The 57,671-nt window shown below is 43.0% G+C and carries 50 protein-coding genes and 2 pseudogenes (1 of these 52 running past the window's edge); 7 read left to right on the top strand and 45 right to left on the bottom strand.

From position 1 onward, the window contains the following. The 7 genes and pseudogenes from ACEW8F_RS08080 to ACEW8F_RS08050 form a co-directional block, all read right to left on the bottom strand. On the bottom strand, window positions 1-1,850 hold the beginning of the coding sequence (locus tag ACEW8F_RS08080; RefSeq protein WP_373482962.1) for a PEP/pyruvate-binding domain-containing protein. It extends 2,239 nt beyond the left edge of the window; only the first 1,850 of its 4,089 coding nucleotides appear in the window; it begins with the start codon at window positions 1,848-1,850; its stop codon lies off the left edge, out of view. Between the two features lie 549 nt (window positions 1,851-2,399). Then, window positions 2,400-3,116 (bottom strand): annotated as a pseudogene (locus ACEW8F_RS08075) (amino acid ABC transporter ATP-binding protein); the annotation flags it as partial. Next, window positions 3,113-5,419 (bottom strand): ABC transporter permease subunit, encoded by a 2,307-nt coding sequence (locus ACEW8F_RS08070; protein WP_373482961.1) that lies wholly within the window; start codon window positions 5,417-5,419, stop codon window positions 3,113-3,115. The gene ACEW8F_RS08070 and the pseudogene ACEW8F_RS08075, both read right to left, overlap by 4 nt. Before the next feature lie 116 nt (window positions 5,420-5,535). Then, window positions 5,536-5,946 (bottom strand): ATP-binding protein, encoded by a 411-nt coding sequence (locus tag ACEW8F_RS08065; protein WP_373482960.1) that lies wholly within the window; start codon window positions 5,944-5,946, stop codon window positions 5,536-5,538. Window positions 5,947-6,134: 188 nt separating this feature from the next. Beyond that, complete coding sequence (locus ACEW8F_RS08060) at window positions 6,135-6,689, bottom strand: GNAT family N-acetyltransferase (protein WP_373482959.1); 555 nt, start codon at window positions 6,687-6,689, stop codon at window positions 6,135-6,137. Window positions 6,690-6,693: 4 nt separating this feature from the next. Further along, the gene (locus ACEW8F_RS08055) at window positions 6,694-8,316 is read right to left on the bottom strand and encodes a SpoIIE family protein phosphatase (RefSeq protein ID WP_373482958.1); all 1,623 of its coding nucleotides are present in this window, start codon (window positions 8,314-8,316) and stop codon (window positions 6,694-6,696) included. A gap of 14 nt (window positions 8,317-8,330) precedes the next feature. Further along, window positions 8,331-10,058 (bottom strand): MATE family efflux transporter, encoded by a 1,728-nt coding sequence (locus ACEW8F_RS08050; RefSeq protein WP_373482957.1) that lies wholly within the window; start codon window positions 10,056-10,058, stop codon window positions 8,331-8,333. 563 nt (window positions 10,059-10,621) lie between these two features. Here ACEW8F_RS08050 and ACEW8F_RS08045 point away from each other — a divergent pair. Both ACEW8F_RS08045 and ACEW8F_RS08040 read left to right on the top strand, forming a co-directional pair. Continuing rightward, a pseudogene (locus ACEW8F_RS08045) lies at window positions 10,622-11,113 on the top strand (polysaccharide biosynthesis C-terminal domain-containing protein); the annotation flags it as partial. Window positions 11,114-11,274: 161 nt separating this feature from the next. Then, a complete protein-coding gene (locus ACEW8F_RS08040; RefSeq protein ID WP_373482956.1) occupies window positions 11,275-11,718 on the top strand; it encodes a hypothetical protein in 444 nt (147 codons plus the stop codon). 164 nt (window positions 11,719-11,882) lie between these two features. Here ACEW8F_RS08040 and ACEW8F_RS08035 read toward each other — a convergent pair whose 3' ends face one another. The 18 genes from ACEW8F_RS08035 to ACEW8F_RS07950 all read right to left on the bottom strand — a co-directional run bounded on the left by ACEW8F_RS08035 (window position 11,883) and on the right by ACEW8F_RS07950 (window position 30,404). Continuing rightward, a complete protein-coding gene (locus ACEW8F_RS08035; RefSeq protein WP_373482955.1) occupies window positions 11,883-12,386 on the bottom strand; it encodes an N-acetyltransferase family protein in 504 nt (167 codons plus the stop codon). Between the two features lie 192 nt (window positions 12,387-12,578). Next, window positions 12,579-13,721 (bottom strand): aldo/keto reductase, encoded by a 1,143-nt coding sequence (locus ACEW8F_RS08030; protein WP_373482954.1) that lies wholly within the window; start codon window positions 13,719-13,721, stop codon window positions 12,579-12,581. 37 nt (window positions 13,722-13,758) lie between these two features. Continuing rightward, window positions 13,759-14,334 (bottom strand): DapH/DapD/GlmU-related protein, encoded by a 576-nt coding sequence (locus ACEW8F_RS08025; RefSeq protein ID WP_373482953.1) that lies wholly within the window; start codon window positions 14,332-14,334, stop codon window positions 13,759-13,761. Window positions 14,335-14,597: 263 nt separating this feature from the next. Next, window positions 14,598-15,416: a nickel insertion protein gene (larC, locus tag ACEW8F_RS08020; protein ID WP_373482952.1), complete on the bottom strand. Its 819-nt coding sequence runs from the start codon at window positions 15,414-15,416 to the stop codon at window positions 14,598-14,600. 140 nt (window positions 15,417-15,556) lie between these two features. Continuing rightward, complete coding sequence (locus tag ACEW8F_RS08015) at window positions 15,557-16,708, bottom strand: aldo/keto reductase (protein ID WP_373482951.1); 1,152 nt, start codon at window positions 16,706-16,708, stop codon at window positions 15,557-15,559. 195 nt (window positions 16,709-16,903) lie between these two features. Further along, entirely contained in the window at window positions 16,904-17,290 is a 387-nt protein-coding gene (locus ACEW8F_RS08010; RefSeq protein WP_373482950.1) for a MerR family transcriptional regulator, read from the bottom strand. 259 nt (window positions 17,291-17,549) lie between these two features. Then, the gene (locus ACEW8F_RS08005) at window positions 17,550-17,891 is read right to left on the bottom strand and encodes a zinc ribbon domain-containing protein YjdM (protein ID WP_373482949.1); all 342 of its coding nucleotides are present in this window, start codon (window positions 17,889-17,891) and stop codon (window positions 17,550-17,552) included. A gap of 105 nt (window positions 17,892-17,996) precedes the next feature. After that, a complete protein-coding gene (locus tag ACEW8F_RS08000; protein ID WP_373482948.1) occupies window positions 17,997-19,343 on the bottom strand; it encodes a diguanylate cyclase domain-containing protein in 1,347 nt (448 codons plus the stop codon). A gap of 386 nt (window positions 19,344-19,729) precedes the next feature. Beyond that, on the bottom strand, window positions 19,730-20,803 hold the full coding sequence (locus ACEW8F_RS07995; protein WP_373482947.1) for a radical SAM/SPASM domain-containing protein: 1,074 nt from the start codon (window positions 20,801-20,803) through the stop codon (window positions 19,730-19,732). Next, window positions 20,803-21,438, bottom strand: coding sequence for a TetR/AcrR family transcriptional regulator (locus ACEW8F_RS07990; protein WP_373482946.1), 636 nt, complete (start codon window positions 21,436-21,438; stop codon window positions 20,803-20,805). Before ACEW8F_RS07990 ends, ACEW8F_RS07995 begins: the two co-directional genes overlap by 1 nt. Before the next feature lie 153 nt (window positions 21,439-21,591). Then, window positions 21,592-22,959 (bottom strand): phenylacetate--CoA ligase family protein, encoded by a 1,368-nt coding sequence (locus ACEW8F_RS07985; RefSeq protein WP_373482945.1) that lies wholly within the window; start codon window positions 22,957-22,959, stop codon window positions 21,592-21,594. After that, window positions 22,956-23,600, bottom strand: a complete 645-nt coding sequence (locus tag ACEW8F_RS07980; RefSeq protein WP_373482944.1) for a TetR/AcrR family transcriptional regulator — start codon at window positions 23,598-23,600, stop codon at window positions 22,956-22,958. Before ACEW8F_RS07980 ends, ACEW8F_RS07985 begins: the two co-directional genes overlap by 4 nt. 103 nt (window positions 23,601-23,703) lie before the next feature. After that, window positions 23,704-24,450: an ABC transporter ATP-binding protein gene (locus tag ACEW8F_RS07975; protein ID WP_373482943.1), complete on the bottom strand. Its 747-nt coding sequence runs from the start codon at window positions 24,448-24,450 to the stop codon at window positions 23,704-23,706. A 10-nt stretch (window positions 24,451-24,460) separates the two neighbouring features. Then, window positions 24,461-26,791, bottom strand: coding sequence for an FtsX-like permease family protein (locus ACEW8F_RS07970; protein WP_373482942.1), 2,331 nt, complete (start codon window positions 26,789-26,791; stop codon window positions 24,461-24,463). Then, window positions 26,754-28,106, bottom strand: a complete 1,353-nt coding sequence (locus ACEW8F_RS07965) for an MFS transporter (protein ID WP_373482941.1) — start codon at window positions 28,104-28,106, stop codon at window positions 26,754-26,756. Before ACEW8F_RS07965 ends, ACEW8F_RS07970 begins: the two co-directional genes overlap by 38 nt. A 118-nt stretch (window positions 28,107-28,224) precedes the next feature. Beyond that, window positions 28,225-28,848: a TetR/AcrR family transcriptional regulator gene (locus ACEW8F_RS07960; protein WP_373482940.1), complete on the bottom strand. Its 624-nt coding sequence runs from the start codon at window positions 28,846-28,848 to the stop codon at window positions 28,225-28,227. 200 nt (window positions 28,849-29,048) lie between these two features. Then, the gene (locus ACEW8F_RS07955; RefSeq protein WP_373482939.1) at window positions 29,049-29,531 is read right to left on the bottom strand and encodes a flavodoxin; all 483 of its coding nucleotides are present in this window, start codon (window positions 29,529-29,531) and stop codon (window positions 29,049-29,051) included. A gap of 264 nt (window positions 29,532-29,795) precedes the next feature. Continuing rightward, window positions 29,796-30,404 carry a TetR/AcrR family transcriptional regulator gene (locus ACEW8F_RS07950; RefSeq protein WP_373482938.1) on the bottom strand — a complete coding sequence of 203 codons (609 nt, stop codon included), beginning with the start codon at window positions 30,402-30,404 and terminating at the stop codon, window positions 29,796-29,798. A gap of 179 nt (window positions 30,405-30,583) precedes the next feature. Between ACEW8F_RS07950 and ACEW8F_RS07945 the strand changes: the two genes are divergently transcribed. Continuing rightward, window positions 30,584-31,849 (top strand): MFS transporter, encoded by a 1,266-nt coding sequence (locus tag ACEW8F_RS07945; RefSeq protein ID WP_373482937.1) that lies wholly within the window; start codon window positions 30,584-30,586, stop codon window positions 31,847-31,849. A 69-nt stretch (window positions 31,850-31,918) separates the two neighbouring features. On the opposite strand, the gene ACEW8F_RS07940 is transcribed toward ACEW8F_RS07945, so the two are convergent. After that, entirely contained in the window at window positions 31,919-33,601 is a 1,683-nt protein-coding gene (locus ACEW8F_RS07940; RefSeq protein WP_373482936.1) for a GGDEF domain-containing protein, read from the bottom strand. A 347-nt stretch (window positions 33,602-33,948) separates the two neighbouring features. Here ACEW8F_RS07940 and ACEW8F_RS07935 point away from each other — a divergent pair, with 347 nt between their 5' ends. Beyond that, window positions 33,949-35,178 carry a multidrug effflux MFS transporter gene (locus ACEW8F_RS07935; protein ID WP_373482935.1) on the top strand — a complete coding sequence of 410 codons (1,230 nt, stop codon included), beginning with the start codon at window positions 33,949-33,951 and terminating at the stop codon, window positions 35,176-35,178. Between the two features lie 72 nt (window positions 35,179-35,250). Here ACEW8F_RS07935 and ACEW8F_RS07930 read toward each other — a convergent pair whose 3' ends face one another. The 9 genes from ACEW8F_RS07930 to ACEW8F_RS07890 form a co-directional block, all read right to left on the bottom strand. Further along, entirely contained in the window at window positions 35,251-38,193 is a 2,943-nt protein-coding gene (locus tag ACEW8F_RS07930; RefSeq protein ID WP_373482934.1) for an EAL domain-containing protein, read from the bottom strand. 41 nt (window positions 38,194-38,234) lie between these two features. Next, the gene (locus tag ACEW8F_RS07925) at window positions 38,235-39,695 is read right to left on the bottom strand and encodes an extracellular solute-binding protein (RefSeq protein ID WP_373482933.1); all 1,461 of its coding nucleotides are present in this window, start codon (window positions 39,693-39,695) and stop codon (window positions 38,235-38,237) included. Window positions 39,696-39,941: 246 nt separating this feature from the next. Then, complete coding sequence (locus tag ACEW8F_RS07920; RefSeq protein ID WP_373482932.1) at window positions 39,942-42,506, bottom strand: HD domain-containing phosphohydrolase; 2,565 nt, start codon at window positions 42,504-42,506, stop codon at window positions 39,942-39,944. Continuing rightward, on the bottom strand, window positions 42,503-44,149 hold the full coding sequence (locus tag ACEW8F_RS07915; RefSeq protein ID WP_373482931.1) for a GH3 auxin-responsive promoter family protein: 1,647 nt from the start codon (window positions 44,147-44,149) through the stop codon (window positions 42,503-42,505). Before ACEW8F_RS07915 ends, ACEW8F_RS07920 begins: the two co-directional genes overlap by 4 nt. Next, window positions 44,139-44,729 (bottom strand): hypothetical protein, encoded by a 591-nt coding sequence (locus ACEW8F_RS07910; protein ID WP_373482930.1) that lies wholly within the window; start codon window positions 44,727-44,729, stop codon window positions 44,139-44,141. Before ACEW8F_RS07910 ends, ACEW8F_RS07915 begins: the two co-directional genes overlap by 11 nt. A 361-nt stretch (window positions 44,730-45,090) precedes the next feature. Continuing rightward, window positions 45,091-45,639, bottom strand: coding sequence for a DUF6144 family protein (locus ACEW8F_RS07905; protein ID WP_373482929.1), 549 nt, complete (start codon window positions 45,637-45,639; stop codon window positions 45,091-45,093). A 193-nt stretch (window positions 45,640-45,832) separates the two neighbouring features. Continuing rightward, a complete protein-coding gene (locus ACEW8F_RS07900; RefSeq protein WP_373482928.1) occupies window positions 45,833-46,666 on the bottom strand; it encodes a GyrI-like domain-containing protein in 834 nt (277 codons plus the stop codon). Window positions 46,667-46,678: 12 nt separating this feature from the next. After that, on the bottom strand, window positions 46,679-47,185 hold the full coding sequence (locus ACEW8F_RS07895; RefSeq protein WP_373482927.1) for a GNAT family N-acetyltransferase: 507 nt from the start codon (window positions 47,183-47,185) through the stop codon (window positions 46,679-46,681). Continuing rightward, on the bottom strand, window positions 47,186-47,638 hold the full coding sequence (locus ACEW8F_RS07890; RefSeq protein WP_373482926.1) for a DUF3795 domain-containing protein: 453 nt from the start codon (window positions 47,636-47,638) through the stop codon (window positions 47,186-47,188). A 198-nt stretch (window positions 47,639-47,836) separates the two neighbouring features. On the opposite strand from ACEW8F_RS07890, the gene ACEW8F_RS07885 reads away from it, so the two are divergent. Both ACEW8F_RS07885 and ACEW8F_RS07880 read left to right on the top strand, forming a co-directional pair. Further along, window positions 47,837-48,418: a TetR/AcrR family transcriptional regulator gene (locus tag ACEW8F_RS07885; protein WP_373482925.1), complete on the top strand. Its 582-nt coding sequence runs from the start codon at window positions 47,837-47,839 to the stop codon at window positions 48,416-48,418. A 22-nt stretch (window positions 48,419-48,440) separates the two neighbouring features. After that, the gene (locus tag ACEW8F_RS07880) at window positions 48,441-49,217 is read left to right on the top strand and encodes an alpha/beta fold hydrolase (RefSeq protein WP_373482924.1); all 777 of its coding nucleotides are present in this window, start codon (window positions 48,441-48,443) and stop codon (window positions 49,215-49,217) included. A 99-nt stretch (window positions 49,218-49,316) separates the two neighbouring features. On the opposite strand, the gene ACEW8F_RS07875 is transcribed toward ACEW8F_RS07880, so the two are convergent. From ACEW8F_RS07875 to ACEW8F_RS07830, 10 genes are all read right to left on the bottom strand, one after another. Next, on the bottom strand, window positions 49,317-49,676 hold the full coding sequence (locus ACEW8F_RS07875; protein ID WP_373482923.1) for a hypothetical protein: 360 nt from the start codon (window positions 49,674-49,676) through the stop codon (window positions 49,317-49,319). 192 nt (window positions 49,677-49,868) lie between these two features. Further along, window positions 49,869-50,756: a fructose bisphosphate aldolase gene (locus tag ACEW8F_RS07870; protein WP_373482922.1), complete on the bottom strand. Its 888-nt coding sequence runs from the start codon at window positions 50,754-50,756 to the stop codon at window positions 49,869-49,871. Window positions 50,757-51,328: 572 nt separating this feature from the next. Continuing rightward, window positions 51,329-51,976 (bottom strand): ABC-2 transporter permease, encoded by a 648-nt coding sequence (locus ACEW8F_RS07865; RefSeq protein WP_373482921.1) that lies wholly within the window; start codon window positions 51,974-51,976, stop codon window positions 51,329-51,331. 7 nt (window positions 51,977-51,983) lie between these two features. Continuing rightward, complete coding sequence (locus tag ACEW8F_RS07860) at window positions 51,984-52,820, bottom strand: ABC transporter ATP-binding protein (protein WP_373482920.1); 837 nt, start codon at window positions 52,818-52,820, stop codon at window positions 51,984-51,986. Beyond that, window positions 52,817-53,050, bottom strand: a complete 234-nt coding sequence (locus ACEW8F_RS07855) for an AbrB/MazE/SpoVT family DNA-binding domain-containing protein (RefSeq protein WP_373482919.1) — start codon at window positions 53,048-53,050, stop codon at window positions 52,817-52,819. The genes ACEW8F_RS07860 and ACEW8F_RS07855 overlap by 4 nt, the downstream gene beginning before the upstream one ends. A gap of 251 nt (window positions 53,051-53,301) precedes the next feature. Further along, the gene (locus ACEW8F_RS07850) at window positions 53,302-53,979 is read right to left on the bottom strand and encodes an epoxyqueuosine reductase (protein ID WP_373482918.1); all 678 of its coding nucleotides are present in this window, start codon (window positions 53,977-53,979) and stop codon (window positions 53,302-53,304) included. A gap of 49 nt (window positions 53,980-54,028) precedes the next feature. Next, entirely contained in the window at window positions 54,029-54,595 is a 567-nt protein-coding gene (locus tag ACEW8F_RS07845) for a DUF4256 domain-containing protein (protein WP_373482984.1), read from the bottom strand. A gap of 153 nt (window positions 54,596-54,748) precedes the next feature. Then, window positions 54,749-55,108: a DUF4180 domain-containing protein gene (locus ACEW8F_RS07840; protein ID WP_373482917.1), complete on the bottom strand. Its 360-nt coding sequence runs from the start codon at window positions 55,106-55,108 to the stop codon at window positions 54,749-54,751. Between the two features lie 186 nt (window positions 55,109-55,294). Continuing rightward, on the bottom strand, window positions 55,295-55,921 hold the full coding sequence (locus tag ACEW8F_RS07835; protein WP_373482916.1) for a type 1 glutamine amidotransferase family protein: 627 nt from the start codon (window positions 55,919-55,921) through the stop codon (window positions 55,295-55,297). A 93-nt stretch (window positions 55,922-56,014) separates the two neighbouring features. Beyond that, entirely contained in the window at window positions 56,015-56,833 is an 819-nt protein-coding gene (locus tag ACEW8F_RS07830) for a pentapeptide repeat-containing protein (protein ID WP_373482915.1), read from the bottom strand. Window positions 56,834-57,118: 285 nt separating this feature from the next. Between ACEW8F_RS07830 and ACEW8F_RS07825 the strand changes: the two genes are divergently transcribed. After that, a partial coding sequence (locus tag ACEW8F_RS07825) for a helix-turn-helix transcriptional regulator (protein ID WP_373482914.1) occupies window positions 57,119-57,671 on the top strand: 553 nt, incomplete at its 3' end.

The following is a 57,671-nucleotide window of genomic DNA, read 5'->3' as shown; positions in this document are numbered from 1 at the left end:
TTGAGCTCGGTCAAATCCCCGGTCAGGTTGGGGCTGTAACCTCTGAGCATCGCCAGGACATCGTCAAATTCAAAGGAGTACTTTTCCAGCAGCAGGAAATAAGCCCTGAAAAGGTAAAGCACCCGTTTAATATCCAGTCTTGAATCTGGGGCCAATTCGTGGAGTGCCTCCCGGATCACATCAATATCCAGACGGAGCAACTCAGTGGGGGATGCTTTCAGTTCTTCACAAAGTCGGATCATCGTTTCATGCGGCCGGATAAACCATTTACTATCCTGATCGAGGCCTTCAAAGATTTGCTGGGGAATCATCTCTTTTAGCGGTTCTTTGTTGCCATCATACCAGTAGGTAATGATTTTCCGGGCCAGATCGATATGGGTATTGTTGCTTTCGATATGAATCTGCTTGCGCATAAAATGGATCAGCCGGTCTTTACGCCGGGAGGCTTCATCAATAGCGGTTGTCACATCCCGCAGTTCACCCTCGGCCCCGATTTCCCGGAAATAAACCGGAAAGATCCGCGCCAGCTGTTTGATTTCCCGATAAACCGGAGTGATCTCACCGTTAAGCAGCCGGGTAATGTCCCGCTGAAAAAGATCCGTGTCCGAAATAAAAATCCCGCCCAACTTGAGGTTAACAATCAGGGCCGCCAGCAACTCCCGCATGGCGCGGGGATTTTCTTCAATTAACTCCAGCCATACCCGAATGTTTTTGACGTGATTAGAATCAATCAGAATCTGCCAGTCAGTATTGAGGCTCAATTTCCCCGGGTAGTTAAAGCCCAGACTGATCAGCGCTTTGATGAAATAGTCAATATTAGCGGCATCACCAGTGGCAATGATTTCTTTGCCCAGGGTGAGAATACAATCCAGTACGGTGTCCCCATGCTCCTGTTTGAGTTCCTGAAACTCGGCCATAATGGTATTAATAAATTCGGTGATATCCTGGGAATCCAGTTCATCAAAGATATTTCGCAGATTCCGGTTGATATCATAAATCAGATGGTCATTCAGGGTCACCATTCCGGGCAAATGAAGCAGATAATACAAATAGTAAATAGTTTCCAGATGGGTGGGAAATTTTTCTGAGAAGCTGCGGAAATAATTGGCGATGTCGTTGAAAAAGGGCTGCTGTTGAAGTTCCTGCCAGTCAGTGGCCTGCTTTCGTTTCGCTCTAAGCTCCTCAAAAAAGACATGGCCGATGGCCTGGATGTCTGCCGCCTGCAGATGGGGAAAAAGTTTTTTTCGTGAATCAAACCATGCGTCGGCCAATGAGGTTTGATCCCAGTAATCGATGCACTGATCCAGTAATTTTGCGGTGATCGCTTCCAGCACTGCCGTGAATTCGGGATCCGCTGCCACCTTATTTAAATATATTTTAAAAGCACCGGAATTTTTGACATAAAGAAGTTCGTGCTCCGCCATGTCCTCTTTGAGAACATCGATGCACAAATAAATTATTACTTTGGGAAAATCGTCAAGATTGGCCAGCCGATCCATAAAGCGGATCAATACCTGGCTAAGCAGCGCCCGCTGGCTGTCTTTCAGTTTAGACCGCAGCACTGACCGGATCATCTCCACCAGAACGGTGAAGGCCTTTTCGGAGTCTTCAAGATTATGGTACAACCAGATATCGCCAAGACAAATGGTCTGTAACGATTCAATAACATAGCGGTTGTTGCGATACTTATGATTGAGCTCAATTAAAAACTCCTGGGTGCGTTTATGAATCCCCCAGTAATCTTTTGATAATTCGCCGAACCATAGCTGAATTTCCGGGATCTCCGTGACGCTTTCCCGGGTCTGATTAAGATTGGCCTCTAAAGCCTTGGAAGAAAACACGTTAGCCATTTTATTATCCCCCTGATTACAATCGATTTGGGTAAATGTCGGCTTTACCTTTTAATCAGTATATCATAATCGTCGGATCAAATGAATACGATTTCTTTCCGGTAATCTAATTTATATGATGAGCCTTCTAAACAGCAAACGCCTCGGGTCAACGTGTTGACCCAGAGGCGTTTGTTAATACTTCGCTTAAATTATTATTTTCACGGAATTGCGGCCCGCTTCATGGGTAACCGTCAATGCTTTGGCGTAATTATGGATGATCGCCAGCGATAATTCATTTTCTGCGGCTTTTTCCAGTTCATAAGTGTCTCCTTCAAAGCTGGCCTCGATGGTGACCTCACCGCTTAAATCCGAATACTCAACCAACAGTGCGACGCTGGCCTGGGGAAACTCCCGCAGCAGGATCGCCAGGATCAGCTCCTCACAAACCAGTTGGACATTCATAATCTGCCGATCGGTGAACATCTGCTTTTTGAGGAAGGTTTCGATTTTGGCATTGAGTTCATAGAGGTCAAAGCCGCTGCCAGCCGCGGTGTATTCAAAGGCTGAAATTTTCCGGATAAACGCCCGGGTCCTGGCCTTCTGGGGATGATCAAAAATTTCTGCCGGCGATCCGTCCTCGTAAATTCCCTTTTCATCCATATAGAACACCCGGCTGGAGACATCCCGGGCAAACTTCATCTCATGGGTCACAATCATCATCGTCATCCCGCTTGATGCCAGCTTGCGGATAACCCCCAGTACCTCACTGACCATGGTGGGATCCAGGGCTGAGGTGGGTTCATCAAATAAAACAATCTCTGGTTTCATCGCCAGGGTTCTGGCAATCGCCGCCCGCTGTTTCTGGCCACCGGACAATTCGTCGGGAAAGGCCAGGGCTTTTGACCGCAGTCCGACCATTTCCAGATAGGCCAGCCCTTCATCATAGGCCTGTTGCCGGGGTACCTTCAGTAAGTTCACGGGCCCCAGCATCAGGTTTTCAATGATCATCAGATGGGAAAAGAGGTTGAAAGACTGAAACACCATTCCCATTTTCTGACGCAGTCCCGAGACATCAGCATTTTTAGCGAGGATATTCTGGCCGTCAATCACGATTTCACCATTTGTCGGCGTTTCGAGAAGGTTGATGCAGCGCAGAAAGGTTGACTTCCCGCAGCCCGATGGCCCGATAATCGAGATCACTTCGCCCTCTTTTATTTCAGTGCTGATATTTTTAAGCACTTCTAATTCTCCAAAGCTTTTGGACAAACCATTAATTGTTATCATTCTGCCACCTCCGCTGCGCTCACTTCGGGATCCACAACCCCTTTGACCAACCGTTTCCGTCGTTTGGGATCGACCTGAACTTCAATTTTTCCCAACACGATAATAAACAGGTAGGTGATCACAAAATAGATAAAAGCGGTCACAAACAGCGGGAAAAAGGCATCAAAGGTCCGGCTCCTAATAATATCCGTCATCTTGGTCAAATCCTGAATGGCAATATAGCCGACCACCGAGGTCATCTTTACCATGCTGATAAATTCGCCCTTGAAAATCGGCAGAATATGACGCAGAGCCTGGGGCAAGGTGACCTTGAAAAAGCTGGATACCCTGGTAAATCCCAGCGCATAGGCTGCCTCCAGTTGTCCCTTGTCAGTGGCATCGATGGCGGTTCTAAAGATCTCCGCCGAATAGGCGGCAAAGTTAATCGAGAAACCCACCACGGCGATGAGGATCGGATGGATATCCACTGACGCAAACAAAATGTAATAAAGGATCATCAGGGTTAACACAATCGGCACCCCCTGAATCAATCGGATATAAACAATCGCCAGCCCGGATACGATCTTTAAGCGGGACTTGCGCATCGCACAGATTACGGCACCCAGAAAGCTGCCAAATAACAACGACAGCATCGAGATGACAATGGTTGTCCAAAGCCCTTCTAACACCAGCTTGTAGCGGTCTTCGACAATAAAGGTTTTGTTAAAGCTGTCCTGAAGCGAAGCAAAAAAGCCGCCCGTACCGGTCTGGCTTTGATTGGCTATCGCCGTTCCCTCAGCATTCTCGATATTTCCGGAATACATGCTTTTTCGCACCAGCACACTGTTATGCAGCACCACGTAGGCATCACTGTAGAGAACTTCCTGTCCCCGTTCGTCGGTTTTGAAGAAGTCGGAGATGATCACATCGCCCTTGCCACTTTGTAAGGCGGGGATCATGGCCGCATAATCCATGGTGATGATTTCAAAATCCAGATTAGCATAACTGGCAAAACGCTTCATAAATTCAATATCATAACCGGTGAGTTGGCCATTTTCATAATAGTTCATCGGCTCAGTTAAGCCGTTGGTAATAATAGTGATCTTTTTCTCCGGGTTTAGGGGTTTGGGAATATCTGGCATTACCCCACCAGTATTATTTATCCATCGCTCATACATCGCCGCAGCCGTACCATCGGCTTGAAACTGACCAATAAAGGTATTAAGCTGGTCATTGAGCTTTGTCTCCTCCAAACTCACCACGGCGGCAATCTCTATGTTTCCCAATTCTTCGTCCAGCTTAACCAGATCCGGATTACTTAAAAGAATCCGATCAACCCCGGAGCTGTCATAGATCACCGCTGTGACCTTGCCGCTTTTTAACGCTGCCACGCCATCCATAAACTGGGTAAAATAGGAAATATCGGCGTTGGGCATGAATTCTTTGGCGACCTCCTCCGGTGGGGTTCCCTCCGGTACACCAATGATGTAGCCGGCCTTGTTCAGATCACTGCTACTGCTGATCGTCTGCTGCCCTCCCTGGCCCCCTTCAGTTGCCTCAATCCGATCTTCCTTGACAACAAAAACCTGGGGATTGGGAAAATAACCAGCTGTAAAATCGACTTTTTCAGACCGCTCCGGGGTATTATACATGGCTGCAATCACATCGCTGGTTCCCGATTGGAGACTGTCAATCATCGCTTTAAAGTCCATGTCCTGAAATTCAACCTGCATCCCCAATTCATAAGCAATCCGGCTCATCAATTCGACATTCATCCCGGTTAGCTCACCATCCTTGACAAAACATCGGGGCTCGGTCAGGGATGTTACGGCAACCCTCAACACCGGCCCGCTGACATTTTTCGGTACATCAACGATTTCATATGCCCCGCCTTCTTCCGGAAACCAGTGCGCCTTAATTTCATCTACGGTACCATCACTTAAATAACTGTTTAACACCCCATTAATCTTTTGATTAAGCTCAGTATTCTCTTTTTTAAGGGCCATCGCAGTCACTTCATCGGTCAATGGTTCTGACCAAATCATCGTTCCTTCGTTACTCTTAACAAAATTTTGAGCCGTTGCATAATCCATGATGGCATAATCAATTTTTCCCGCCATCATTGCCGCCGACTCATCGACATAATTGTTGAAACGGCTAATTTCTGCCTCAGGATATTTTTCAGGGGCCAGTGATTCACTCAATGTTCCAATCATCGTTCCGATTTTTGCCGTTTCCACCGGCGGAAGAGGTGCCACCGTCTGACTGCAGCCGGCCAGCACTAATATCATCAATACGCATAATCCTACAAAAAAGCGTTTCATCAATCGCCTCCATTTTATTTATTGTTAGTCTTTCAAGAAATCCAAGTGCTTTTTTGCCGCTATTAATCAAACAACTCCAGCCCTCAGTTTATTTATTCGGCATGGTAAAAACTAATTTAGGATACCACTTTTCTAATTGTCAAGATATTCTCATTCTCTTCAAAGCGATAGTCCACCTCATCCATACTCTTTTTTACCATCAGCACGCCCAAACCGCCAATACGACGCTCTTCAGCCGCCAAGGTGATGTCCGGATCCGGGTTATCAAGAGGATTAAAGGGATTTCCGCGGTCAATAAACTGTATTTCTACAAGCGGGGGTTCACCATAGGAATCAAATTGGATAATCACGTTCCCATCATCTGGGGCGTAGGCGTAGTGCGCAATGTTTACATATATTTCCTCCACAGCCAGATCAACTTGAAATATCATTTTCATACTGGCCCCCGCTTTCTCCAATTCGGTATCGATAAATTCGAGCACCTTAGGCAGGTTATCTGTTGATGCATTTACGGTCAATCTCTTCATATTATCTGATCTCCTCTACTGTTTGTTAACAAATCCTCTGAGACCCCCATCACATCGATTTGATCGATTGAAATACCAGGTCTCTGGTAAAAATATGACTGTCTTTGATATTGCTATTTTCCAGATAAATGTGGCAGTCGCAGGCTTTTCGAGGTTATTTTTGTCCAGCTTTCTGTCCCATATTGTGATCATCGGCGCGCCAAGACTATTTCTTTATCCAGTTCAAAAAAGGTAATATTGTCTTTCGACCAGATCGCTTTACCGCCAAGAAATAACATGCTTTGGTGTCCTTCAGTTGTAATTGCAAAACAGAATACTCGCTCAATCAGATAGCCTTGGTTATGTTTTTGCCGGAGATAATCCCAGAGCCTCTCGTGTAAATGCTTTGAGATACCCTGATGCCGAAAGGATTCATCCACCGCCAAATCTAATATCAGGATATTGTTTGTCTTTCCTTTTACCAGTGGCAAAACTTCACTTTCATCAAGATTGTCGTCAATGTACTCCTGCTCGAATACGCCCCGCTGATAAACTGAATCAGTGACCCCAAAAAAACTGATAAAGCCCATCAGCGTATTTCCCGTATAAGCAGCAATCAGTCCGTCCTTAAATTTCAAAAAGCGTTTTAACGCCATCCCCTGATTGGTCAAAATTTCATTTCCAAAAATCTTGCGGTCAAGGTCGAGCGTAACCTCAAAATCTTCGACTGACAATTCCTGCCCACCTTTGATGATGATATCCATACTGCTACTCCTCAAACTTAAATCCGAGCATGGTAATATCATCAAACTGCGGCTCCGTGTCCGCAAACTCATCCACATCTGCTAAGATGTCGGCGCACAGTGATTTAATATCATGCTCTTCTTTTGAAGCAACCAATGTTTTCAGGCGTTCCAGTCCATAAAATTCATTTTTGGTATTATTAGCCTCGGGAATCCCATCGGTATAAAGATAGATGATATCCCCTTTTTCGATTTGCGATTCATTCATCTTATATTTGGCAGTTTCCATACCAGCGCAGACAAAGCCTTTTTTTCCGGTAAGCATTTCAACCGTACCATCTTTTTTCCAGATAATCGCCGGATCATGTCCGGCATCACACCACTGGAACACCCCAGTTTTGACATTAATAATGGCAATCAGTAAGGTGACAAACATCCCTTGTTCGTTGTTATAGCACAAATTGATGTTGGCTTCGGTCATGACCTCATCGACGGGCAAGCGTCTGAGTACCAGATCTTTAACCGTTGCTTTGGTCATCGCCATAAACAAAGCCGCCGGAACCCCTTTTCCGGACACATCGCCAATGGTGATACAGAAGTGATCATCATCCACAAAGAAGAAATCGTAGAAATCACCACCTACATCTTTGGCCGCCCGCATCGACGCATAAAGCGTAAATTCATGTCTGTCCGGATACTCAAAGTTCCGGGGTAGCATTCCTTCTTGTATAAGGGTGGCAATTCGCAGCTCGGTTTCAATTCGCTCTCGCTCAGAAGTGACACTGGTCAGTTCTTTGATATAGCGGATAATGTCACTAGTCATTTTGTTAAAAGCCTCGGCTAGAATTTCAATTTCATCACCCGTTTTGACATCGATATTCAAAGCCACAATCTCATTGAGATTGTCATCGATGTTAGTATTAACAAAATCCGTGGCGTTATCAACAATCACCTGCAATGGATCGATGATGGACTTGTTGAGAAATAGCAGATAAATGGTGATAAATAGAATTAAGATCAACGCAGCAATTGATGAAACCAGAATTATATAATTAAAGAGGGTTGCATCGATATCATCCATAGACATATCTGCCCCAACAATCAAAACCGGATTCCCTTGCGCATCTTTTAACACATTAATTGAAGAAATTAGGTATCCAAACTCGCTTTCATTCGTGATAATTGTCTTAGCTTTCTCAGAACCGCTAAAAAACTGATTAGCGGCATCAATGTCTTCCCGCGGAAAATAGTCTGATCCTAAAAAATCGCCAAGAATAAAATGACCTTCCATCCCCGGTTTAGTTCCCTGACCAAAAACTTCAAACCCTTTTTCAGTGGGCACGTAAGCATAAAGGTATTCCAACTGGTTCTGTTCCTGAATGATCTGCCACTCTTTAATAAACAATTCATAATCAGGATCGGTCTGGCCGGTTTCAAAATACTGGTTGACCTTGTCAACCGGAACAAGGACTGAAGCTGTATTCACCAACGAAGTGATCTGTTCTTCATAACGTTTAAACATGGAATCCCGATAACTGAAATAGGAAACCAGCACAATCACCAGCGACAACACCAGTGCCAGAATCATACTGGCTGATGCGAATTTGGTTTTTAAACTGATTCGTCGAATACTTTTTTGTTCTTTCATACTTGCCACCTTTTTCACAGAATAATAAGAAGATTATTGAATACCAGAGTTCGATTATAAGCAAAGGATTTTGCTTTTTTGCGAACAATCGATACACCCAGATAATCCAGGGCTTCATCAGGTTTTTCCGATTCTTCAAAGGGATTATAGCTGGTGCTGTCATCCCTGAGCCGAATGTAGATATCCTCGTCAAATAACGCAATTTTTATATGAATATAATGGGGTTTCCCATCATTGAAGCCGAAATTAATAATATTGGCCGCCAACTCTTCAATGGTTAAATTAATGAAATAGGCATCCTTACTGTCAATATCCAGCCTTTCACAAAAAGCTTCGATCTCTTCCACACATTTCTCCAGCTCTTTAATATCCGAAGAAAGGGTAGTTTCATATAGATTATCCTTTGCTATAATGGGTTCTTTAAATAACAAAATATTTCGATATCCGCCCTTTTTTTTGAGCACCAGTGCGGTAAAGAGCAGGATCGCCATGGTTGCCGTTTCCGCCGCTACCATCGCCAATGCTGTTCCCTGCACCCCAACAATCGGAATAAACCAGGCCGAAAAGGCAATCAGCAGTAAAAATCCCCGCATAAAATAGATAATCCCTGCCAATGTCGGCCGCTTAATGGTCTGATAAAAATGTGCCATGACACAGTTAAAGCAGGTTTGTACCACTCCGAAGGCAAAGATCCTGATCGTCTGAGCCACCAGGGTTAGATTGTCTGCCACCCCAAACATGGCCGCAATCGGTTCTGCGAAAACAAGCAAAACCAGTGCACATAAGGCACTGAGTAAAACTGCTGTTTTTAACGATAGGCCCATGGTGTTATAAACGCCTTCAGTATCCTTCTCCCCGGCAAAAGTTGCCACCAGCGGAGCCAGCGCCAACGAAATACCATCAAATATGGCGTAGGCAAACAGGGAGACATTAAAAAGAATATTATAGATGGCCAGTCCCCCTAATCCCACTGTCACACTCAGCAGATTATTGATGACAACGAGAGTGATCCCCTGATAAATAAAAGCCGAAGCGATCCCGAAGCCCCCCAGAAAAAGCTGATAGCCAGCTTTGGGACTAAGAGAAGCCTGACACAATTCAAGGTGATTGTGCTTTTTAAAAAAGTGTATGCCGTAGACGGCAATTGCACACAGCTGTCCAATAACCATGGCCAGGGCCCCGCCAAACACGCCCATGTTCAATCCAAAGATGAAGATCAGATCCAGCACCAGATTTACGACCACCGATACGCTGATGCCCAGAGTGGACAAAAACGGATCGGCATCACTGCGAATCAGCAGGGACATCACCGGCGCCAGAATGAATATCGGTGCCGTGAGTACAATCGGCCACATATAATCCCTGGCGGCAGCAATCCCCGCACCCCCGGTGAGACCAATAATTTCTGGCAGAAAGAACATTCCCAATACTGCAATAATCAATCCAACTGCCGCCGCAAAAAACATCGCCTGGGTAAAATTGACCCTGACCCCATCCTTATCCTCGGCGCCGATGGACTCCGATACCTTCAGGGATCCGCCAACCCCAAAGGCGTAACCAAACAAGTTGTAAACCATATATACCGGCATTGAAACTGCCAGGACCGACAGCCCAATCTCCCCAAAAGCATTCCCCAGAATGATGGCATCCACAAAGGTTCCCAGCACCACCCCTGCTGAGGAAAGGATACTGTTGATAACAAATACACGAAAAGCCTTATTAACAAAATGTTGATTATTCATTACGTCCTCTCAATTGACTCCTTTTTCTACCGTTATAAAACCTGTTCCCCTGCGAATTGAAACACATGTTTATTATTAAGGATTTTTGATCGTAAAATTTATCCTATCACAGATTAAACAAAAATGATTAGTACAAACAAAATTGCCCAATCTGAAAAACGCTATACCAAATTATTATAGCATACAAACGCATTTCTTTGTCGAACAATTATTTGATAAGTTGCCAGCATTTTAGAAAAACAAAGGCTATTTATTCATCAGAATGAAATAAAATAGCTGCGTTTTGTTTTTTTTGAACGCTACTTCTTAAAACCTATTTTAAAATTTCTTAACAACTTCTTAATCAAGAATCATTTCAAGATGCATTTAAGTATTTCAATGTATATTATAAATAGACAAAGCATCATACACACTTAAACTATTCTAACCTTTCATGAAAGCAACGGTCTCGTCGGAGAACCGTTGTTTTTATTTTTTTGGCATTCTCTCTTCCTGGGCTTTAGTCCTGTCCATTTCCTCACTCCGATCTTGACGACTCTGCTTGAACAGGCGCACGCTATTTTACATGGGCGGTTCCCTGTTACCTGCTTTTAGGTCTTTCGCTGACATCCACCATTGTGCTGCGAAGCGTCGGTCAGGTTCGTCTCCCGTTAATTTCGTCAATTTTTGCATTTATCATCAATATTTTCTTTAATTATTTATTTATATTTGGGAATTTCGGAGCCCCCCGGATGGGTATCAAGGGCTCTGCCCTATCTACTCTTATTGCCCGGGTTATTGTTATCTTTCAATCTGCCAACAGCATCCTGACCAAGGGGGTTCTGCGCGGCGGCGGGGACACCCGGTTTTTAATGGTGGCGGACATTATTTTTTTATGGGTTGCCTCAGTTCCGCTTGGGGCATTGGCTGGTTTGGTCTGGCATTTACCAGCATTTTGGATCTATGCGCTGCTGAAAATTGATCAGATTATCAAAGCGATCTGGTGTATTTATCGATTGAAGAGCCGAAAATGGATAAAAAGAATTGCCGCTGATCCTATAAATCAAAATCAGTAGCCAACTTTTCCTTTGCTTTTTGCAATAGACAAGGTCTCGATGAATTTAACAATAGTCATTTTGCTTAAAAAGTGATAGAATAAAAGAATTATCAATTCGAATTTTAAACATCAATTTTTATTGAATAAGCTTATTCCTAAACTATAGTGGAGGTAACAATCTTGCGAATCACCAGAGAAGAATACCATGGACGTATAAAATTAACAAAAAAAGAAAAAAAGGATCCCCTTACAGAAGCGCCCTCAGAATCACCGACTCCTTTAGCATCCCCTACTCCTTCAGAATCGGCCTTAAGCACTTCAACAAATCTCCCCCAAAAGAATAAAAACAAGGCTGATTTATCAGTGCGGTTATCAGATTCTGAAATAAAAAAACAATTATCGATTTTAGCTGAAGAAACAATCAATCAATTATCAGATCCCAACAAAATGCTAAAAGACGTGGAAGATATCTATCTCATTTTTAAAGGGCAGATGATGGTTATCAACAAGTGCCGCTTACTTACTGTCAGCGAACAGCAGGAGCAAAACGCCCAGGTTTATGCCTGTTACTATAAAAAGAAATTTGAGCTAAAAAAACAGGAAATGCAAAAAAAGAAAGACTGATTTTTTTCAGGTTTACTGACTAATTTTATTTAAGACCTTTGTATAAAACGAAACAAAAACCATGGAGCTAAACATGCTCCATGGTTTTTGTCTGATTGTGGATCTGGAAGTATCAGAAAATATTGCTAACTATTTTGATAGTATTTTCGGTTGGCTTTATTGCGTTATTTAGATGTTTCACTTGCCATTTCCAATAGGGTCTCCCCGGTAATCCGGTAAACCGTCCATTCATCCATTGCTTTTGCCCCAAGCGACAAATAAAAATCAATACTTGGTTGATTCCAGTCAAGACACCACCACTCCAGCCGACCACAGCCCCGTTCAACGGCGATTTTGGCGAGCTGTTTTAGAATTGCCTTTCCATAACCATTGCCTCGGTACACTGGCAGAACATATAAATCTTCCAGATAAAGCCCGGCCTGTCCCAAAAAGGTTGAAAAATTATGGAAGTATAATGCAAAACCGATTTCCTTTCCTTGAAGCTCTGCAAAAATGACCTCGGCTGTTTTCTTTTCAAACAGCCATTCTGTCAATAATGCCTCGGTAGCCACGACCTGGTCGAGCATTTTTTCATAGCTGGCCAGTTCTTTTATGAAAAAAAGAATCAGGCTAACATCCTTTTCTTCCGCCATTCTGAAGGTTAACCCCTGTTTTAATGCAACACTCATATCTTTGCTCCTCTTTCAAAATCAAACTCATAAAAAAAACTCCAAACCTTAATCATCAATGATTCTGGAATTCTGTTTATTTTTCGAACCGTGATGCGCTGTTTCGGACACACCGATTTCTTGATGGTATTATACTATAAGTAAATTTTCAGAAACAGCGATTTTTGCAATGGTTCAATTTTAAGAATCAGATCAACCCCAGGCCGAACCTTCATCCAGCATCTTCTGGAAATCTTTCAAAGCAGTGGGGATATCAATATTCTGCGGACAGACCTGTTTACACTGACCACATTCAATGCAGGCACCCGGTCGCTTTTCCTCGTCCATTCCGGCAATCGCCATCGGGGCAATAAAGCCCGGTTGGAATTTGTGATCATTATAATGATGTAGTAGTGTCGGAATATCCAATTCTTGGGGACACTCGGAACAGCAATATTTACAAGCCGTACAGGGCAGCATCGCGAGCATACTATCTCTGATTTCCGCAACTACTGATTGTTCCTGGGCTGTCAGCGGTTTAATCGATTCATAGGTTTTGATGTTTTCCTCCACCTGTTCCAGCGTTGACATCCCTGACAGGGTCACTTCCACACCGGGTAATCCCTGCAGAAAGCGGAAGGCCCAGGCTGCGGTACTTTCATCTGGTCGCAATTCACGGAGCTTGGCCGTTTTTTCCTCGTCAAAACTGGCCAGGGCCCCACCCCGAACCGGCTCCATCACCCAAATGGGCATATTCTTTTCGACCAGCATCTCATAGATTTCATTGGCCTTCTGTAATTTCCAATCCAGGTAATTCAGTTGGATCTGACAAAATTCCATATGCTCGCCGTAGCGTTCAATAAAACGTTCAATGGTTGGCTTCAGCCCATGGGTCGAAAAACCCAGATGCTTGATCCGGCCGTTTTTCTTCTGTTCAATCAGGTACTCAACAATTCCCCAGCGTTCGTCAAAATAGACATCGATATTTCGCTCATAGACATTGTGGACCAGATAAAAGTCAAAATAATCGACGCCGCATTTTTCCAGCTGTTCCTCAAACTGAGCTTTCGCATCCCAGCTTTCTCTGACTTCATAGCCCGGAAATTTGCTGGCCAGATAATAGCTGTCCCGGGGATAATTTTTGAGCGTTTTTCCCAACACGGTTTCGGATGCTCCGCCATGGTAGGCGTAAGCCGTATCAAAATAGTTCACCCCATTCTTAATGGCAACATCCACCATCATTGCTGTTTCTTCCTCATTGACCGGAGCACTAAAGCCTTCGCCAATCGTTGGCAGACGCATGCCCCCAAAACCCAATGCCGATAGTTTTTTGTCCTGAAAATCCTGATAAATCATTTTTGTTCCTCCAATTTTTTTGCTATTTCGTTACTAATTATTGATTTATTTCAATCTTTTTGATGATCTTGGCCGGGACTCCGCCGACAATCACATTAGCCGGTACATCTCTGCTTACCACTGCTCCGGCCGCGATAATGGCTCCGTCACCAATAGTAACCCCGGGAAGTACCGTAGCCTGAGCACCGATCCAGACATTATTTCCAATTCGGATTGGCGCTGGAAATATGTCGCTGCGTTTTTGCGGATCGACATCGTGGTTGAGGGTTGCCAGCACCACATTATGGCCGATCAGAACCCCATCACCGATGATAATGCCACCTTGATCCTGAAAACGGCAACCTGAATTGATAAAAACATTTTTTCCCAGACAAATATTCTTACCACAGTCGGTATAAAATGGCGGGAACAATCCAAATGTCTCATCCACTGGTTTTCCCGTCAGTCTAAAAAATATTTCTCGAATTTCTTCTGGCGGATGATAGCTGCCATTGAGCTCTGTTGTCAGTTTCAGCGCCTCCTGGGAAATGTTGTGCATCATCAAATAGACTTCTGAGCCACCTTTAACCACTTCTCCCTGATTTAAGTGTTCTAAAAATTCATCAATATCCATTTTTTCTCTTTAATCCTCCGATACTTTATCATTTAATCATCCCTATTATTTTCCAAAAACAATCACTGCCTGTTTCATTTTCTCAATGATTGGCACGCCAAAGGGGCAGTTTTTGATACACTCACCACATTCGATACCTTCGCCGGCATGGTGGCTCAGCAAAGCATAATGATCCCAATCTCACTGACCTTTATTCCGTTCGTCCTAAAATTCAATAGTTCCTTAATGTTTCCCTTCGTTATGATATATTTTTCGTTACTAAGTCATGAGGATAATGGCAACTCAAAGCGATTGAGTCCAACGATTTTACTGCCTCTTATGCCTTCAGCCGCTTCACACTCTTTTTTGATAATGTGGTAGGCATCCTGATAAGCGATCTGGTGTTTTTCACATAGCTCCACCACACTGGCATATTCGGGATAAATCCGTTTTCCCGATTCCAGTTCACAGACCTTTACCTGAGCTTCCCCCAGACTAGTTTTGATTTTTCTAACAGACCGCTTTAAGCCAGTGCTTTCCATTTGAATCCGCCTGATCCCGATGGTGGTGGTTTCTTCAAAAATGATCTGCTCCAAGGTTTCGATATCCGCTTTGGTGCAGATCACATTGAGCAGATAGGCGGGCCGGTTTTTTTTCATATAAACCGGCATGTAATGGACATCTCGGGCACCGGCCTCAAACAACCGCTCCATGACAAAGCCCAAAATTTCACCGCCACAGTCATCAATATTAGTTTCCAGTTTATAAATGCCGTCCTGTTTTTCGATTTTGATAATCCGGGAGATCTCATCGTACACAACTTCCGGATAGGCTGCCTTGATCATTTCATACTGATGGCTAGTGGCCCGGGTTCCCATCACCTCCCCGTCTTCTTCATAAAGCTTTCCAAATATATTGAGCAAATGGGCATCTGCCTTACCGCTACAGAAGATCACCTCGGCAAAACCGGACCGCATCTTTCGGTGCATATCCAGTTTGGCATAACCCATTTCTTCAAAGGGCTGCCGACGAAAAAAAAACTCTGCTTCTTCCACAGAGATCTCTCCCGTTTTTACTTTTTTTAATATTTCCTGTGTTTCCATTTCCACCTCTGGTTTTACGCGTGTATCGCATTGATAGTATTAACTGTAACATCTGGAGTTCACTCCAAGTCAATCCCCTTTATTCTTTTCTTAAAAAAATCTCCGTACCTTTAAGGTACGGAGATTTTATCGCGTCAACTTTATTCTAAGGCTGCTCTGACATTTTTCAATTCCTCGATAATAGCAATATTCTGGGGACAATGTTCTTCACATTTTCCACATTCAACGCAATTGGAGGCTTTAGCATCTTGCGGAAACATCGTCTCGTATAGACCTTTGGCTCTTGGTAGTGCATCAAATAAAAAAGCATTATTATAAAGAGCAAAATGTCCGGGAATATCGACCCCGGATGGACAGGGCATACAATACCGGCAATTTGTACAGTTGACCTTCATCTTTTCTGTTATTGTTTTCTTGGCAAAATCTACTAACGCCAGTTCTTCATTGGTTAATGAATTGGCTGCCCCGGCATTGGCAGTATTGATATTATCGACCACCTGCTCCATCGTCGTCATGCCACTGAGCACCACGGAAACTTCAGGATGATTCATGACCCACCGCAGTGCCCATTGCGCCGGGGTTCTTTTGATTGGTGCATTCTCCCAGGTGGCTAAAACTTCCTGGGGTAATTTATCAACCAGAGACCCACCTCTGATGGGTTCCATAATGGTGATTCCCATTCCTTTACCGGCCGCATATTCCAGGCCTTTTTTACCGGCCTGATAGTTTTCGTCCAGATAATTGTATTGGATTTGACAAAAAGACCAATCATAAGCATCGACAATTTCGACAAATAAATCAAAATCATCATGAAACGAAAAACCGGCATGTTTGATTTTACCGTCTTTGATGGCCTGATCCAGAAATTCAAGAGCTCCCAAATTTTTCAGATTTTGCCAGAAACCTCTGTTGAGTCCATGCAGCAGGTAAAAATCAATGGTATCAGTTTCCAGCCGTTTCAACTGTTCATCCAATAATCGCTCCATATCCGCCCGTGACTGAATCAGCCATGACGGAAGCTTGGTCGCGATTTTAACCCGTTCGCGATAGCCATCTTTTAAGGCCCGGGCCACAAAAAGTTCGCTCTCTCCGCCTTTGTCAAAACCGGTACCATGATAAGGATAAGCGGTATCGATATAGTTCACACCATGATCAATGGCGTATCTTAGCATTTCAATAGCTTTTTCATCATCGATATTGTTTTGGACCCCGTCGATAACCGGCAAGCGCATACAACCAAACCCTAAAACTGAAACCTCTTCATTTGTTTTTCCGAATTTTCGATACAACATCTTTTAGTCTCCCTAATTTTAGATTTAAACAATCTGTGACAGACTGTTTAGTCAAATTAATTTATAATGGATTATTTGTCTACTATTACTATACTACCATCTTGACTTTACTCCAAGTCAATACTTTTATTAATTTTTTCAAAAAATCTCCGCCCATTTAAGGTACGGAGATTTTAAAACTGCTCATTTACTCAGTCAATCATTTGGTTTATCCCAGGATAAAACCCCGGTGACTTCGGCCTTTTCATAGATATCAATTTTGTAATTGAGCTTATCCAAGGTCTTTTTCATATCTTCCATTTTTTCCAGCAGTTTTGTCCGTTCTTCAAACAGCAACTCTTTTCTGGCCGTGATGGTCTGATCTCCCTGCTGAGTCAAAGCACAGTATTCAATCAGGGCTTCAATGGGAATTCCAGCCGAACGCATGCATTTAGCCAGCTCAATCCAGCCGCAGGATTCTTCGGTATAGTCGCGCATTCCGCCTTTGGTCCGATTGACGGCCGGAATTAATCCAATCCGCTCATAATACCGCAGGGTATCCTGAGAGATATCATATTTTTTACTTACTTCGGTAATGGTCATGGAAATTCACCTCGGTTAACTTAATATTTTCTTTCGCTGTGATTTTATTCATCATTTACTGGTTCTATCCACTTTATCATATGGAGTGGACTCCAAGTCAATTGATTTTTTATGATAATCGTCGTTTTCAAAAAAATAGCCCCCTGATTTTCTACTTGTGAAAGTCAGGGGGCTATTTGTATGTTAAGTATTTAGTTTTTGTCTTGATTTTTATTTTTTTTAAATTTATCCGGGTTATACTGCTATTGATTTCGAGCCATTATGCCTTTTTAACAAACTCCGATTTTAAGGACATCGCTCCAAAGCCATCAATTTTACAATCAATATTATGATCGCCATCAACCAGACGAATATTTTTTACTTTGGTTCCCTTTTTCAAATCCTGAGAACTGCCTTTAACTTTCAGATCTTTGATTAAGATGACCGTATCTCCACTTGCTAAAACATTTCCATTTGAATCTTTGACGATCTTTTCATCGCCGCCGTTTTCGTTTGTTGCGTCGACAGTCCACTCATGGGCGCATTCTGGACAGATCAGCATTTCTCCATCTTCATAGGTATATTCTGAATTGCATTTTGGGCAATTTGGCAATTGTTCCATATCTTATTCTCCATTCATAATTGTTTTTTACCGGGGCACGAGCTATTCATATTATCATAATACATCCCTGTTGACAAGTCATCCCGATGGCTGCTCCGACTGATTTTATGCTTGCTTCATTTTCTGTTCCTTTTTATCCGCGTACATCTCTTCATCGGCAATCTGAAGCAATGCATCAATATTATTGCCATCCTCCGGAAACAAGGCCGTACCAATACTCACTGCAATTTTAGCGGGATAATCGGCCAGATGAAATTCAGTCTTAAAGCTGTTTGCAAGTCTTTCCCGGGCCTGTTGCAATGCGGTCCGGCCTTCTATATCCGGCATGATTATCAGAAACTCATCGCCACCCAGTCGAAAAGCTGCCTCGTTTGTCCGGGTGCTATATTTTAAAACCCGGGCTGTTTCAGCGAGTACCAGATCCCCAACGTTGTGCCCGTAGGTGTCATTGATATTCTTGAAATGATTTAAGTCCATACTCATAAACCCGACCTGCCGATTATTTCTTTTGGCTGAGGCCAGAACCATGGTCTGGTATTCATTTAAATAATGGCGGTTAAAAAGGCCTGTTAGGGAATCGTGACTGGACATAATCCGTAATTGATAATTTGTTTTTAGGGCTCTGAATGTTAACAGACCGGCTCCGGCGGCTATTAAAACCGCTAAAAAAGTGACACCCCAAAAAATAAACTGATTATTTTCACGCCCTTCTTTGGGCGATACGGCCACCTTCCAGTCAATAAAGTCCGGATCAATATCAAAAGTTAATGGTGATTCGCCAACGGCACTCATAGAACCAAAAAAAGGAACCGTTTGGTTCTGATCATTGAAGATAGCGACATTTAATCCGGCGGCTTCGGCATAGGCATTAATCTCTTCAATGATATTATCCCCTTTAAGGACAATGCTGATCTGCCCCCAATAACCGGTATCCTTTCTGACGATGGGAAGACGGATAATAAAACCGGTTCCTCCTTGAACCAACTCTACCGGCCCCTGGAAGATCGGCACCTGTTCATTCTTAACCTTAAGAACCAGCTCTTTCTGACTCTCAACCTTGGCCAGGTCAACTCCGATGGCCGCGGCATTTCCTTCCTTTGGATAATTCCAGATAATCGTCGTATCCTGACTTACCCCGATGTTTCTGATCTGATTTTCGTTTTTAGATAGGAGATTATTGAGATAAGTGTAGGCTTCGGATTCATCCAGTGCTGGATTCATCAGGACATAAGCCTCAAATCCCTGAACCAGGGTTTTGTTTGTGAAAACTAAATGTTCCACCTGACTTTTAAAATTTATGAATTTATCGGTGGTTTTTAACATCTCCTGCTGTTTCATATTATTCATAAACATGCCGATGATCAGCAAAAAAACCGTCAGGAGAAAAAGGGATACCGCTATTGAAATGAAGATTGCCAGCTTTTTTTTAAAAACACTTTTGTTCTGATCCATCGTTTTCTCCTGTAAATTGTTCGCTATTTCAGTTACTTTAGTTTATCATCAAAAATGAATAAATACCATATTTTAATGACCTCTGCTGCGATAAATATCGGCTAATCTTTTCAAAAGCGTTAGTACTTCATGGTGATCAAAAAAATCCCTCACATAAAATGCAAGAGATTTTAATCAACATTATGGTAAGGGTAACTCAACCAGGTGGCGGATTCATGAAAAGGTAGTGTCTCTCAACGTTGCCAATCATCGTACTCGTAATCAACAGATGTGTCGTAGCGACCTTTTACGTTAACGTGTTCTGCAATTGCAAAACAGCCCGGTGTATTTGCCGAAAGCACACCGGGTTGTCTTATTTTGACGTCTTTAATCGCTTGTCAAAAAGGTTACGCTAACAATTTCTCGACCTGATCGCTCACCTCAAATAAGGTACACCCACCATGGTTTCCGGCATTGGCGGCAATTTCCCGGAGATCAGCAAAATATTGGGAACGGAGCACAGCTTCCACCGAATCACTGGTCAGGTTCTGCTTGGCATGGGGTGAAAAGGGACAGGGTTCGGCATCACCATAGGGATTGATATGGAAAAACCCCCGCCCGGAAGCCAGGCAGCCGCCCATTTCCTCCTCGTCGCCAGGAAAGGACAAGATCACCATGCGACGGAAGGATTTTCGCAGCTCAAGACAAATCGCCTGCAGTTGCTTGATTTCGCTTTGTGTAAGCACCAGATAGTCAGTCCCTGGTTCAGCCGGGACATATTCCACATACAGATTCACACCACAACCTTTATCTTCGAGAGCTTCAAGAAAGTCATTTCTGGTCACCAGCGCCATGTTTTCCCTGGTAACGGTAATGGCTGCTCCGAACAGGATTTTGCGCTTTTTTAAGGCGGCCATGGCTGCTTCAATCTGCTCATGGGTTCCCGCTCCACGGCGGGAATCGGTTTCTTTCGCATTGCCTTCAATGCTGAGAATGGGGATCAGATTACGATGATTGTCGAGAAATTCAATGGTCTCCTGATCCAGCATCGTGCCATTGGTAAAAATTGGAAAGATTACATTTGGGTATTCCCCGGCCAGTTCCAGAATATCCCGGCGTAAAAAGGGCTCCCCTCCGGCCAGTAAAATAAAGGCAACACCAAGTTTTGCTGCCTGGTCGAAAACATTCCCCCATTGACCGGCATCCATATCCGTTTTGCCGCTGGTTGTGCCGCAGCCTCCGCCAGCCCGGGCATAACATCCGGCACAGTGGAGATTACATTGGGAGGCGATACTGGCAATCAGAAATGGCGGTACCTGCAGGCCTGCTTTTTCCTGCTGCTTTCGGCGGGCGCTGCTTTTGCCCAGCTCCGGTAAAACACTCATTAAAAAGGCCCGGCCCTTGGCATTGTTCAGATAAAATCGGCCGGCGGTTGTCATAATTTGGGCAATGCCCTGATCCATCATTTTATTTAAATTCATCAGCTTTCCTCATTTCTTATTTGATAAATTGATGCAAACTGTTCAATATGGGCCATCAGCAGGGCCATTGCTTCATCTTCTTTTTCCGGCAGCTGATCATATTGACATAAAAGGGTGTAGAACGGGCCATAGAATTGTAAAGCGATGATCTGCGGTGGACCCGCTCTGAAAGTTCCCTGCCTGATCATCTCACTAAATAAGTCGGTCTGAAACAAAATGGCGTCGTTAAAAAACCAGTTATACAAGGTCTTGGCCGCATCATCACTTTTATACTGTTCAATGGTCAACATCCGGCGAAACTTCGATGCCTGCGGATCTTTCAGAAAAAACAGAAAAACGGCCTCGCAGGCTTTCTTAAGCCAGATCAGATCATTACGGCCATATTCCCGGGCGACACTCTCCATCTCGCCCTGGGGCAATCGGTAATACGTCACGGTTTCTTCAAATTTCTGATTCATCCACGTAAGTAAGGTATCATAAATGGCCTGCTTACTGTCAAAATGTTTATAAAGTGAGCTATCCTTGATGCCCACCGCCTGGGCGATTTCTTTAACCGTTACACTCTGATAACCTTTTACCGAAAACAGATTCAATGCTTCCTCTAATATTATTTCCCTGGTATTGCGTTTTGTCATTGGTTCTCCTTAAATTTCTTACAAAAAACTAAAAGCTAGCGTTCATTAGCTTTATTATAGCTAATGAACGCTAGCCTGTCAAGCTGTGTTTCGAAAATTTATTTTGATCAGGATATCTGCATCGGCTAATCCTACCAGGACCGCCACTTCAAATCACTCGGGTTTATTGATGATATGCTTAAACTTCCCACTTTGCGGATGCTGCATCGGCGTCAAATCAGAGAATGAGATGTGAGCAGTGGTCACCCCATGGCTGGCCAGAAAGACCGACAGGTTTTGCTGGGCTGCTTCAAATAAACGCTGTGGCTCGTACCCGATCCCGGGGGTGATTCTCAACTCGAGCTGATTCTGTCCATGTGCAATCAGTTGAAACCGGAGGATCCCATGGATTTCTTTAAGTGTTGCGTAAATCGCCAGGGGCGGAATTTTAATGACCTTTCCTTCTTCATAAAAGGTCAGGATATCATCCGTACGTCCCTCAAGGGTCAGCCAGGGCGACGGATTGTTGCAGGGGCAGGGTTCATGATGCATCACCACCCGGTCAGTGACCTCGTAGCGGATGAAAGGCTGGGTATAATTATAAAGGTTGGTAATCAGGATCTTATCCGACTGCACCCCATCCGGCACCGGCTGATTCTGATGATCAACCGGCTCGACAATGATCCAATCATCATTGATATGAAAATGCTTTTCCGGACATTCACAGGCAATGGTGCCGCCTTCGGTACAGGAATAAGAGGTTTGAACCGGGCATCCAAAGGCCGCTTCCAGGGCCTCTCGAAGCTGATCACTCAGGTACTCGCCACCGGTCATAATGATTACCGGAGCGATCTTAAGCCGCCCACTTTTCTGTTCATCAATCAGCAGCTCGAGGATGGTCGGATAGCCCCCCAGCATCGTCGGTTTAAAAGCATTCAGGTCATCAACGATCCGGGCAAGCGGATAGAGGGCGCTGATCACACCGAACTGTCTTTTTTTCCAGGGCATCGATAATAAGCGGGCCCGGACCGAACTATTCCCCAAATAAAAACCACCGGTTGCAAAAACCCCCATGGTTTTTCCGCCCCCTTTCAGAAAGGCCATAAAGTCTGCTTTTCTGGCAAAGCTTCGGATTATGTTGATTCCGGCCATGACATTATTGGTGGATTGGTCGCATAGTGCTACTAAGGGGTTGCCCGTGGAACCGCTGGTGGTAAACACCAGATATTTCCCCTTGATTTTTCGCCCGATATTGTCCAAATCCGTCATAAATGTTTCCACTTCATTCAAGGTGATATCTTTTGTGGTTATCCACTCATCAAAATGCGCCATCAGATCGACCTTGTTCGTTGGTGGTAAATCACTCAGATTAAAATTCTCGCCAATGTTTTGATAGTGCTCGCGATAGTAAGGGCTGTTCTGCTTGGCATATGCCACCAGACGGTTAAGCCACTCTGCTCTGACTCTGGTTTTTTCTGAATTGCTCATTTTTTTATCGCGCCAACAAAGCCAGAGCGCCTTCATTAAGCTGATTTGTTTCATGATGATGCTCCTTCCTTCACAACCCCATTTAGCATGAAATCAAGGTACTCTTTTATTTCTGCTTTAATCTCTGCGGAACGCTCAAAAAATAATTCTGGGGTCTCCTTATATCTCTCCAGATATTTGTTTAGAATCGCCCCCAAATATATCGTTATGGCGTCTTTTAGTTTTTCTGTGTTGATGTCTTTGAGTTCAAGAGCAGCGATGGCTTTTTCCATAATCTTCTGGGATTTTTCACGGGTGCTGATCATATACTGCACGATCAGCTCATTCTTTTCGTTAAGCACCTTAGTGCTCATTTCCCGGGCTGCCATATTGACCAGATGCATTTCGCTGGGATATTTTTCGCACAATTTAAATTTTTCATCAGCATAGGAAAAGATAATGCCATAAAAATCGCTCTTGTCCGGCTTGGGAACCTCTGTGAGCAGGCGTTTTAAGGCCTGCTCCAGACAGTAAAGATAAAAATTTTTCTTATTGCCAAAATAATGAAACAGGAGCCCTTTAGAGATCCCACAGTTTTTAGTAATCTCATCGGTACTGGCATCCATATAGGATTTTTTCGAGAATTCCGCGATTCCGCTCTGGATAATGGCCGCTTTTTTTTCATCGGATATTTTTTCAAAAGATTCAGTTGCCATAAAAACCCTCCTTTGACTCGCTAGTCAATGCATGATCTAAGCATACACCCTATTGACTTGCCAGTCAATAGGGTGTTCCGATTATTTCCAATATTCACATTATTTAAACACGCTTCAGCCAGTCGTCCAGCTCCTGCTCTCGATTTGGTCCCGCCATGAGTTCTTTCCCGCCGGCGATCTCGCCGTCGCGGAGATAAATGACTTTTTTTGCGCGGAGAGCCACCCGGGGATCATGGGTAACCGTCATGATCGTCATTCCTTCGTCATTCAAAGCTTCCAGAATATTCAGGACCTGATCGGTGGCTTCGGAGTTCAGGGCGCCGGTGGGTTCGTCCAGAAACAACACCTCCGGATTATTGATCATCGCCCGGCAGATCGACGCCCGCTGCAGCTGTCCCCCGGAAACTTCCCGGATATCCCGACCGCCAAGCCCGTCAATATCCATCCGTTTCATCAAATCCCGGGCCCGGTTTCTGATGACTTGCGGTTTTTCTTTTTTCGCCACCAGTCCCGGGAGAATCAGGTTGTCGAAAAGCGACAGATTTTTTAACATCTGGGCCTGCTGAAAAACAAAGCCCATTTTGTTCAGCCGCAACCCGGACAGGCTTTCCTCATTCATTTCGGTCAAGTTGCCCCCAGCAAAAACGATTCGCCCCGCAGTTACCTGATCCATGCCACTGACACTGTAAAGCAGGGTGGATTTTCCCGATCCGGAAGGCCCCATCACGGCGACAAAATCGCCTCTGCCGATCTCAAAAGAGATCTCTTTTAAAATGCTTGTTTCGTTCGCCATATTACCGACCGGGGACTTCCCCTTAACGGATTTACTGATCTGTTCTACTTTTATCATCACTGTCTCCCTACTCCACTATTTGTTCTTTAATATGATAATGCTTGACTGCCCGGGTTCCACCAATGACAGTGATAGTAACCACCAGCAGCTGAATGGCCGGACAAATCAGATAGGCTTTCAGCGGTTGGATTAATAAGGTCATTCGTGTTGCCCCCATCGATGACAGCATCAGGCTGAAGATCCCTTCCCCCAGCGTATTGGCCAGCACCGTGCCGACCAGAATCCCAAGACCCTGAATCACCAGCAACCGAATCCCCAACTGGATCCGGATATCCCGGTTGGTCAAGCCGATCGCTTTTTTCACGGCAATATCGCGGTGCTCCCGGGCCATTACCAGTTTTAAAAACATCACCGTTATCAGTGCGCTTAACAGCAACGCAATCGCCATCGCCGCTGCTTCCACCCGGCTCAGGTTATCGACAATCCCCCCCAGGGTCTGGGCAATAAAGCTGGGCACCGGGGTGACCTTGATATCCGGCAGGGCCCCGCGCAATTCATTGGTTTTGAGATCCAAATCGACACCTTCGGCCAGGCTCAGATACAGAATATAAACCTCCACATCCTCATTGTTAAAGTCAATGGCAGCCTTGGCCGTTTTTCCGCCGTAGGTAATATCCTGATAAATTCCGGCGATGGTAAGATTCATCGTTTCACCGCCATAGACCACTGTGAGCGCATCGCCAACTCTTTTCTCCAGTTCCGCAGCATTCATTGACGACAAAGCGATTTCATTTTTGCCAACCGGTGCCTGTCCAACCAGGTAAACAAGCGGAAAAATCGATCCATCACCGCTTTCCACCCGGATGTTCACCCCTTCACCCTGGCTGTTTTCGGCCTGAACATAGCCATTTTTATAAATGGCATATTTTTCAATATCCGGATCATTTTCCAGTACTGCCAAAACCCGCTCCTGCTGCTGGGTGAGCTGCTGTGAATACTGAATATCGATCCTGATATCTGCTTCACCCACTCCCATATAGGTAATAAAAGACGGATCCTGAACGGTCTGTTTCATATTCATCGGCAACAGCATCAAAAACGCCGAGAAAATAAAAACCAGCAAAATCACCCCATATTCCCGCCATTTACAGGCCAGTTCGCCCAGGGCGATGGTTAGATTGGGGTGTTTGAAGCCGGATGACGGCAGCGCATAGTGGCCCTCCCGGCGCCGTCCGCCGGTGCCCCGAAGCAGTTCTACCACGGTGCTGTGCAGATTTTTTTTGACAACCCGATGGCATCCCCAAGCCACCATGCCACTTAAGAACAGCAGTCCCAGAAACGGCAGCCCCCATTTCAGCCCCGGGTTGCTCCCCGTTCCGCAATAGCGCACCACCGCTTCCGCAAAGAAATTTCCGAATGGGATGGCACCCAGATAACCAATAATCCCGGCTACCCCCATCAAAATCAGATACTTCATCTGGTACAGGGTCGCGATGGCTTTTCCTGGAAAGCCGATGGCCTTCATCTCGCCAATGGCTGTCTGCTCATCGGCCATGGTGGCCCGGATAATAAATGACAGACAGAGCATTGCCATAAAAATCAACAGCAGGCTGATCACGATGATCATCATGGCTACCAGACCATAGGAAAAGACATTGAACAAATTCAGCAGATCCGCCGTGACGGCCACCCCATTGGCGGGCAGATTGGCCGCCGCGTAGGCTTGCTCGAGAGCCCCACTATCCAGCCCTTCTTTTAACAAAAATTCAAAGCTATACTCCCATTCTCCTAACTGCTGACTGAGCGCTTCCTGATCAGCCGGGCTGATCAGAAACCGTTTGGAAGAGGTCATCGCCACATTCATCTGGGCATCCCGAATAATCGTGGCGACCTTTAGCTCTTTAATGTAATCATCTTTTTTCAGGGTGATCACATCCCCGGTTGCAATCCCCAGGGTTTCGGCATAATAAACCGGCACCCCGATTTCGCCGTCCTTAACGGTGGCGATCTGGTTATCCATATCCAGCAGATAATCAAAACCCTGATTCTGAACCACAAAGCTGTTATCCATCAGCACCTTTTCCAGGGTTTCGCCCTGATAGACAATGTTGGCGTTATTAATTGTCAGCATCCTGACGGTGAGAAAATCAGCAATGCCGTCCTGGCTTGCCACAAAACGATCCAGGGCGGCGGTTTCATACTCGCCCTTATGCATCTGCAGGTAATCTGGCGGCAGTGCCTTGTAATTGAGCCCATCGTAGGCGGAGATCATCGTTCCCGCCACCCGCAGCCCGCCGGCCATCAGCAGCGCCGCCAAAATCAGAAAGACGGTCAGCGCCGTAGTAATGGCCGGATTTCGGTTAAAGTCCTTTCGGACAAGATTCAGTAACAGTTTCATCAGTAATCTCCTTCTCTTCCAGGGTTCTGACACTTTTTAAGCGGGCGGCCAGCAGCCCGGCCACGGCCAAGCCAATTCCGGCAATGATGATCAACAGGGCATTGCCGCGGCCGGCGCCAGAACCGATAATTGCACCGATGCCGATGGCCACCTCAGTATTTCCCTGCATCAAAGGTTCAAAGACCCGATCCGCTAAAATGCCGGCAGCGATAAAAGCCAGAATATAACCCATCTGGGTAATCAGACTGATCAAACCAAAGGCCCGGCCCTGGACGCGATTGTCCAGATTGGTGCGGATCAGCACCTCGGCCCCAATCTGGACGGCCGGCATAAAGACAAACATCATAAATCCAAAGCCGGCGATCAAAAGCAGATTTTCACTGACCCCAATTAGAGCCATAAAAACCCCGCAGCCAAACAACCCGATCGACAGCATCACCACATAAGATTTTGGCTGCTTGATCATGCTGATGCCCAAGCTTCCGGCCATCATCCCCAGGGCAATAACGGTGGTCAGAATTCCCAGCTCACGTTCACCAGCAATGGCCAGAACCAGCGGCTTGCTTAATATCTGCACAAACCCCAGGCAGAAGGTGGCAATCGTCATCATGCTAATTATCGTCATGATCCCCTTTTTACCCCGGATAGCGGTTATCCCTTCGCTGATTTCACTGAGAAACCCCGAACCGGTCGTTGCGTTTTTTTGGCTGACCAACCCTTTTCTGACAAATGCGATAATCAGTACCGTGGTGAAAAAAGTCACCATATCCAGCATAATCAGGGTGCCAACTGTTGTCACTTGCAGCATCAGACCAGCAATGGCCGGGGAGATCAGCAGCTTGGCGCTACCTGCCAGCTGAACCATACCGCCAGCCCGGGCAAAATCTTCGGCGGACAAGAGATCGGTGATGGTGGCCTTGAAAGCCGGTTCGGTCAGGGCTGAGAAAACCGAGCTGATCCCGACACCGACGCAGATTACCACCAGCGATGGGCGGGGACTCATCACTGTGGCCAGGCAGATCAGCAGTGCCAATCCCGAAAACAGCTCACCCAGAATCATCATCAGCCGTCGGTCATAGCGGTCAGCCAACACCCCGCCCACTGGCGCCAGCAATATCGCTGGCAGAAAGGCGCAAATGGCAAAGACCCCGGTAGCTCCCACTGACCCGGTTAGCTTTAAAATATAAATCGCCAGTCCAAAATCAGTCAGGCCACTACCGATGCTGGAAATGAATGATCCGGCCACCAGGATCATAAATTTTTTCATTGCAGTATTCTGCTTTGTTGTTCCTTTAATTGTCTTTTGTTGTTTCATTGCGGTTCCTCCTATTTTCTTTATTTTTTATTCATTCGTGCGTTACTCCTCAACCCCGCTTATCGACCATCGGTCGGTAGGCGGGTAAAAAAATTTTACAAATGCCGCCAAGTTTTAGTTAGGCAAACATTTGTAAAAAGTCTTCTAGTTCCCCTGCTCTGGTTCCCAGCATTCTTTCCATATTGGCCAGAAATCCCTGGATCTTTATCGGATAGTCGGCCATTTCCCAGTCCATTATATTGCTGTCAAACAACATATGGCCCAGCAGTAAAATCGACTCAATCGTTTCCCGGGGATAATCCAGATGAAAAAGATCATCTGCTACTCCTTCGGCCACCGCAACTTCCAGCAGCGGGGTCATCCGCTTGAGCATCGCTTTGGTGTATAGCTGTTCCAGCTTGGCATTTTCGACCTTGTGCATTTCGTCCCTGATCTCCTCTGATCCTTCAAACTCCGGGGACTGGGCCATCATCGCCATCATGATCCGATTGACCAACGGCACCGATTTATCCTTCAGAATCTGCTCGGCCCGTTTGGCGCCTTCTTCAACAATATCCAAAATGATGGCAGCCAGCACCTCTTCCTTGGAAGCAAAATAATAATAAAAGGTGCCTTTGGCAATGTCCACAATTTTTAAAATGTCATTCACTGAGGTCTGTTCATAGCCCTTGGTGACAAAGAGTTCCCGGGCCACCATCAGAATTTCCTGTTTACGGACTGCGCCTTCTTTGACTGTCTTCATTAAGCACCTCTCGTTCTCTCGACCGTCGGTCGATAGTTAAATAATAAAATAAATCTTGCAATCTGTCAAGATTTATTTTTAGCAAGGTATTAGTTTAATTTATTAATCCTCGTAAACAGAGAAGCCAGATTTTTATCTCTGGCTTTTATTCTCACAAAGAAAACTTCCTTATCCGCAATACTTGGACAAGGAAGTTTTTCTTAACTTTCAATCAGGGTTCTAATTTTTTCTATTTTTTCATCGATATTTGCATCCATCTGCTGGAGCGGTTCCTTAAATTGAAACGTGCCGATAATCGTATTCCCATTGAGAGATGCCTTCATTTTTTCAAAGCATTTGTCGGCTCCGCCGCCCAGGTGGGTTGCGGTCAGAATAATCTTTTTCCCGATAATGCTGTAATCGTGAAGAAAGGTATTAAGTGGGGGTGTCCAGGTTCCGGCCCAAATCGGTGTGCCAATGACCAGAACCTCATAATGATCCAGGTCGATGGTCGGGTTTGTGAGTTTAGGCCGTTCGCCAAAGGTCACACTCTTCCCGCCCCAGAAATATTTGCTGATTTTTCCCGTCGGGTATTCCTTTTTGGGAATCAGCCTGAATAGATCAACGGCCTCATTTTCGCCAATTTTCCGGGCAACTAAATCCATATTTCCTTCTAGTGAATAATAAATAACTGCAGTGTTCATTTTTCTATTGACCCCTTTCAGATTCATCCTTTAATTGTTTTCAAACTGCTTATACCCATGAACTGCCAAGCCAAATCTTTTTTGTAAATCCTAATGATGGTAAAAATACCTTCATCCATAGATTTACCTGAATCAAAAAGCACCATGTAAAAATGTCGCAAAATAAAGAATTCTGCGCTCCCTTTTGCCAATTAAGCTAATGGCGCGCTTTACGCCCAGAAGAAGCTCTTTAAATACGGTTTCCATATTTTTCCTCTTTCTACTTTAATTGCCAAACAGATACCAATAAACAATTTGTGCCAATTGCTCCTCATATTCTTTTTTATCGCCATCTTCCAGTTGTTTTGACATGAGTTCTGACGTTCCCTGAATTACAAAATAAGCCATCCGCGACATTACCAGGGGGTTGGCGGTTCGCTTTATTACATAGGGACTATCTTTGCAGAAATTATAAATTTCGGTCATTATTTTGTTATAAAACGCGCCGATAATTTCACCTAACTGAGGATTCGCCTGGAGAATACTGTCAAAGTCCTGGAACATAACCCGATTTTCATAGGCATGATCCATACCCGTATGGACATAGTTTATAATCGTAGCTTCGGCAAGATGTGGATGTTCATTGAGCTTTTTGGTCAATTCACATAAGTCATCATAATTTCTTTTCAGGTGCATGATCATAATCTCCTGAAAAATGCTCAGTTTATCCGGGAAATAATTATAAAAGCTGCCGGTTGCAACATCAGCCTCTTTGGCAATTTCTTTGGTATTCGTATGGTAATAGCCCTTCTCATTAAACAATTGTCTTGCAGAGTCAAGTATTTTTTTACGATTCACAATCGTTCGTTCTTGAATTTTCTTTTCTTTCGCCATTATTCTAACCCCATCTATTCTTTAAGCATGTTCAGTTCTTTCTTAAGGATAGTATGAAATCGGTTATTTTGCAAGATCTTGTTAAACTTGAACTATAGTTCATTTTTTTATTGACAAATGTTTGATGAGCACCTATACTTGTTATAAAAGTGAACCATATTTCATTTTCGGAGGTTGATATGAAAGCAGAAAAACTATTTAATAAAAATTTTGTTATTATTGGCATCGGACAATTCATCAGCATGTTTGGCAATTCAATGCAACGCTTCGCCTTTTCACTGTACATCCTTGATCTCACCGGCTCTGCCGCGGTGTTTTCCCTGATTATTTCGCTATCTATTCTTCCCGCCATTTTTCTGGCCCCGATTGGCGGCGCGATTGCCGACCGGATGAGTAAAAAACGAATGATGGTTGTCCTTGATTTTTGCTGCACCATTATCCTTTCTTTGTTCGCTGCTTTTATTTATGGCAATGACCAGCAAATTCTATGGATTGGGATCTTAATCTTTACTTTGTCTGTTATTAACAGTGTTTATGAACCAACTGTCCGGGCCAGTATCCCCAGCATCATTACCCCTGAGCATTATACTGCCGGAAATAGTATGATCAGTCAGATCAGTGCCTTGACGATGTTACTGGGGCCTATCTCAGCCGGTTTTTTATATGGGGTCTTCGGACTTAAGGTCATTCTGATTATCAATTTGATCAGTTTTTTTGTTTCCGGTGTGATGGAATTATTCTTAACCATCCCTTTTGAAAAAGCCGAAATGACCGCCTCACCAATTGTGACTTATGCCAAAGATATTGAAGCCACGCTAAGATTTCTGTCTCGGGATAAACCCTTTGTTTTATACATCCTGTTTATTGCCGCCGGCATCAATCTTTTTATGACGCCGCTCTATACGGTGGGTGTTCCCTATGTCGAAAAGATTATTCTGGGCGTATCCGACCAACTCTACGGCATCTCTGAAGGCATGTTGGGGATTGGTATGATTGTCGGGGCGATCCTCTCGACAACCGTTGCCAAATATAATCCATTTCAAAAATTACATCGGCTCTTTATCTTCATGGGCGTCGGTATTCTGGGGATGGGTTTATGTCTGACTCCCTGGGTATTGAACAGTGACCCAACTCATCTGATCGCATATGGCTGGTTTACCTTTTTCGGATTTATTCTGATGTTTTTTGTTGCCAATGTTAATATCCAATCGCTGACCTTTATTCAGCTCCAGGTCCCCCAAAACCTAATGGGCAAAACGATGGCTCTGACCACTGCTTTAGCCACTGCTTTTATGCCGATTGGTCAAATTCTTTTCGGACAGCTCTACGATCAATTAAATTCCGGTTTAGTTGGCATCTATCTGATCATCACCGGCCTGACCTTTGGCGTGGCAAAAATCCTCCATCACATGAATGATTGTCGCCTTGAAACAAAACAAGCCTGAAGGGTCAAGATCTCTTGATCTTGGCCTTCAGGCTAACACAGGAATAGCAACAGACCGCTTCAACAGGTTTTATTGCACCTCTATGGCAAACTTTGTTTTACGCATTTGTTTTCTTTCGAGCTTATCTGCATACATTTGCTGATCGACATGATGATAGAACTTGGTTAGATTTGACCATGTCTTCGCATCGTAAACATCAGTGCCGATTGCCACCTCAAGGGGATATTCGACATGACTCTCAGCTCGTTTAAGATATTTTCTCATCTGGAGAATACTGAGCTTAACGGTTGTTTTCTCCGTACTTTCCATCAGGATGGCAAATTCATCACCGCCGACCCGGTAACACACCCCCTCTGGCATAAAGGCATCATGCATCATTGTGTAAAGTGTCTTAAGAGCGTCATCGCCCGATCCATGTCCGTAATTGTCATTGATGTATTTCAGTTCATTTAAGTCCAACAACACGAGTCTGAATGGTACTTCTTTATTTCTGAGTATCTCAAAATCACGTTCAAAGGCGGCCCGGTTGTTCCCTCCCGTCAAAACATCTTTGTAGGCAAGGGCTTCATAAAGGTCCCGCTCCTTCTGACTTTGAAGACTCCGTTTAAAATAAAGATAGGAATCCGTCAACAGTAAACCAAAAAAGATCAGGCTGCCGATTCTTAAAAACACCGAAGTATAATCAAAATGATTGGTGAAAAAAGCGATCCCTTCAAGAATGACACTGATAGACAACACACTCATATATTTGAAAAACTGCTTCGCATTTTGATTCTTTTGTTTCACCAGCTCAGACCCCATCAATAACGCGAACACTATGACATTGACAAAAATGACGACAAACATGATGTTCATGGTCTCAATAAACGCACTGATCCCAAATCCCTGTAGGATCATTGTAGCAATTAACAAGAACAGATATAGCCATGCCATCAGCTGCATCAACCGCTTATTTCGTTGTTCAACAAAAATCGTTTCTTTTGCATACAAAGAAAAAAAGCTTCCCATCAGCGGCACCATCAAATAGCTGATTCCGCCGATAATATATCGATTTCCCATAAAAAACTGCAGCAATCTGGCTTCAGATAAAATCCAGATGCTGGTAGCGATGACCAATAATCCCAGATATAAAAAGCGATTATCAGCGACGCTTTTTGATAAAATGGAAAACAAAATCACTAGCAGTCCCATTGTGAACAGCACCAGAAAAACAATAAAACCGCTAAACCCCTGTTTGAACACATAATAGATCAGGCTCGAATCTTCGCCCAGGATCACCTTATTAATATGTCCAGAAAAGGCCGCTATATCACTTTTTAAAACAAGTTTTAAAGTTTTTCCCTGAAAATCCCGTGGCAGCTTGAACATTATCCAGGTACTCGCTACCGGACTGACAATTCCCTGAGTTTCCGGTTTTTCTGCCCGATGAATTTCCTGATCATCTAAATAAACGACAACATCCTGCATCGATGCACGCAGCAATAAATAATCCAGCTGGTTCGCGACGTTGGGAAGGACAATTAAGGCCTCGTACGCAGTTCCCGGTTCGACATCAAGATCGACCGGCAAACGCACCGCCTGCTCCTGGGAATCGCCATAGCGGATTGTCCAGTTATCCGAAAGAATAATTGAATTTTCACCAACAATTCTAAGATCCTCTTCGCTGTTGGCGCTGGCTAAAAATAGAACCGTCAGGATAAAAAGTACCATTAACGATATCACAATTCGCTTGCTTCTTTTTTCAATTTTCATAGCACAGGGCTTCCATTTTCTTCTCCTAATTGCAGCAAATGTATTATAGAACCTATTTCTAAATACTATAGATTAATTAAACACCCATGTCAATACAGTTCCGCCGTTCCCTGAATTATAAAGGAAGCCATTCGCGATATTCCCAGGGGATTGGCGGTTCGTTTTTACATGGGGACTATCTTTGCAGAAGTTATAAATTTCGGTCATTATTTTGTTCTGGAACCAAGCCGATTTTTTTATCTTGACCCATTAGGATAATTACTTGAAATATAAGCTATCTGTATTATAATATTAAATAGGGTTAAGATGTAACACCCAACCTAAAATTTATAAGATTGCGAGAAGCTATGAAAAAACAAACAGCCCCTTCTAATATAAGCACTAGCGGACAAAAATACCTGGGTGATCGGGGTCTGCTGATCTTCCTGGTTTTTTTAAGCGCTTTTGCCCCGCTGTCTACCGATCTTTATCTGCCGGCCCTGCCCACGATGACCACTTATTTCAATGTTCCCGAATATCTGACTAATCTGACGCTGATCTTGTTTTTCATCTTTTTCAGTGCCGGTATTTTGATTTGGGGACCGCTTAGTGACAAGTATGGCCGGCGACCAATTTTACTGGTCGGTATTACCGGCTACGCCATTGCCAGCCTTCTCTGTGCTGTTTCAGGCAGTATTTATCAGCTGATCTTGTTCCGGGTTCTGCAAGCCATCGGTGGTGGTTCTGCCAGTGCGGTGGCCACGGCCATTGTTAAAGATGTTTATCTTGAAAGAAAGCGGGAAAAAACCCTGGCGCTGGTTCAATCCATGGTCATCATCGTTCCGGCGGTTGCCCCCGTTATCGGGGCTCTTTTGTTGACCTTTACCTCATGGCGAGGAGTCTTCATCATTCAGGCCCTTCTCGGAATAATAATCCTTCTAGGTTCAGTTGCTTTCCAGGAAACCATTGAAGTCCGGGGTTCTGGTAATATTTTTTACACCCTGGGACGACTGGGTGTGGTTCTTAAAAATCCCGGCTTTACTTCTCTACTTATTATCTTTTCCCTTTCCAGCATCTCAGGCCTGGCCTTTATTTCATCATCATCCTATATCTATCAAAATGATTTTGGGACGAGCAGCCAGATTTACAGTTACTTTTTTGCCTTTAATGCCCTGGCCATGATGTTAGGTCCACTGATTTATATCAAATTGTCCAGTCGTTTTAAACGCTTTTCGATTATTAATCTTTGTTTTGGCATTACTATTTTAAGTGGTCTGGCCATTGTTCTGTTGGGACAAAGCAATCCCTTTATCTTTGCGCTGGCCTTATTCCCAGCCACCCTTGCACAGAGCTGTTCGCGGCCGCCCAGTGCCTACCTGATGCTGGATCAACAAGCCGAGGATGCCGGTTCCGCCTCTTCGCTGATGGGCTCTTTTGCCACCATTATGGGAAGCCTGGGGATGATTATTATTTCCTTTAACATGGATCATCTGATTCCCGTTATTGGCGGACTCAACATCGTTCTGGGTCTGCTTTCCGGTGGATTGTGGTTAACGGTTACCAAAACACCGCTACTCAGGAAAATCAGAGAAGCCTGATTTTCATCATTGCCTCTTTTTCGCAAATTAAAACTTCCTTATCCACGATACTTTGGACAAGGAAGTTTTTCTTTATGCTTTATTTTGCAAATCCAAAATTTCTTTTCGTAATTCCGGATTGATTGCCGAAAACTCAAACGCCGGCCGCCCTAGATAAAAACCCTGGGCATAGTCAACGCCCATCTCAATCACGGTGGCCAGATCCGTTGCGACTTCAATACCTTCAGCCACAACCTTGACGCCCTTGTTATGACAAAAATCGACCAGATTAGCGACCAGATTTTGTTTATCCTCATTATTGTGGATTCCCTGAATCATCTCTATATCGATCTTGATTATATCCGGTAACAGCGATAAAATTCGAATCTCATTAGAATAACCGCTGCCAAAATCATCCAGGGCAATCTGCATCCCACTGCTTCGGATATTCTCGATTTTCTGTGACAGATTATCACTGTCTCGCGTTTCTGCTTCAATAACCTCAATAATAACATTTTTGAAATGATGACCATAACGCTCTTTTATCTTTAAAAAATCTTCCCAATTCAGCCGCTGGCTGGGAATGCTGTTAATAAATATTTTGTTATCACCAATCTCCTTGGATCGTTTCTCAATCGTTTCAAATGCCATAAAAATGATCATTCGTTCTAATTGTGTCAGTTTCGACTGAGCTGCAGCAACTGCCAGAATTTCAGCAGGATTTTTAAAATTTTCAAGCAGTGGCCGCATTAATACTTCATAACCTAATATTTCTCCGGTTTTCAAATCAACGATGGGTTGGAAGGCAAAACGAATCAGTTGTTCATCCAGCAAGCGATTGATCGCCTCCCGATTTTCCAGCAGATAGGACATTTGCTGATAATACTCCCGATTGAATTCAAACAAACGGCCTTTTTCCTTATTTTTGGCCTCATACATGGCAAAATCCGATAGTTTCAGCAGATCCATGACGTTGTTTGCGTCCTGGGGATACCAGGCAACGCCAGCTGAAAAGCGGATCTGGTTGTCGCTGCCATCTGGTGTGGTCAGCAAAATAGACTTACTATGGACATAAAGATTTTTAATAATCTGTCTGACTTCGTCCTGATTGCCGCAATTATGCAGGTAAATGGCAAACTCATCCCCTGAAATCCGGGAAACAATACCGCTAAACTGTTCAAAATACCGAAAAATTTCACTGGCCCGAATAATCAGCCGATCCCCGACATCATGACCAAACGTATCATTGATATATTTGAGATTGTCGAGATCGATGAAAATCATCGCCCCGATTTCATTTGGCTTTTCGGTAATTCGCCGTGTTGACTCTCGCTTTAAGGCAGTGTTGCTAAACAGACCCGTCAGCGCATCATAATCCAGCTCATTGGTTAGTCGCCGTTTTTCTTCAATGTCATCGGTCACATCCTGGACCACCCCAACCACGCCGTTTGGCGATTTGACCTCCAAAATCCGCAGCCACATCTGCTTTTCGGTATAATCATCGTAATATTCATAAATATCTTCCTGCTCTTCCAGTGGTTGCCGGGTAAGTTTCTGATAGTAGCCGCTCCATTCCTCTTTCGAAATCAGGCTACCGGGATCCAGGTGCAGCAGCCAATATAAAAAATCGGTAAGAATAACCTGTTTACCGCTGTCCAGAACTTCGTAACCACCGATCGGCAATAAACTCAGTTCCAAAATTTTAGAGGTGGTTTTGGAAATATTCTTCAATCTCTGGTTCAACAATTCAACGGCAGCAGTCAGGTCATCCACCTCTAACATTCCGGTTGGCTTGAAATGAATTTCGTCATGGGGTGAAAGCTCCCGAACATATTTTGACAACCGGGAGATTTTGCGGGTAAAAAAGTAGACCAGTACAAAAACTGCCGAAAAGGCCAGGATCGTGGTCAGCACAATACTATAAATCAGCTTTTCCCGCACTGATGCCGAGTTTTCTCGCAAAACATCGCTGGGCACAAGGCAGGCCAGGGTCCAATTCTGATCCGCAAAGGGTGAATTGTCGCTATAGACCTTCAGCTCCCGGGCTGAAGCAACCATCGTTCCCAACTCGCCGAGTTCAGTTTCAAAAACACCTTCATTTTCCAGTGATTTCAGTTTCAGCTGCTCCCCGTTTCTTAAATAGGTTTCGGCCAGTACCCCACTGGGGATAAACCAGTCAAGATCTACGGTCTGATCATTCATTCCCGCGATCACGTAAAAGCTGTTATGATAAAGGAGATCGGAATCCGGCAGATAATGTTGGGAAAAATAGGGCATATCAATTTCGATCCCGATCACCCCATAGCCATTTCCATTTTCGTCAAGAACCGGCATGGTATAGCAAACAACCTGCTGATTGTCTTTTAACAGATCCCGGGGCGTTGTCCAATAGCCATAGCGTTCCATTTCAGAATTTTTAAACTGGGTACTGGCCCAGATCGGTTTTTCATAAAAATCAAAATCCCCCACTTCACTGCCTGAACGGATATCCAGATTCCAGCGGATACTGGTCGCCATGGTGTATTGCTTGGACACCGCGATGGGACCAATTTCCAGCAAATAGTTTGATGTCACGCCACTATCCGGGGTGGTGTTGCGAATATAAACCGCCGAATGGGCGGATGGATCGCCTTTGTTTGAATTAGATCCATTTAAGACAAAAAACGCCCCCGTTACACTATTCTCTTTTAAAATTGATACCAATGCGCTGCTGGCCAGCAAAGCCGTCTCACTATATGCCAAATCGCTGAGATACAAACTTTCCGGGGTACTGCCCTGTTGCCGGGCCAATAAAATCAATGCTGCATTTAGTTGTTCGGTCTCAGCGGCCATATTGGCAATCGTCTGGCCCATCGATGCGTTAAATATTTTGCTCCTAGTTTCAGTGGTATTGTTCAGCAATCGCACTGCTTCTGCATCCAGCATGAAAAATACCTGGGATACCCATAGGGCAGAGAGTAAGGCAAGGCTTTGAAAGGTCACAATCAGTGCCAATAGAATGTTTAACTGTCTTCGGAGGGTCCAGGTTTTTTTCATGATAATTTCCTTATCGAAATAGAATAAATTTTTGTGCGGTCTTAATTTTCAATATAAGGGATGCCGGACTTATCAAGTTGACTGCGAATAGCCGTCAGCCACTCTTCAAACCGGGCATTCAGCTCTAATGACGCTAATATTTCCGCTTCTGACCGCCCCTGTTCCTTTAATGCCGTGGCATTTTGACGTCCTGACTGGCCCATCGCCGTCAGCGATTTTTCCAGGGTGGACCGGACCTCATAGCTTCCTTTAAACGGTAAGGAGGCGTAGGTATCCCGCTCCATGATCTGATTCAGGGCAATGTCATAAACGGCGGCAACATTTTTTTCGGCGGCCTCGCCAGCCCGGAGATCTTCCAGCGATGCTTTAAATTCAGCATTCTCATAAGCGCCGGTTTGCACCGGCAGATATCCGGTGGTCATCGCAAATTCAATGTTCTGAGCTTCTGCGGTAAACCATTTTAGAAAAACAGCGGCCCCTTCCTGCTTTTCGGGAGTGGAGTTCGCAACACTCATACCCGCGCCCTGCTGAATTGCATATGGGCTACCTCCTTCAAAGACTGGGTAGGATAAGGCCCAAAAGTCGATCGGCAGCTGGGTATTATCTTTTTCTATCCAGGTTGGAAAATAGGCGGCCCCTGATGACGAACCCACGTAGGCCGCCAGATCACCAGCTTTAATATCGTCTGACCGGAATTTCCCCACCGCATTGAAATAGCCCAAACTGATACCGCCGTAGTAAGTGTCAAAGATCTTTTTCATCACAGCCCGGTTTAACACCACCTGCTGGTTTTGGCCATCAATGACTTCAACCCCTAATTGTTTATTACCGATAATAACATAATTGGCAACCGAATCAACGCCCATCAGGCTTTTTCCATCCCCGCTGGTTTCAGGTGTCTGGGCGTCAGTCCATTTGTAATAAGCCTGCGCTGCCGCATAAACCCCTTCCCAGGTACTAAGTTTAGTGGCATCCAGACCATTGGCCGCAGCAAATTCATTCCAGGCGGTTTCATTAACATAAAGCAGTTCAGTGCTTTTTACAATTGGTAGAATCAGCAGCCGCTCGCCATCAAACTGACCGTCATTTAAAAATTCTTCCACATACAAGGCCTGTTCAGCTTCACTGAAGTAATCGTTTAAATCACATAGCTTGCCGAGTTCATCAATATCCAGAGCTTTGTCGGGATAGCAGGAAAACAGCTCCGGCATGGGTTCCGCATTAACAACCCCTTTGGCGGCATCAGTGACCGCTTTTTCCAATTCCGTAACACTGCCCTTAGCCATAGCATTAACCACCACGCCCTTTTCAGAACCCACACTTTTGTTAAAAGCATCCACCGCTGTTTCCAGCGCAATCTTATTATCCCCGACATAATAATGCCACAAGGTAATGGAAACCGGATTTTTAGGATCCAGGGCCGTTTTTTCAGCCGTCGAGCAAGCTGTCAGCAATAGCAATATGCTTAAAACCAGGCCTGCCAGTTTAATTTTTCTTTTCATTCTCGCTCACTACTCCTTAGCATAATAAATTCCTGTCTATTCCTGAATATTCTATCAGAGGTTTGCCCCAAAGAAAAGAACTATTCCCCAAATGAGGCAATTCTCTTTGCATTATATTGCATAATCATTGTAATTCAATTCGACTCCAAGTCCATAATTACATAAAATATTAAGCATCATAAAAAAATAGAGTAATCGTTTAAGTCTCATGAAATCTTCTTTTGAAATAAAAAAAACGTAAGTCAATTATAAACTTACGATTTTTTTATTAGCTTCCATACTCGTCGCTTGTTTAATTTTAATCAATCCATTTTTTATCGATTTCACAAAAACATGTGCTAATTCTGGATCAAATTGCAAACCAGCCTCGTCCTCAATAATCTTCAAAGCATGGCCCACTGAATAAGCTTCCTTGTAGGAACGTTCAGAAACCATGGCGTCAAAGGCGTCTACAATACATAAAATTCTTGCCGACACAGGAATATCCTGTTTTGCTATTCGTCTTGGATACCCTAAGCCATCATAACGTTCGTGATGTCCAATTACTGCCGGGATGACATAATCAAGCGATGGCAGGTGTCGGATAATATCTATTGAATTTTCCACGTGTCCTTTCATGACCTCATATTCCTCAGGTGTAAGTTTACCCGGTTTGTTAAGGATTTGTTCTGGGATGCCGATCTTTCCGACATCATGCAGCAACGCCGCTTCTCTGATGATTTCAGCTGTTTCTTTATTCATTCCGTAAGCGTAGGCAAGCTCTACCGCATAGTAAGCGACATTATTAGAATGATCGAAGGTATAGTGATCCTTCGTATCAATGGCCGCTGTTAGCGCATAGATCGTTTTTTCATAATCAGAATATATGTTTTCTTTTAGTTTTAAGGTCTCCGCTGTGACATTTCCTTCCCCCAGATTCTGATCACGCTCAGAATAGGTCATGATCGCATTCTTGCCATTTCTTTTAACATAATATATGGCTCTATCGGCATTGTCGATTAATTCTTTTACGCTGCTTGCTGCATAAGGTATTGCGCAAATTCCCCCGCTTAATGTCAGTGTTTTTAACCGATACTCTTTATTATATTTATTCATATCTGCTATCTGCAGGCGAATAGTTTCAGCTAAATTTTTCGCCCTAAGCAAATCATACAACGGAAGGATTATTGCAAACTCCTTGCCGCTATATCGGGCTACATATCCATTGCTTCCAACAGAAGCCTGAATAATTTTTGCAATCATCTGAAGCGCTATATCCCCTTCTTTATTCCCGTATAGTTGATTAAACAATTTAAAATCATCAATATTCAGGATAATCAACGCCAGCGATTGACCTTTATTCTTTTCATATTCGCCATGTAAAGTTTCATAAAAATATTTGCGATTTAACAAGCCCGTCAATTCATCAGTTCGCGCTTCCAAATAGGCTTTCTCATAAAGTCTCGAATTTCTAACTGCAATGGATCCTATCGATTCGACAGAACCCAGGAAATTAATATCATCATAGGTAAAACCGCTATGTTTTTCTTTTTCCGAAAGCAAGACGATTCCCACCAATTCTGCAGCATCTTTCAGGGATACAAAACACTCAATTTTCAAATCTGCGAATTGTTTTTTTTCTTCTTCCCACATCGATTTGTATGCAACTGTGCGTTTGAAATCTTTCATTAACAAACAGCCTTCGTTATTGGATAACCATGTCACGATCGGATTGTCTTCCTGAATACAAAAGTACTTTTTATCGAGAGGACTGGTGCTGTGTATCATAAAAAAGGAATCATTTTTTTCATTTCTGATGCATACATATATTTTTTTGACCGTAATTGTTTTTTGAATGACATCTACTAATTCTTCCAGGATCTCATTTGCATTTAAACTTTTCGAAACCATCATACTGAACTCTTTTAAATTTTCTGCTTGATGGATTTCTTCCTTGGTAAAGACTTTATCGATAAACTGCTTCATTCCTTGGTAAATAACGAATGTTGCCAAGGTAAAAAAAACGGCGATAATCAAAACACTGTGTTCTTTAAAATTAGACAAATTTGTATCAATAAATGCTTGAAATAAACTAATGAAATTTGAAAATAACAATAAGGACAGCGTTGCCGCAATCCCATAGCAGCTCCCCCGGGAAACAAGAAGCGTTAATTTGAATAAACGACGCCTATATAATGCATAAAATAAGCAAAAAGCAAAACAAACACCGGACAGAATATCTGTTGGAAAGCCTTTGAATAATGGAACAAACAAAGCCAGATGACCAACTACTAAAATAAAAACGCCATAGACAATCGGCATAAACTGTTTTTTTGCTATTTCATTGGTTTTGCTGTATTTAAATAATAGATACAGCGAGTGAGAGGTAATCGCAACACATATAGCAAATAAAATACTTACTGGCCATGTAACATTGTAGATAAAACTCACTTTTTCATCAGTTCCAATGATAGCTTGCGGGGCACTAAGAAAAAAACCGGTCAAGACATTAATGATATTTACTAGAAAAACGATCAGTAAATAACCTGCTTTAAAAAACCGATCTCTTAACCCAATAAATTCGATCACAAAAATAAAAAAAGCAAAAGGCATTAAAGTTAAGCCTAGAACAGAGGCATTGTACCAAAAATCAAGACTTGGCCACAATTGCATTCTCATGCAAAGCGAACCGCCTGTCCATAGAATTATTGCGGATAGAAAAAGCAAGAATGAATTGATCAGCTTACTTTTTTTGGCCGCCACAAAAGCCAGCAGCAAAAAGGTGTAACAGCATAAGGCTGTGATCGGTATGTATACAAAACTATCCATCATCTGCCTCTTGCACGATCAATCGAAAAATTTTTCTTTTCGATTGATAAAAGTTCTTTAATTTCATATTTCGATGGATTGATATGTCTTAATTTTTTTCCCGTTTGCTTATTATATTCTTCAAAGGTGCCACTTTTCAAAATGGTTACCTCCAAAGGATCCATTCCTAATATACGTTGTAAATCTTTATAGTCATGGTCAACATATTTAAAATAAACCGTTAAATGTTCTTTAAGTATTTCCTTCCCAAGTCCACAACTGACAAGGGACGATGTTTTAATTTCAACAAATAGGTGTATCAAAGGGCGATTGTGATCATTATATTCCTTCACTGCAATCCACTCTTCAATGTTAAGACCCGATAAATCTATTGCTGTTTTAATAGAATGCTCTGAAATCCTGGTAAAGCCAGCAATATCGATTATTGTTGGAATTCTGTCAATATATTTAAACCGGGGAATTCTGGTCTTATCGTCATCGTTTTTCAACCCGATACAACGATAAACATCACCAACTCGGTACCGCATGAATGCGCCGCCCTTGAATACAGAGATCACTAGCTCATATTTTTCTCCGGAAAGCACCTCATCCATCAGATAGGTTTTGGGTTGATAGCTGTCATCCTCAAAACTTCGGTTCATTTCATCTTCCGGGATAAATTCATAAAAACAGGCATCCGGGAAGAAATACATCCCATCCCTTGTCCAGGTTTCAGTACCAATACAGGTCGGCTCTGTTCCCGCAAATATCTCCATCGGACGAATGCCCCACAAATCCTCCAGATCATCTTTATAGCAATCGTTATCAGTACCCGCAACCATAAAGCCTTTTAACTTAAATAAATCCTTTGGTTTTAAATCCCTATTTTCTTTTTTGCAACGATATTTTGCTAAGATGAATTTCCCCAACATTGGTAAAGAATATTTCATTTTACTGTTTTTAGAATCGCTTGATGAAGTTTGGCTTGAACTCTTGCCCATGGAAGCTAAGCTGAGACTAACAAAGTAGGTAACACTTCCCAGACCAAAAAAATAGTCAATATTTTTTCTGAGTCCCAGTTTAAAGCCTTTTTTATTACGCTCACTAAAGGTCATTTTTTCTGCTTCCCGTACCGGTGGCAAAAATTCAATACCAATTTCTTCGTTTAATACCAAGGGAAGCAATCCTGTTGCATATGGAAGTGGTGCTAATCCGTAAAGAATTTTGTCTGTCGCACGGACATCAAACTTTCCCTTTTCATTACTGGTGGAAAGCATTAAACAAGCAATCGTATTATTGCGATACGTATCCAACATACTCTTAGTATAGGGTGCCACCTTAATCGGCTGTTTGCCTCCTTCCCAAGTGGTTTGGATCCATAAAACAGGTTGATCCGGAAGCATTTCACCTTTTTTTTGCAATAAAACATCAGCATAGTCGCCATAGGTGGATAAGGGCATCGCTTTCCGAAATTCGTCGATGGTCTCCGGTCTTTTTCCGTTAAGCATTTGCTTACCAAGTTCACTATGACTCCATAGCGAGATTTGTTCCAGCATCAGGCGATTTTGGATGGTCATATAGGACTCTGTATCAAGATCTAAAAAACCGCAATACTCCTGCCATAACATTTCATATTGGCGATTCTTTAATTTCTCTTCAAACTTCACCGAATTGCTCCTTTTCTTGCCTTAATGTCAGTAAACAACGCTTGATACTATCGAAATTTGGAATAATAAAAGGAGTGGTTTTTTTATAGTCCTGATAATCGTCAAAAATACGGATAAAAGTCCAATGATCCTGAAAAACGATATACAAAAAATTACAACCACCAAAAATTATTGCTGCCCACAATAGCATCGGGATTCTTAAAGCAAGCCATAAACAGAAATAAAATCCCGCAAACCATAACACCCCGGGATGCCTGCATAAGGCATATACACCATTTCGATAAACTTGAGGTGATCCATTACTAATAATATAAGTCTCATTAAATGGCAATGCAAAAAAAAGTGTATAGATCAACAAGATCAGGAAAAATAATGAAAACATCCCAAAAATGCTCATCCACCAAAAATTCCATACAATAACATCGAATGCTTCAATAATAATCCCCGCTGTCGCAAAAATTAAAAGGAATGAACCTAAAAAAAAGAACCGCCTTATTATATTATTTTTAAAAATCACATCATTGATATCATATGCTACAAAAAGAAGAAATGCTAAAAGTCCCATTAATATAAATAACATAAATTCGTCTCTCTTAAATAATTTCTTGTTCCGACAATTGTGGCATTTCACTGTTCCACCTGAATAACAGGTTATTCAGGTGGAACAGAACCGTTTATACTATAATTAGTTACTTAGTTGTAATGATACTATTATTCTGATTTTTTTGCAATTCTTTATCGCTTCACGATAAGATATTTATTTGAGTTTGACATTAATACCTCGTTTGATGGCTAAATCACTGCTGACTTTATGGTTTATTGACTTTTGCGTGACTCTTCCACTACCCTAAAAAGACAAGCGCCGCTACTACATTTTTATCTGCAGCACCGGCTCAGGTCAAAATTCTGGTTATAATCTGCGAGATTTCTCCTGATGATTTTTATTTCCAGATATCTTTTTCGGGAATAATCTTCATCAGACATTTGTCATCACCCATTTTGATGCTTTTCAGGAGCTCCACCGCAACTTGACACTGGAACGCTTTTTCGAAAAGTACCTGGCTGTAACCGGTGGTGCATTGACACCAGGTATCGGTCTCCAGGCGATCAACTCCTTCCAGCATTGGGCAGGGACAAAAAGGAAACTGCAGATAAAGTTCCCCATTGTCACTAAAAAGCCCCACCGCATTGGCCTTATCCAGCTTTCCGAATTCTTCCAGACTCGCGGATGCTGCAACCAGCTCTTCTACCAACGTCAATTTCTCATCCATGCCGTAGCCGCATTGACAGTTTCTCCTGATCTGCACAACAGTATCATGATCAAACTGGTTTTCCAGCCGTTCCATCGTCGCTTTGACCCATGCCGGATTATCCTCTTTTTTCGCCTGTTCATCCGGGCCAAAAACGATTGCGTTGGCGACCTCCTCATTGCTTTTATCTTTGACCGCCTGATAAATAACCTGTTCCTGAATTTTTCTGATATCAAACATATTAACATCCTCCGTTTTTGCTTTATTGATGCGCCGGACCGGCTTAATTGATTGCGGTAGCTTTTCTATTAATAAGATTTTCAAATTAAGTATTTCCAAAAACTTAAAAACAGACCGCTTTTAAACCGACCGCTGTCCCTTGACAATTATCATTATAAAAGAAAGTCTGTGTCGTTACTTCTGAATTCTTGCGCTATTTAACAGGGATGCACAAATCCATAATCACCTGGCTGTTTTCTCTATCAATCTGGCGATAAATATCAAGCCCATAGCGTTCATCCATTTCATAGCCGCTGTTTGGCAGCCAGATATTAAAGATGCCCTGAAGGGTTTCATAGATATCTTTGATCTGACCATCAAAGCGATAAACCGCAAATTTTCCGCCCTCAATGGTAGTGATATTCGCGAGCTGGCAATTCGCCTCGACGGTCATACAAAGATCATACAAACATTGGCCAACTCTGGTAATGGCTGGATCATCATAGTAACGTTCAATCAGAAGGGCATCGGCATTAATATCGGCTTGATACTTGGCTGTAAAAGCTTCCCACTGTACTCCGAGATCAAGATAATTTCCCAGATACCGCTCATAGATCACCAGAAAATCCGCCAGATCCCTGATCTCAATCTTCTGATCGTATCCCTCAAAGGACTGAAATCGTGCCAACTGATCAGGAAGATACGGGTGCGGGGCACAGCTGGCATTGACAGTTTTGCGAAATTCCGCCGGGGAAAGGTGATGGTGCTTCTTAAAAGCGGTGCTGTAATTTGATGAACTGTAGCCATAGGTCATCCCGATATCGGTAATCGATTTGTCCTTACCAATCTTCATTTCAATGGCGCTTTGTTCCATTCTCAGACGCTTGATAAAGGCGTAAACCCCTTCACCAGTTTCGGCTTTGAAAACTCTGCAAAGATAATACTTGGAAAGATGACAATATTCCGCCACGTCTTCGATGGCGATTTCCTCATTCATATTTTTGAGAATATATTCGATGGCTTTACTGACCAATTCGTTCTTCAACATCCTGCCCGGTCCTTATGCTCTGACTAACGCATATAGTTTCATATCCTCTGTTTGACCATTTTTAAGGGCATTTTTTCTGAGTATTCCTTCCAGTTGGAAGTCCGCTTTTTCAAGAATCCGACATGACCCCAGGTTTCGGGCAAAAGGTTCGGCAAAAATCCGGATGATATCGGTTGTTTCAAAAATCAGTTCACAGACCTGTCTTACCGCCCGGGTTCCATGACCCTGACCCCAATCAGGTTCGGCAATGTAATAACCCAGTTCAGCGGTTTGAAAATGGATATTATCTTTGCGGAACACGCCAATACTGCCAATGACCCGATCTTCATCGGTGATGGCATAAGCAAAGGTTTGGTCTTGATCGGCATCCAGCATGGCCTGAATATATTTTTTTGCATCATCAATGGTATAGGGAAATGGCAATCCGTCCCGCAGGTTAGCCAGAATTTTCTGGTTGTTCAACATCTCTGAAAGCTGCTGGGCATCTTCCATCTTCCATTTACGTAGTTTCGTCTTCACTTATATTCCCTCCTCATTCCAGCGGTATCGTTTGTTTGTTCGCAAAATCTCAAGATCACAATGCAGACAGAGCCCGTTATGACAGCAAATTGGTTCACCACATTTTGGGCATGCCCACCGCTTCTTTTCGCTTTTGAGAAACGCGGCCATCCCATTTTTCTGAAGCGCCTTCAGGTTTTCAATCATGCTCATATGATATTTGGTCCGATAACGCTTATCCAGTCCTTTTAACCGCTTGCAGGGAAAATCACTGCATTCATAACAAAAACGAACCCGGCCATTTTTAAGCAGCTCACACTGATCGCCCATATGGGTGCAGTTTTCGCCTCTGGGAATACAGCCGGGGCAGTATTTTCGATTAAATCCCTGCTTTTTCAAATCACCTTTTTTCATTTGATAGGCGACACATAAGCTGCAATTCATGCCGCAGGGGGCAATTAGATTTTCTTCCATACAAATTACCTCTCTTTATTTAGAATCTACTGATTTAATTGCCTACACTCATCTGTCAAATACGATAATTTAATGAGATAGCTGTCGATATTTATAATTTTAGCATAATAATCGCTGCGTTGACAAAGAAATAAATCTGGTCTATACTAATAATATGAATATAAATAATATATATTCATATTAATGAGGGGTGAGACGGTGCCAAAAATATATTCAAACGAAAAACGACAAGAAATAGCAAATCAGCTCATGATGGTTGGCTTGGAATTGATCAGGCGGAATGGTCTAAAAAAAATGAGTATTCACGAACTTACAAAAAGAGTGGGGATTGCCCAAGGTACCTTTTACAATTTTTTCAACTCTAAAGAAATGCTGGTTTATGCACTTGCTGATTCATACCAGCAAAGCATAAACGATAAGCTTGAAGAAATCATTCAGGCAAAGGCACATCTTGAACGAAATGATTTGCGCGAATTATACGCTTGTATGTTTTTGAAAGATGAGCACAATGTCTATCGTTTTTTGACCAGAGAAGATCTTCAGAACTTATCCACCCGGCTTCCTAGCGATTGTCTTTATGAAATAACCGATATAAAAGTAGCAATGGAAAGAAATTTACGCTATGTACGTGAAAAAAAAGAGCCATGTGATCTTGATGCCGTTATTAACTGGGTTCAGATCATGAATCTCACAGTCCAAAACAAAGATATCTTGGTGGAAGCCGGGATTGAGAAAATTATCCTTCAGCTGATTGAAAATATGTTAGATGAATTATTTTAGCAGACCAGGAAAGGAATAAGTGATGAAGTTTTATGAATACGGGGATAAAAAATCACCATCGATCATGCTCGTTCACGGTGCTGGTTGGTCCTATTGGCTATATTTACAAGAAGCCCGATTATTGCAACATAAATACCATGTGATCTTACCAGTAATCGACGGTCACGGTGAAGAAGCCGGAGTGCCCTATTGTTCTACCGAAAAAATTGCTGATTTAATACTTGATTATATTGACCACAACAATGATGGCAAACTTTTCGCCCTCAGCGGGGTTTCTCTGGGCGGGCAGATCGCCATTGAACTCTTATCCAGAAGAGCCGACCTTGCCGAAAAAGCGATTATCGAAAGTGGCCTGTGTATTCCCCAGCCAGCTCTTTTAAAATACAGTCGCTTTGTCTATAAATATTTTGGCAAATGGCTGTTTTCAAAAAGATTTAATCAGTGGGCGCTGACAATGCTTCCTAAACAAATGCATTTACCTGATGACATTGCTGAATTATACTTGCGAGATATCCCAGCCGTTAAGATTGAAACAATGAATCAGGTTTTTGACACCTATTATAACTATGAACTGAAAGACAGTTTGAAAAACAGCCAGAGCGATATACTTTACTGGTATGGCAGTAAGGAAATGAAGTGCATTAAAGAGTCTGGTGCGCTATTCCAAACCGCTGTTAAGAACTGTCAATTAATTGAATTGCCGGGTTATCGTCATTCCGAAATCAGTGCTTATCATCCCGAAGAATGGGTGGAACGAGCTGAGCAGTTTTTCAATCTGCCTTTATCCCCAAGTTCCTGAGGACCTTTTATTAATTGCTGCTTTATGTGCTGATTCATTCGCTGCCTTAGTGTACCCCAGGATAAAACCACAACCCTGCTGCTTTCCCTAAATAAGCCCTCATCCGATTGGTACGGCGAGATTACCATACATCGTCAATAAACTCATTCCAATGATAACAACATATGGCGAATACTTAAACATTGGATCTTTAAGCAGCTCGACAAACATGATAAACAGTCCGACCAGGAAAGCGACCAGTCCGAAATCGAAAAATACGGCACTGATACTAATCATTTCCCAGGGCAGCGTGATAAAATTTATATAACTCGAATGTGAAAAACAGATCAAAAAACAAGCCAAAGCCACAAAGGCATTTGACAATCTGATTGATCGTTCAATATTTTTTGTTATTTTTGATAAAATGATCAAATAAACTACAATAATCATGGATCCGCTTATCAGCAACAGATCATTCATCTTCAGCCCTCCAATCCGACTTTTCTTCCTCATCAATCCCCGCTCTACTCAGGGTTTTCACCGTAACCAAACCCACCGGTTGTTCGCTTATTGTATCATGTTGTTCCTGAGTAGTCGAGTCCTAACAATCGTTCAAAAAATAGAAGACGGCAAACAAATCGCTGCTTAAAAGATTTGTTTGCCATTCTTTTTTTATTTAATCGAGGCCTCATAAATTGATTGAATCGATTCATCTAATACTGCGTTAAATTCTTCGTCACTTTGGTTCGCATTGAGTCCTTCAGTTAGTGCCCTTGAGAAACTCGCAATCAGTTTCGGATTTTTTGCCAGTTTTTCATTTGCCTCTTTTCTGGAATATCCGCCAGAAAGTGCAACAACTCTGATAACATTTGGATTCTGGGTGATCTCTTCATAGAAATTGTCAACATCTGGAATGGTCAGTTTAAACATAACGTGACAATTCTCATCCAATGTTTTCAGGTGTTCGAGGATTTCCTGTTTAAGTATAACTTCGACTTCGGCCTTATTAGGGGCATGAATATCAACTTCCGGCTCTAAAATCGGAATAAACCCTGCCGCTGCAATCGCTTTACCCAGCTCAAATTGTTGATCAACAATGGCTTTTATACCCATTGGATTCGCTTCTTTTATAACGGAACGCATTTTCGTCCCAAATATATGTCGTTCTTTCGCCCGAACCAGCAATGCATCGAGGTCCGGAATCGGTTTCATTAATTGAACACCGTTTTCCAACTCTAATAAACCCTTATCAACTTTCAATATTGGTAAGATTCCTTTACTGTCCCAAAGATAATCTGCACTGTATTTTCCATCTACTTGCATGTCCATTGTTTTTTCGAACAGGATGGCTGCCAGTATTCTTGCTTTTGTAAAAGCAGGGCTCTTCATAATCCGTGAACGCATCTCGTGAACCATTTGAAACATCTCAGTTTCATCCGCATAAGCTTCTTGGGGAATACCATAGCTTGCCAGTGCTTTTGGTGTGCTACCGCCACTTTGATCCAGCGCTGCTATAAAACCGTTATCATTTTTCATTCGTTCCAACTGTGACAAATTCATAACTACCTCCGTGTTTTATTTATCCATTGTATTATACACCTTTTCAAAGCTTTTGACACCACCTTAAGGTTAAAGTTTAAAAAAAGAATTTTTGCCGGGACTTTTTCGACCCCGTCGATGCGGTCGTTTTTCAGTAATTATGCAACACCCTACCTATGTTTGTTCTATTTCGCCTTCACCACTTCTTGTCATTTATCGAATTCTAAAAGAATTATACGCTCCTTCACCTCAGCTGATTCTGATTGCTTCAAGGTTTTTAAAATTATCGATGCTGGTCACAAGCCTGTTATACCGGTTTGATTATGTCATATTTCCGAAAGCCTTTTCCTGCGATAATTCTGCCGGTCGATATGAGCGTAACCCTTGCCATTTCTTATATAATATTGTTTAGTATCATAACATTTAAACAACATTCTCCCGATTGCTGCATAATCGGCAAATGGGCTATCTCGTCAATGACGCACCTTGATTTTTAGTCGGCGAAAAACTTGCTCGCTTATTTGGGCATGGAAAGAGAGGACAGATAATCTTGAAACATTATAATATTAATAAGGAGCTGAATAATTTGTCGCCTACAAATCCAACGCTTCAAAGGAACCTACTGATTTTTTGTAAGCAGCAAATGTCAGCAGACCATAAAAGAGGATGCCGACGACTAATACCATCAGTTTATATTGAATAAAATCCGGATCATTCGTATCCAGATAATTCTTCATGAATGGCACCACATGGACACTTGTTTCGGCAATGATCATAAAGATCGCCATCACCAGACTGCCCCAGCCAAAGGCGGCCCCAACCTTGTTGGTATCCTTATAATACTTGATAAAGAAGACGAAATTGAAGAGACCCATCATTAAAAAGGATAACCCGAAAAATGCCGTGTTTGCATTAATCCCGACAAGATTGCCCGGCATATCATATAAACTTCTCACATATGCAAAGGGGATCGCCGTTAAAACCTGGGCCATCTGAATAATGACAACAAATAAGAAGCGGGATTTGACAATATCTTTTTTGCGAACCGGGAGTGTCATGGTATAAAAAATATCATTATTTTCTCGCCCACTTAAACACATAAAGAAGATCCCCAGGCTGGTGTAGAAAAACGTCACATAATAGGGATAATTCGGGATCAGCATCATTGCTGACAGGGATAGAAATATAAGTGCAGTCGGATGCATCGCCAGCTTAAATTCTTTGTAGAGCAGATTATTCATTACGATATCATTCCTTTTCCATATGAATCATAATCGCTTCCAAATCTGCATCAGTCACGTTATCATCGATATGACTAACATCTGTTGATTTAATCAGCGCCCGATAGCCGTGCTTGGTCTGTTTATATCCGATCAGTTTGGATCTTAAATCATTGGTCAGTTGTTCATCTGAAAATTCCAGAACCTTATATTGTGCCAGAAATGATGCCATATCGCTGTTAGCCAACACCTTGCCCTTCTGGATATAGATGATATTATCCGCACACTTCTCCAGATCCGAGGTAATATGGGTCGAAAATAAAATGGTGATCCCCGCTTGTAACAGTCCTAAAAAGACATCGAGTAAGTCATCTCTTGAAACCGGATCAAGACCGCTTGTAGGTTCATCCAGAATTAACAGTTCCGCCTGATGCGAAAGCGCCAGTACAAGTGAATATTTTACCTTCATTCCTTCTGATAATTCATCAGGGGTTTTATTTTCGTCCAATTCAAATCGTTTCATATAAAGCTGATAGGCTTGTTGATCCCAATTCTCATAAAAACGCCGGGTTGTTGCCGTAATTGCTTTGATCTTCTTTTTGGGATAATAATTAATTCCCCCTGCAACAAAGCCGATTTTTTGCTTAATTTCAAACTCGCTCGCTTTAAAGCCCTTTCCGAAAAATAAAATCTCACCCCGATCCGGATGAACAAAGTTCAGCAGTGACTTAAGCGTTGTGGTCTTGCCGGCGCCGTTACGTCCAATAAAACCGGTGATGGTGCCCTTTTCCAACGCAAAAGAAACATTATCCAGTAGAAATTGATCGTATTTTTTGCATAAATTACTAACCGCCAGAACGCTCATTTTTCATCACCCTGATCTGAATCAGCGTTCATTCCGCCAAAAACCATTTGCGAAATTTTAGCAAACATATTTTTAGGGGGAATGGCAATTCCCTGTTCTTCATCTCCCAGCAATATTAATGTGTCGCCCGGTTTAATATTAAATACATCCCTTGCTTCTTTGGGAATGACAATCTGGCCTTTTTCGCCGACCTTAACAGTCCAGGCATATTTTCCTTTTCGTTGAGTCATTATTTTCCTCCATTCAATGCACAAAGTATGATAAGTATGATTTGTACTACTTATCATAAGGATATTCCATTTCAATCGTTTTGTCAATCCTCTTTTTTAGTATCATTGCACCAGTAAACTAAACTCCCGCGTAAATTTCGCAACCATATTCTGACTCTAACCATTTAATAAAAAGAAAACTGCCTAAAGGTCACGCAATCACGAGCCATTGGCAGTTCTAAGCTTAAGGGTTTATTCTTATTCTTCTTATACTAATCTGATTGACCAAACCGCATCGGGCATACCGTCCGGCACTTATTGCACACAACGGTGTCAAACCCTCGTTCCGTTTTTCCAAAAGCGTTGTTTCGGCATAATTTCTGAATAATAGATTCTTCATTTATTGCTTGAGCAGGACAGCTTTTTATACATAAATTACATCCGTCAACACAAATGGATTCGGCAAAGTCATCTGATCCTAATTCGAGATTTGTCAGGATTACGCCGATGGTTAGTCGATTCCCATATTTTTCATTAATGAGTAAGGTATTTTTACCCAAAGTTCCAATTCCGGCATTAACAGCAGCATGTCTCATTGAAATCAAGCCACGTCCTTCCATTTTTTGACTGTCCCAATATTCATAGGGGGCATCACATGGTATTGGAACAGCTACCCCATTATAGCTATCTTCGATTATTTTTGCTGTGGACATCGTAATCTTATCAACTTCTGGAGTTGTCAGATTATTAAAATGTCCATACATCAAATCGGGTTTAACCTCAAACAAACCTTTCGGTAAAGCAAAACCAATCACTATTGCAGATTTACAATCGCGATAACACTCACAAGGGTGAAACCCCTCAGGGGCATCAATAAATCTGTCAATATTTGCAAAACCACATACATCAGCTCCCAGATCTAAAACTTTTTTTCTTATCTCTTCTTTCAATTTTCCCTCCTTCTCCGCGACATTACCGGCTTTAACATTTTTTTATAATTCAGACCTTTAGAACACCGCGAAAACCTCTGACTCCATAGTAAGAAGGGGCGCTGTTGTGATAGATAAAGACGTGGTCGTAACGGCGATCACCAAAGAGCGCCCCGCCGAGTTTTCTGATCTCAGACGGTGTTTTCACCCAGCTTGACGTTTTCGTATCAAAACTCCCCAGTTTCTGTAATTCCCGGTATTGTTCTTCAGTTAATAGCTCAATGTCCATGGCGGTTGCCATATCAATGGCGCTATTCTCCGGTTTATGTTCTTTCCGTGAATCCAACCCTTCACGGTCGTAACAAACATTTCTACGGCCTTTTGGACTTTCTGCCGAGCAATCATAAAAAATGTATTCCTTCGCATCCTGATCATAGCTAACTACATCCGGTTCACCGCCGGTTTTTTCCATTTCATTGAGTGACCATAGTTTTTCTGGCTTAATTTCCAGTCTTGCCTGAATCTCAGCCCAGGTTAAACCTTGATGACGGTTCATATTTTTCTCGAAACGGGCGCTCAAAAGGCTGAGCAATTCATCGCGCTGTTCTGAGGGTAATTTCCATTTTACCTTTTTCATCATGAAACCTCCTTGAAATTATCAAAATTCATTATTGAAATACCATGTTGGCGTTAAGTTTTTTCCATACCTGTAGCTACGGCCGCTTATTAAATTGCTTAAAACGGATTTTTCATTACTTGATTATGATCGCTTTTTACGACGAATATTATTTTAACCTAGTTTCTTCAGCGCTTCTTCCACATCTGACACAAAATACAGATGTTTGCCCTGATTGGATTCATAAATAAAATCAAGGAGTGCCTTGCTGGTATACCCGGAAAAATCACCGATGATTGCCAGCTGGATGCCGTAATTCACATATTTTTGGGTGATTTCTCCGGCAAGCCGGGTTTTTAAATCAAAAAAAGCTTCTGTTAATGCCTCTTTATCGACAATGATCGCGTCACATTCGGTTTCATACCGTACTGTCGCCATTAAATCCAGTGCGGACTGAACATCGGTCAGGATCGGTGTGCTTGTCTGCACATAGGCAATACTCTGGCCGTTGTTATTTAGTGTTTCTATTTGCATATTTTCCTCCGCTTTTTTATATTTCGTTTGGCATAGACGTTTGTCTTTAGGTTATGTTAATGTCATTTTTGTTGGTAATCAATGGCACGGTGATTTTATCCTTACGTTTTAATTCGTATCATTACCTTTGCTATTTTTTAATTCAACCGAACGTAACATGTAGCTGTTGTACCAAGACGACCTTCACTATTGTATCGAGTTCATCAACGCATAAAAGTACTCCGATTCATGGGTTTTGTAAAGCTGATACCAGGCATCTAATGTTTCAGGTGAAAAGACCGCCAAAGCTTTCAGGACCTCCACCGTAAATTCCAGTGGCGCGATCCCGGTCGCCGTGATTAAGCTTCCATCCGTAACCGCTGGGTCATTTTTGTAATATGCTTCACCTTGATAATCCGGACAGACCATTTTGAGATAGCCCAGATCATTGCTTGTATGAACTCTTGAATCCAGCAGACCATTCTTGGCAAGTCCCATTGTCGCGCCACAAATGGCGGCCACAATCATGTTTTCTTTAATACCCTGCTTGGCTTTATTGATGATCGGCTCGTGGATTGCCTCTAACCAGGTATCTCCGCCGGGTAAAATCAGAGCATCTGCGCTTTTTAAATCGCACTTCGCCACACTGATATCCGGTCGTATTTTCAACCCACCCATCGTCGTAACTGGTGTCGTGTCAACGCCTACAGTTACTATTTTGCAGGGTGCCAGCCCCTTTTTGAAATATCTGCCGGTGTTAAGTTCCGCCGTTAGATATCCAATTTCCCAATCTGCCATGGTATCACAGACATATAAATATATTGTTCCCATCATTTTCTCTTCCTCCAATTTTTAAAATAATCACTCATTGCGAAACCAGAACGTCCTGGTTGATAATACAAGAATATTTGACCAGCCTGATTAAGATCAATCCCAACTGCCAGGTCGGTATAAATTCGACGGAAGCTTAGTTTTAGCATTTCCCTGGGCGGCATTGATCTGCATTTGTGTTAAAAAAAGACTGCCGCTTAAATCTGTATTTTTGATGTTTGCGTCCCGCAAATCGGCACCCAGAAAATTAGTTCCTGTCAGGCTGCAGCCTTCCAGATTTGCCGCAATCATCAATGCCATACTAAAATCTCGGCCATTAAGATTCACCCGTTTAAAATTTTTACCAAAATAATCTTTGCGCTCTGTCTTGTCAAAAGAATCGGCTGATAGTTGATTACTTACCTTTTTTAACACCGGATTAACACCGGTTTGATAGTTTGTTAGATCAATCTGCAGAATTTCAGCCGGGGTCAATGCGGTCATTTTAATGTTTTCGGCAATCAGAGCATCTAACTCCGCGCTGATCCGTTTATCCGTGACCAAAGACGACGCCTCCAATAAATACCAGGCCATCTGGTGTAGTTGAAAAACAACCATAAAGACCTGAAAGATTTCATTGGCCTTTTCCGGATTGGTTTTCCAGTTTTCATTGGCATAACTGCTTTGGGTCACTTTTTGACCGGCCCCAAAACAATCATATGCCAGACAGCCCCTCATTTTTTTATTTGCCAGCTGCCCATGGATATCACAGCAAAAATCTGCCCTCAAGTGTTTGCAGGGCACCCCCGCTTGCTTATTATCGGGAAACCCATCTGTTTTCATACAATATAAGGCGACGCAACATAAACCGCTGCATTTTTCACAATCAATGCGCAGCGTCGCCTCTAAATCAGTATATTTGCAATTATTTTTCATCCTATCACACCTCATGTCTTGCCCTAACAAATCTTTTCGCATCATGTTATCCGTTTGGATTTCATCGCCTGTCTATGAATTAATTCATATTATATCGCACCCCCCGAACTAATCACAACCTGAATTATTATTCCCTAAAGCCCGGTTCTTCTTTATTATCAATATCGTGATTCCTCCTGACCGGTAGATTGATTTGGTTGCTTTTTTATTATACCTTGCAATTGTTGACAACAGTATGGCAACAATTTATAATGATAACAAGAAATTTGGGAAGGCGGCAATCCGATGAAAGTTGACAGGCTTGTTAGCATTATTATGATACTCCTTGATAAAAAGCGTATCGGCGCACAGGAGTTAGCCGATCTGTTTGAAGTTTCACCCCGAACAATCTACCGCGACATCGACACCATCAACATGGCGGGGATTCCTGTTCGCGGGGCATCGGGAGTGGGCGGCGGCTTTGAAATCATGCCAGAATACAAGATTGATCGAAAGGTTTTTTCGACTGCCGACCTTTCCGCGATCTTGATGGGTCTTTCCAGTCTTTCCACTCTGATCCGAGGTGATGAACTGGTAAACGCCCTTGCTAAAGTCAAGAGCTTTATCCCCGCTGACAGAGCGAAAGACATTGAATTAAAAGCAAATCAAATATCGATCGATTTAAGTCCGTGGATGGGCAACGGGAACATCCAACCCAATTTAGAAATGATCAAAACAGCTTTACAGGAAAGCAAGCTGCTTTCGTTTGAATATGCCGATCGCTACGGAAATAAAACCGCCCGAACAGCCGAGCCATATCAGCTGGTATTAAAAAGTAGTCATTGGTACTTACAAGGCT

Source organism: Acetobacterium sp., from assembly GCF_041752335.1.
Classification (GTDB): Bacteria; Bacillota; Clostridia; order Eubacteriales; family Eubacteriaceae; genus Acetobacterium.
Note: the sequence above shows the minus strand (reverse complement) of the source record. Positions and strands in the feature narration are given on the sequence as shown.

What these genes read in the sequence shown, in the direction of transcription:
- ACEW8F_RS08070 (WP_373482961.1), bottom strand. Translation starts at nt 5,419, where the DNA reads ATGAAACGCTTTTTTGTAGGATTATGCGTATTGATGATATTAGTGCTG.
- ACEW8F_RS08065 (WP_373482960.1), bottom strand. Translation starts at nt 5,946, where the DNA reads ATGAAGAGATTGACCGTAAATGCATCAACAGATAACCTGCCTAAGGTG.
- ACEW8F_RS08060 (WP_373482959.1), bottom strand. Translation starts at nt 6,689, where the DNA reads ATGGATATCATCATCAAAGGTGGGCAGGAATTGTCAGTCGAAGATTTT.
- ACEW8F_RS08055 (WP_373482958.1), bottom strand. Translation starts at nt 8,316, where the DNA reads ATGAAAGAACAAAAAAGTATTCGACGAATCAGTTTAAAAACCAAATTC.
- ACEW8F_RS08050 (WP_373482957.1), bottom strand. Translation starts at nt 10,058, where the DNA reads ATGAATAATCAACATTTTGTTAATAAGGCTTTTCGTGTATTTGTTATC.
- ACEW8F_RS08035 (WP_373482955.1), bottom strand. Translation starts at nt 12,386, where the DNA reads ATGAGTGTTGCATTAAAACAGGGGTTAACCTTCAGAATGGCGGAAGAA.
- ACEW8F_RS08030 (WP_373482954.1), bottom strand. Translation starts at nt 13,721, where the DNA reads ATGATTTATCAGGATTTTCAGGACAAAAAACTATCGGCATTGGGTTTT.
- ACEW8F_RS08025 (WP_373482953.1), bottom strand. Translation starts at nt 14,334, where the DNA reads ATGGATATTGATGAATTTTTAGAACACTTAAATCAGGGAGAAGTGGTT.
- larC (WP_373482952.1), bottom strand. Translation starts at nt 15,416, where the DNA reads ATGGAAACACAGGAAATATTAAAAAAAGTAAAAACGGGAGAGATCTCT.
- ACEW8F_RS08015 (WP_373482951.1), bottom strand. Translation starts at nt 16,708, where the DNA reads ATGTTGTATCGAAAATTCGGAAAAACAAATGAAGAGGTTTCAGTTTTA.
- ACEW8F_RS08010 (WP_373482950.1), bottom strand. Translation starts at nt 17,290, where the DNA reads ATGACCATTACCGAAGTAAGTAAAAAATATGATATCTCTCAGGATACC.
- ACEW8F_RS08005 (WP_373482949.1), bottom strand. Translation starts at nt 17,891, where the DNA reads ATGGAACAATTGCCAAATTGCCCAAAATGCAATTCAGAATATACCTAT.
- ACEW8F_RS08000 (WP_373482948.1), bottom strand. Translation starts at nt 19,343, where the DNA reads ATGGATCAGAACAAAAGTGTTTTTAAAAAAAAGCTGGCAATCTTCATT.
- ACEW8F_RS07995 (WP_373482947.1), bottom strand. Translation starts at nt 20,803, where the DNA reads ATGAATTTAAATAAAATGATGGATCAGGGCATTGCCCAAATTATGACA.
- ACEW8F_RS07990 (WP_373482946.1), bottom strand. Translation starts at nt 21,438, where the DNA reads ATGACAAAACGCAATACCAGGGAAATAATATTAGAGGAAGCATTGAAT.
- ACEW8F_RS07985 (WP_373482945.1), bottom strand. Translation starts at nt 22,959, where the DNA reads ATGAAACAAATCAGCTTAATGAAGGCGCTCTGGCTTTGTTGGCGCGAT.
- ACEW8F_RS07980 (WP_373482944.1), bottom strand. Translation starts at nt 23,600, where the DNA reads ATGGCAACTGAATCTTTTGAAAAAATATCCGATGAAAAAAAAGCGGCC.
- ACEW8F_RS07975 (WP_373482943.1), bottom strand. Translation starts at nt 24,450, where the DNA reads ATGATAAAAGTAGAACAGATCAGTAAATCCGTTAAGGGGAAGTCCCCG.
- ACEW8F_RS07970 (WP_373482942.1), bottom strand. Translation starts at nt 26,791, where the DNA reads ATGAAACTGTTACTGAATCTTGTCCGAAAGGACTTTAACCGAAATCCG.
- ACEW8F_RS07965 (WP_373482941.1), bottom strand. Translation starts at nt 28,106, where the DNA reads ATGAAACAACAAAAGACAATTAAAGGAACAACAAAGCAGAATACTGCA.
- ACEW8F_RS07960 (WP_373482940.1), bottom strand. Translation starts at nt 28,848, where the DNA reads ATGAAGACAGTCAAAGAAGGCGCAGTCCGTAAACAGGAAATTCTGATG.
- ACEW8F_RS07955 (WP_373482939.1), bottom strand. Translation starts at nt 29,531, where the DNA reads ATGAACACTGCAGTTATTTATTATTCACTAGAAGGAAATATGGATTTA.
- ACEW8F_RS07950 (WP_373482938.1), bottom strand. Translation starts at nt 30,404, where the DNA reads ATGGCGAAAGAAAAGAAAATTCAAGAACGAACGATTGTGAATCGTAAA.
- ACEW8F_RS07945 (WP_373482937.1), top strand. Translation starts at nt 30,584, where the DNA reads ATGAAAGCAGAAAAACTATTTAATAAAAATTTTGTTATTATTGGCATC.
- ACEW8F_RS07940 (WP_373482936.1), bottom strand. Translation starts at nt 33,601, where the DNA reads ATGAAAATTGAAAAAAGAAGCAAGCGAATTGTGATATCGTTAATGGTA.
- ACEW8F_RS07935 (WP_373482935.1), top strand. Translation starts at nt 33,949, where the DNA reads ATGAAAAAACAAACAGCCCCTTCTAATATAAGCACTAGCGGACAAAAA.
- ACEW8F_RS07930 (WP_373482934.1), bottom strand. Translation starts at nt 38,193, where the DNA reads ATGAAAAAAACCTGGACCCTCCGAAGACAGTTAAACATTCTATTGGCA.
- ACEW8F_RS07925 (WP_373482933.1), bottom strand. Translation starts at nt 39,695, where the DNA reads ATGAAAAGAAAAATTAAACTGGCAGGCCTGGTTTTAAGCATATTGCTA.
- ACEW8F_RS07920 (WP_373482932.1), bottom strand. Translation starts at nt 42,506, where the DNA reads ATGATGGATAGTTTTGTATACATACCGATCACAGCCTTATGCTGTTAC.
- ACEW8F_RS07910 (WP_373482930.1), bottom strand. Translation starts at nt 44,729, where the DNA reads ATGTTATTTATATTAATGGGACTTTTAGCATTTCTTCTTTTTGTAGCA.
- ACEW8F_RS07905 (WP_373482929.1), bottom strand. Translation starts at nt 45,639, where the DNA reads ATGTTTGATATCAGAAAAATTCAGGAACAGGTTATTTATCAGGCGGTC.
- ACEW8F_RS07900 (WP_373482928.1), bottom strand. Translation starts at nt 46,666, where the DNA reads ATGTTGAAGAACGAATTGGTCAGTAAAGCCATCGAATATATTCTCAAA.
- ACEW8F_RS07890 (WP_373482926.1), bottom strand. Translation starts at nt 47,638, where the DNA reads ATGGAAGAAAATCTAATTGCCCCCTGCGGCATGAATTGCAGCTTATGT.
- ACEW8F_RS07880 (WP_373482924.1), top strand. Translation starts at nt 48,441, where the DNA reads ATGAAGTTTTATGAATACGGGGATAAAAAATCACCATCGATCATGCTC.
- ACEW8F_RS07875 (WP_373482923.1), bottom strand. Translation starts at nt 49,676, where the DNA reads ATGAATGATCTGTTGCTGATAAGCGGATCCATGATTATTGTAGTTTAT.
- ACEW8F_RS07870 (WP_373482922.1), bottom strand. Translation starts at nt 50,756, where the DNA reads ATGAATTTGTCACAGTTGGAACGAATGAAAAATGATAACGGTTTTATA.
- ACEW8F_RS07865 (WP_373482921.1), bottom strand. Translation starts at nt 51,976, where the DNA reads ATGAATAATCTGCTCTACAAAGAATTTAAGCTGGCGATGCATCCGACT.
- ACEW8F_RS07860 (WP_373482920.1), bottom strand. Translation starts at nt 52,820, where the DNA reads ATGAGCGTTCTGGCGGTTAGTAATTTATGCAAAAAATACGATCAATTT.
- ACEW8F_RS07855 (WP_373482919.1), bottom strand. Translation starts at nt 53,050, where the DNA reads ATGACTCAACGAAAAGGAAAATATGCCTGGACTGTTAAGGTCGGCGAA.
- ACEW8F_RS07845 (WP_373482984.1), bottom strand. Translation starts at nt 54,595, where the DNA reads ATGAAAAAGGTAAAATGGAAATTACCCTCAGAACAGCGCGATGAATTG.
- ACEW8F_RS07840 (WP_373482917.1), bottom strand. Translation starts at nt 55,108, where the DNA reads ATGCAAATAGAAACACTAAATAACAACGGCCAGAGTATTGCCTATGTG.
- ACEW8F_RS07835 (WP_373482916.1), bottom strand. Translation starts at nt 55,921, where the DNA reads ATGATGGGAACAATATATTTATATGTCTGTGATACCATGGCAGATTGG.
- ACEW8F_RS07830 (WP_373482915.1), bottom strand. Translation starts at nt 56,833, where the DNA reads ATGAAAAATAATTGCAAATATACTGATTTAGAGGCGACGCTGCGCATT.